A 43,476-nucleotide genomic window follows, 5' to 3' on the forward strand; every position below is an offset into this window, starting at 1 on the left:
TGGTCTGGGTGTCCGACCCGGCCCCGGGCTCCACCCACGACGCGAAAGCCATCCGGCACACCGGCCTGCTCGACCACTTCCCCGACCCCCCGCCGATGGCCGACAAGGGCTACACCGGGCTGGGCATGATCACCCCGGAACGAAAACCTGCCGGCGGTGAACTCACAGAAACCCAGAAACAGTACAACAAGGCCATCAACACGCTACGCGCCCCGGTTGAACGAGCAATCGCCAACCTCAAAACCTGGCGGACACTCCACACCGGCCACCGAAGACCCCTGCACACCTTCCCCGAAACCATCACGGCCATCATCGCCCTAGAATTCTTCAAAAACAGTTTTGCATAACCCTCATCGTCTTTGGCAATGATTTCAGTGACGTTGAGTTCATCGGATCAGAGTTCCGGTGGGGAGTCGACCTCACCAGTCAGAGACTGCCCCAAGGCCTCGACGTCTTCTACGCCGAAGATGCCCCACGAGCCATCACTGCTGAAGCGTTCTGGGTTTTGTTCCGGGGTCAGGGCGTAACGGGTGTTGCGTCTTGGTCGTGAGTGTAGGCCACCTCGACCTCGGCTGGTGTGTGGTGGCCGAGGGCTTCGTGGAGTCGGGCGGTGTTCCACCAGTGCACCCAGCCCATGGTGGCCGGCTCGACGGCTTCGACGGACTCCCAGAGCCGCTTGGAACAGATGAGTTCGGCCTTGTAGAGGCCGTTCACCGTCTCGGCCAGGGCGTTGTCGTACGAGTCACCGACCGTGCCCACCGAGGCCTTCACTCCGGCCGTGATGAGCGCGTCCGAGTACGCCGAACTGACGTACTGGGCACCCCTGCCGCTGTGATGGACCAGCCCCTGCCGGCCGCGGCCGGCCCCGGTGACCACGAGGGCGTGTTCAAGGGCGAGCAGCGGCAGTCCGGCGGTGTGCAGGCTCGCCGCGACGGCCCATCCCACGATGCGCCGGGTGCAGACGTCGGTGATGAACGCGACATGGCAGAACCCGGTCAGGATCCTCACGTAGGTGATGTCAGCGACCCAGGGCTGATGAGGACGCTGGGCTGTGAACTGCCGCTCGACGAGATCGGCCCGGGCATCGGGTGCTTCAGCAGGACGCGTGGTGACCGGCTTGCGGCCACGCCTGATGCCCTGCAGGCCGGCGGCCCGCATGAGCCGGGCGACCTGGTCACGGCCGAGATCCCAGCCGGCACGGCGCATCGCGTGGTGCATCTTCCGCACCCCGTACACGGAGTAGTTCTCCGCGTGGACCCGCCGGAGCTCCGCCACGAGGATCTCATCGCGCAGTGCCCGTGCCGATGGCGCGCGGGTCTTGGCCGCCCGGTATCCGCGGGAAGTGATGAACCCACACTCCGTCGCGCTGAGCACGCGGCAGATGGCCTCGACCCCGAAACGGTCACGGTGTTCGTCGATGAACCGGATCATCTCGTCATGGGGGCGGTCGAGTTCCGCTACGAAAAAAGCCGAGGCCTTGCGCAGGTTCTCGTTCGCGCGTCGCAGCTCGAGGTTCCCCCGGCGCAGCCGGCGCATCTCGCCAGACTCGCCGGTGCTCACACCGGGGGCCTCGCCTCGGTCGATGCGGCTCTGCTTCCACCAGCCCCGCAGGGTGTGAGGGGAGACCCCGCCGAGGGCTTCGCCCACGACGGTGCAGGCAGCCCAGCCGGAGCACTGCTCGGCACGGACGCGTTCTTCGATGAGCTGCAGGGCCTTCGCCTTGAACTCGGGGCTGTACTTCTGGGACATGCTCCGATCCTCCTTGAGGAAGTAGACCGGAACGAAACCCAGGGCGCTTCATAGGAAGCAAACCCGGATCATTTCAAACCGTCACCGAACTCCTGAGACATCACACACATCGGGAACACCACTCTTTATCAATGTCCAAAACGTGGAGCACTCCGGTGGCACTGGTCATCGACGACGACGGGGGCTGCTCGTCAAGGCTCGGGCGATGTGGGCGCGGTCCGCAGCAGCGTGAAAGGGGGTTCTGTCCCGCGGCCCGGGCCGCGGGACAGAACCCCCTGAAAGGACGGAGCCAGGGCACCGGCCCTGCGACCGTCAGCTGAACTCCTTCTCGAAGCGCATCTCGAGCTCCTCAAGGGAGTCGTGCTTCGTCTCGGGCACGAACTTCTTGTAGAAGATGAGCGAGAGCACGTTGACAGCGGCGAAGATCAGGTAGGTGAGAGCCCCGCCGAGCTGCTCCATCATGATGGGGAAGACGATGGCGACGATGCCGTTGGCGATCCACAGGGCGCCGACCGCCATGCCCATCGAGATGCCGCGGACCTTCGCGGGGAAGAGCTCCGAGACGAGCACCCAGGTCACCGTGCCCGACTGCTTCGCGAAGACGAACAGGCAGACGATGATGAGCACGAGGTACGGCGCGAAGGCGGGCGCCCCGACGATCGAGCCGTCATCCTGCTGGTGCGGCTGGATGAAGAGGAAGAAGGTCGCCGAGAGCAGGGCCAGCGAGACGACGATCGAGGACTCCTGGTACATGCCGATGTGGCGGCGCTCGAACCGGGCGATGAGCCAGAAGCCGACGCCCGAGCCGAGGAAGGACACGGCACCGGAGATGACATTGAGGCTGATGGAGTCGCTCATCGGCAGACCGGCCGCGTTGAGCACCTTTGGCATGTAGTACATGGCCGTGTTGATGCCGGTCAGCTGGTCGGCGAGGCCGAGGATGATGCCGATGATGAGCAGTCGTCTGGTCCACCTCGCGCCCCAGATCTGTCCGAGGCCCCACTTCTCCTGCTTCGCCTCGTTGCGCTGGATCTCGAGCATCTCGTCGACCTCGGCGGCGACGGGACCGTCCTTGGACTCGTCGCGCACGCGCTTGAGCGCGCCGATCGCCTCGGGGATCCTCAGGTTGGCGGCGTACCAGCGCGAGGACTCCGGCATGAGGCGGATGCCGATCCACAGGGCGATGGCCGGGATCGAGGCGAGGACGAGCATGTAGCGCCATGTCGACCCGTTGCCGTCGGACACGAGAAGGCCGGCGATGTGCTGGACCTTCTCCCAGGCCACGACGGTTCCCGAGGCGTAGGCGCCGCTCGGGTCGTTCTCGATGGTGACGGAGGGGCCGCTGTTCACATGGGCGATGATCGCGTTCATCGAGTACGCGAGGAGCTGTCCGCCGACGATCATGAACTGGTCGACGGCGACGAGCACGCCGCGGATCCGCTTCGGCGCCGTCTCGCCCAGGAAGACGGGCACCGTGGCGGAGGCGCCGCCGACGGCGAAGCCGAGGACGATGCGGAACAGGTACAACATCCAGATGTTCACCGAGAAAGTGCAGCCCAGCGCCCCGAGGAGGAACACGATGGCCAGCAGCGTGATGTTGTGACGACGCCCGTACTTGTCGGACAGGCGACCGCCGAAGGTGGCGCCCAGGGCGGCGCCGAAACACAGCAGGCCGCCGACGAAGCCCTCCTCGAAGATCGTCATGCCGAGGCCGTGCGCGGCCCGGGGCAGGTGCATGTAGGGCAGGGCCGCGGCGATGACGCCCGTGTCGTAGCCGAACAGCAGCGAACCCAGCGTGGCCACTGCGGCGATCGCCCCGAGGGAGCGCTTCCTCCCGGACGGCGGCGTCTCGGCCACCAGTTCCCTGATTTTCTCCGGTGTGTAGTCATCCACCGTCAACGGTCTGGCGGACATGTGCTCTCCGTTCTCCTCGTGTCGAAGGTCTTCACCATTGATTCACCTCGTGCTGCGGATCGCGCCATCGAGATGGTGTCGGACCGGGGTACGCCGATCGGGGACGGCGGCCCGACGGGTCATGAGTCGTGGTGCGATCCCCGCACCGCAAGGATCACCTGAACTCGTGGCGCAGGCGCTCCAGCATTCTCCGGTTGATCTCGTCGGCCGTTTCGTGCCACCCGAAGACGCACACCGACAGGACGCCGTCGAAGCCGACCTCCCGCAGGGCCTGGAAGACCTCGTCCCAGGGGACCTCGCCGTTCCCGATCTCGTTGTGCTGATGGACGGTGACGTCGGCGCCCGGAGGATTGACAATGTAGCGGTTGCCGTCGTTGGCCCGATGGTTGAGGGAATCGGCGACGTGCACCTCGCGCAGCTTCCCGGCCTCGGCGGCCGTCCGGATCATACGACCGGCGTCCCCGACGCCGTCGGACAGGTGGAAGGTGTGCGGGCAGCAGTACTCGTAGCCGATCCAGTCCCGATCGGCTCCCCTGACGATCTCGAGGGCCCGGTCGTGGAGCTCGACGAAGTCGTAGGGGTGGGCCTCCATGGCGAGGCGGATCCCGTAGCGCTCGAAGACGGGGGCGAGCTCCTCGATCGAGCGGTACCACTGGTGCTCCGACTCGCGGGACCTGTTGCGGTCGCCCGAGAACTCGGAGACGACGTCCCGCACGTCGAGCTGGTCCGCGATCTCCAGCAGGCGACGCCAGTTGCGCACCTGGGCCCGGCGCTCCTGCTCGTCGACGGCGGACCAGTTGAAGACCGGGTTGAGCGTCCGGATGGTGACGCCGCTCTCCTGCTGCGCCCTGTCCAACTCGTCGATGAAGGCCCGGTCGGCCTTGGGGTAATGGTGCCAGAAGTGGAAGTCGGAGCGGGGCGACAGCTCGACGTGCTCGAAGCCGAGCTCAGCGGCCCTGCGCAGAGTGTCGGGCGTCGACATGGTCATGTAGTACATGTTCGGGTCAAGGGCGATGTCCACCATGGGGGTCTCCTCATCGAGCCAACGGCGATGTTGCCGAACCCCATATTGTCATGACAATCAGAATTTGGGAAGCCCCCGGGCCACTCCGGTTCCCGTCGGACGCGCGGCTCCCCCACCCGCCCGCTCCGCAGAAGGGAGCCGGAGGCCTACGAAGGCACCGGTCGGACCCGCCGCTGGCCGGATTCACCAGGTCTGGCGCCCGGTCTCATCAGTTGCCGCACAGGCCCCGTCCCGTCCCGATCTTTGTGCTGACATTGGTTGACAAGCAGGGCCGGGGGCGACTTGAATGAGTGTCACACGGCGTTCCGACAGCGACGCGGAGCCCGAACCTCGACCGCATAGGAGATGCAGCGCATGACCATCGAATACACTCCCGGCCCGCTCCTCGACGCAGCGCGGAGCACCCCGACCGCCCTGTGGAACGACTCCGCCGACCCCGATGAGCTGAAGCAGTCGATCTCCTTCGGCGGCGTGGGCGCGACGTGCAACCCGTCCATCGCCTACACCTGCATCAACCAGCGCAAGGACGTGTGGCTGCCCCGCATCGCCGAGCTCGCCGAGAAGATGCCCGAGGCCACCGAGTCCCAGATCGGCTGGCAGGTCGTGCGCGAGCTGAGCGTCGCGGCCGCCAAGCTGCTCGAGCCGATCTTCGACGAGCAGAACGGCCGCAACGGGCGGCTCTCCATCCAGACGGATCCGCGTCTGGCCCGCAACGCCAAGGCCCTGGCCGACCAGGCCGAGGAGTTCTCGAAGCTCGCCAGGAACATCATCGTCAAGATCCCCGCCACCTCCGTCGGGATCAAGGCCATCGAGGACGCTACCCACCGCGGCGTCTCGGTCAACGTGACCGTCTCCTTCTCCGTCCCCCAGGCCGTCACCACCGGTGAGGCGATCGAGCGGGGCCTCAAGCGCCGTGAGGCCGAGGGCAAGGACATCTCCACGATGGGTCCGGTCGTCACGCTCATGGGCGGGCGGCTCGACGACTGGATCAAGATCGTGGCCAAGCGCGACAACCTCTTCATCGATCCCGGCCACCTCGAGTGGGCCGGCGTGGCCGCGCTCAAGCGGGCCTACCACGAGTTCCAGGCCCGCGGCCTGCGCGCCCGCGTGCTCTCGGCCGCCTTCCGCAATGTCATGCACTGGTCCGAGCTCGTCGGCGGCGACCTCGTCGTCTCCCCGCCCTTCAAGTGGCAGAAGCTCATCAACGACTCGGGCTACAAGGTCGTCAACCGCATCGACGAGCCGGTGGCCCCCGAGATCATGAAGACCCTGGAGAGCATCCCGGAGTTCGTCCGCGCCTACGAGCCCGACGGCATGACCCCCGAGGAGTTCGACACCTTCGGCGCCACCGTCCGCACGCTGCGCGGCTTCCTCCAGGCCGACGCCGACCTGGACACCCTCGTGCGGGACGTCATCATGCCCCAGCCGTGAGCCGAGAAGCCCCCGCTCGCGACCACGGGCCGAGGCGCAGCGTTGTTGCGCCTCGGCCCGTGGGGCGCGAATCCCTCTGACACCAGACAGAATCCCGAACACCACCAAGGAGCAAGGATGCTCAACATCGCCGTCATCGGTGCCGGTCGCATCGGTCACGTCCACGCCAGGACCATCGCGGGGCACCCGCAGGCCGACCTGGCCCTCGTCTGCGACCCCGTCGGGGACGCCGCCGAGAAGCTCGCGTCGCAGTACGACGGGGCGCGATCGGCCAAGGACGCCGAGGAGGCCTTCGCCGATCCGCAGGTCGACGCCGTCATCATCGGCTCGCCCACCCCGCTGCACATCCCGCACCTCCTCGCCGCCGCGAAGGCCGGCAAGGCCGTCCTGTGCGAGAAGCCCATCGCCTTGGACATGGCCGACGTCGAGGCGGCCAGGACCGATCTGGACTCCATCTCGACGCCTGTCATGTTCGGCTTCAACCGCCGGTTCGATCCCTCCTTCGCCGCGGTGCGCGCCGCCGTCGAGGCGGGCAGGATCGGCGCCCTGGAGCAGCTGACCGTCATCAGTCGCGACCCGGCCGCACCGCCGATCGAGTACGTCACGGTGTCCGGCGGAATCTTCCGCGACATGACCATCCACGACTTCGACACCGCCCGGTTCTTCCTCGGCGACATCACCGAGGTGCACGCCGTGGGGCAGAACCTCGATCCGGCGATCGAGGAAGCCGGCGACTTCGACGCGGCGGTCGTGACCCTGCGGGCCGCCTCCGGGGCCGTGGCCACGATCATCAACAACCGGCACTGCGCCTCCGGCTACGACCAGCGTCTGGAGGCCTCCGGCCATGACGGCGCCCTCTTCGCCGAGAACATCCGCCCGACGACGGTGCGCCTGTCGAACGCCGAGGTGACCGACGCCCAGGAACCGTACCTGGACTTCTTCCTCGAGCGCTACGCGGACGCCTACCGGCTGGAGCTGTCGGCCTTCATCGAGGCCGTCGAGGCCGGGACCACCCCGCCCACCGGAATCGGTGACGCCGTTGCGGCCCTGCGGCTGGCCGAGGCGGCCACCCGGTCCGCCAGGACGGGGGAGGTCGTGCGTCTCGGCTCCTGAGCCCTGCTCGACCCCTGACCCTCCCCGCGCCATGGGCCGGGTCCTGCTCACCGACAGTCCAGCGAGCAGGACCCGGCCCATGCAGTGTCCAATGTCTTGATAAATCGAATTAACGCGCGTGAAATAAGTGTGGCACGTGTCCCTCTGGAGCCATCCCGCTTCCCACCAGCAGTCCAGACACGGCAGAACAGCCCGTCGTCGTCGACGGGTGCGACCGAAGGACCACCACATGAGTCACCCACCGGAAACTGATCCGACCCGGGCCCAGATCGATGAGCTCGTCACGCAGACCCCCGCCTCAGGCCGACGACGTTCCGTCGCCTTCGTCGCCGTCGTCGCCACCCTGGGCTCACTGCTCTTCGGCTATGACACCGGCGTCATCGCCGGAGCCCTGCCCTACATGCACATGCCCCATGCCGCCGGAGGACTCGGCATCAACTCCTTCGAGGAGGGCCTGGTCGGCGGCATCCTCCTCATCGGATGCGCCTTCGGCGCCTTCTTCGGCGGACGCCTGTCCGACCGCTACGGACGGAGGCACAACATCCTCCTGCTCGCCGTCGTCTTCTTCGTCGGCGCGATGGCCTGCACCTTCTCCCCCAACCTCTGGGTCCTCTACCCCGCCCGCTTCGTCCTCGGCTTCGCAGTCGGCGGCGCCTCGGCCACCGTGCCCGTCTATCTGGCCGAGACCGCCCCGAAACGCATCAGAGGAACCCTGGTCGGCGTCGACCAGCTCATGATCGTCACCGGCCAGTTCCTGGCCTTCGCCATGAACGCGATCATCGCGCGCGGCATCACAGGCGGCCCCGAGGCCAGGGTGTCCACCGTCGACCCCGGCACCAGCGTGACCATCAACGGTGTTCGGACGACGATCGAGGCGGGGCAATGCTACACCTGGGACGCCCTCCAGCAGGTCGCCGACGCGGTCACGATCGACGGCGGCAACGGCAACACATGGCGTTACATGCTCGTCATCTGCTCCATCCCGGCCATCGCCCTGTGGATCGGCATGCGGATGATGCCGGAGTCCTCTCGCTGGTACGCAGTGAACCGTCGCATCCCCGAGGCCATCGGCGTGCTCAAGCGCGTGCGCGACGAGTCCAAGGACGGCTCGATCGCCGACGAGGTGAGCGAGATGATCGAGGTCAACCGCAGAGAGGCCGCCATCACGAAGTGGGGCCTCGGTCAGGTCTTCCGCACCCCCTGGACTCGGCGCGTCCTCGTCATCGGATGCTTCATCGGCATCTTCAACCAGACGACTGGCGTCAACACGATGATGTACTACGCGCCCAAGGTCCTCCAGGCAGCCGGCTTCGCCACGGAGGATGCCATCGTGCTCGACGTCCTCACGGGCCTGGCCTCCGTCATCGGCTCGGCGCTCGGCCTGTGGCTGCTGGCGCGCTTCAGCCGCCGCCGGGTCATCATCGGCGGCACCATCGGCCTGACGGTCATGCTGTGGGCCATGACGGCCGTCTTCCTCCTCGGCATCAACCCGCACCTCGACGACAGCGGCAACGTCACATCCGGCATGCCACCACTGGTGCCCTACCTCGTGGTGATCGTCATCGTCGTCTTCATGCTCTTCATGCAGGCCGGCAACGCCCCGGGCACGTGGGTCATCATGTCTGAGCTCTTCCCCGCGCGGATGCGTGGCGCGGCCATGGGCTTCGCCGTCCTGTGCATCTGGATCTCCAATGCGATCATCACCTTCGCGTTCCCCTCGATGATGAGCCGCCTCGGCCCGGTGGCCACCTACCTCGTCTTCGCCCTCATCAATGTCGTCGCGGTGGTCTACATGTACCGCAAGGTCCCCGAGACCAAGTACGCCTCGCTGGAGGAGCTGGAGGAGCAGTTCCAGCAACGCTACGCATGAGACACCCGACAGTCGACCCCTCCCGTGTAATCTGTCGGGGGCCGGATCGTCGACGGCCCCGACAGGCGAGGAGGGGCCCGTGGCAACGAGCGGACAGGACGTCACCCAGGACGACGTGGCCCGTGTCGCCGGAGTCTCGCGCAGCCTGGTCTCCCTCGCGTTGAACGGATCACCCAAGGTCGCCGCGGAGACGAGGCGACGCATCGCCGAGACCGCCACCACTCTCGGATACCGGGTCAACGCCGCCGCAGCCTCCCTGGCTCGCCAGCGGTCCAGGACCATCGGTCTGGTCCTGCCCAATCTGCGCAACGCCTTCTTCGAGCAGATCGCGCACACCTTGGGCGACGCCACGGGCGCCAGGGACCTCGCCCTCTTCGTCACGGTGGGCTCAGACCGGCCCGAGGTTCTTCACCGCGCCGTCGAAAGCCTCCTGAGCGTCCGAGTCATGGGGCTCATCCTCGTCTCCCCATGGCTTCCGGACGAGGACCTCATCGCCATCGGCGAGGAGGTACCCGTCTGCCTCATCGGACGGCGCAGCCCCGGCGGGAGCGTCGACTCCGTACGCGTGGACGAGGAGGCCGCCGCCCGGCTGCTCGTCGGGCACCTCGCCGAGCTCGGCATGCGTTCGGTCGGCTACGTCGGGCCGCGCGTCGTGAACGACACCTCCCGCTTTGAGAGAGAGTCCGCGTTGCGGCTTGCCGCCCAAGCAGCCGGACTGACCCTCGACGTCCGCGAGTGCGACGAGGACGCCGGTCCGGCCGTGCGCGACATGCTGCGCTCCCATCACGAGCCGCTCGGCCTCGTCATCCACAACGACATCCTCGCCATCGACGCCGTCCCCGTGCTGCGCGAGACGGATCGGCACCCGGGCATTGACGTCGCCCTCGTCTCCTACGACAACACCTACCTGGCCAGGCGCGGGGAGTTCTCCCTCACAAGCATCGACCAGCCCGAGGACGTGCTGGGGACGACAGCCGTGCGCCTGCTGTGCGAGCGCGCCGAAGAAGGGACAACCTCCGCAGGGAGCCCTCGCGACGTCGTCCTGGAACCCGCCCTCGTCATCAGGGGCTCCTCGGAACCGGACCGGGTGTGCGGCTGACGCCCCGATCATTTCACCGGGCCGGGACCGCGGACGGCCACACGGCCGGGCGCCACGCCATTGCTGCGCAACCGGGTCCGCTCTTCGAGCGAGTCAAGGCCGAGCACCACCCGCGCTGCATCGTGCAGCCCTTTCAGACACGTTCCCCCCTGATCCTGCCCGTCCGGCGCGGATGTGAAAACAGGGCATCGGGGTTGACATCGTCCAAGCCCTGCGCCCATACTCGTGACAACAAATTGTTAACGCGCGTGAACACTCATGGGCAAGCATTGTCACCGAAGACATGAGGAGCTTCGACATGACCACCAGAACCCTTTCCGTCGCCGTCATCGGCGCCGGCATGGCCGGCACCACCCATGCCAATGCCTGGCGTCAGGTGGGCACCGTCTACGACCTGGGACTGCCCAGGATCCGCCTGGCGACCATCGCCGACACCTACCTGCCCTTCGCCGAGGACGCCGCCGAGCGCTACGGCTACGAGAGGGCCGTCGACGACTGGCGCCAAGTCGCCGATGATCCGACCATCGACATCGTCTCGATCGTCGTCGGCAATGCCCTGCACCGCGAGATCGCCGAGGCCATGATCAAGGCGGGCAAGCACGTCCTGTGCGAGAAACCGCTGGCCGACACCCTGGAGAACGCCAGGGCCATGGCCGAGGCGGAGAGGAACGCCGGCGTCGTCACCTCGGTGGGCTTCACCTATCGGCGCAACGCGGCCGTCGCCGAGATCGCGAAACTCGTCGCCGAGGGCCATCTCGGCGAGATCAACCACTTCGAGGGCCGCTACTGGTGCGACTACGGCGTCGACCCGAACACGCCGATGGCCTGGCGCTATCGCGGCCCGATGGGCTCGGGCGCCCTGGGCGACGTCGGCTCCCATCTCATCGACACGGCCGAGACCATCTGCGGACCGCTCGTCTCCGTCTCCGGCGGCGCCATGACCACCGCGATCAAGGAGCGCCCGGTCGCCAAGGGACACGTCACCCGCGGCACCGCCCTCGACACCGTCGACCTCACGATGGAGCCCGTCACCAACGACGACGTCGCCACGTTCACCGGCCATTTCGCGAACGGCGCGGTCGGTACCTTCTCGGTCTCCCGCGTCGCCTGGAACATGCCCAATGCGATGATGATCGACGTGCTCGGCACGAAGGGCCGCGCCTCCTGGGACATGGCCCGCTGCGGCGAGATCAAGATCGACGACACCAACTCGCCGGCCGGTCTGGGCGGCGCCCGCCAAGTGCTCGTCAATCCCGACTTCCCCTATTTCGCCCGCGGCTCCTCCATGGCCTTCGGCGGTGTCGGCCTCACCCAGATCGAGCAGTTCACCTACCAGGCTCACGCCTTCCTGCAGCAGGTCGCCGGCGTCGAGGGCCTGCCGCCCTGCGCCAGTTTCGCCGACGGATACCGCGAGATGCGGATCACGGACGCCGTGGCCCGCTCCGCCGCCGCGAACGGCGCCGCCGTCGACCTCACCGGGCTCACCGACTGATCCATCCGAACGAACGAGAACGAAGGAGTCATCGCCATGGCACTCACCTACGGCGCGTACACCGCCTGTCTCCAGGACCGCCCGCTGAGCGCGGCCCTCGACGTCCTCAAGGAGGCCGGTCTGACCGGCGCCGAGGTCAACGTCGGGGGCTTCATCCCCTCACCGCACTGCCCCGTCGACGCCCTGCTCGCCTCCGCGGCGGCCCGCGAGGACTACCTCGGCGTCTTCGAGTCCAAGGGCATGGTCCTGTCCGGCCTCAACACCTCGGGCAATCCGGTCTCGCCGCTGCCGAACGAGGGCCTCAAGCACGCCGAGGACATCCGCAACGCCATCAGGCTGGCCGGCCTGCTCGGGGTCAAGGAGATCGTGACGATGTCCGGCACGCCCGGCACGGACCCGACCGCCAAGTACGCCTCCTGGGTCGTCAATCCCTGGAACGGCATCGACCTGGAGATCCTGGACTACCAGTGGTCCGTCATCGTGCCCTTCTTCAAGGAGATCGACGCCCTAGCCCGCGACAACGACGTCAAGGTCTGCCTCGAGCTCCATCCGCGCAACGTCGTCTTCAACGTGCCCGCCTTCGAACGCCTCGTCGAGGAGACCGGCGCCACCAATCTGCGCGTCAACATGGACCCCTCGCACCTGTTCTGGCAGCAGATGGAGCCGATCGCCGCGACGAAGCGCCTGGGCGACCTCGTCGGGCACGTCCACGCCAAGGACACGAGGATCTTCCCCGGCGTCGCCTACCGCGGTGTCCTCGACACCGACTTCGGCCACGTCCCGGCCGACGCCGAGGGCAGGACCCCGACCGCCTACGGCTACTGGTGCAGCGCCTGGCCGCAGGACCCGGCATGGCGCTTCGTCGCCTTCGGCCTGGGCCACGACACCGATTACTGGACCGAGTTCCTGCGCGCCATCAAGACGGCGGATCCCGACATGAACGTCAACATCGAGCACGAGGACGCCGAGTACGGCAACGTCGAGGGCCTGAAGCTCTCCGCGGCCAATCTGCTGGCCGCGGCCGCCGCCGTGTGACACGGGGCGTGGCATGAACACGATGCGGGCGCCGGGATCCGCTGAACGGGTTCCGGCGCCCGCATCCGCGTCACCGGCGGGCTCGTCACCTCCACGAGCGCGCGGCCGGACCCGAGGCGGGCCTAGGATCGCCCGGTGAGCGCATTTCCCGATCTCACGGCCGCGCAGTGGTCCGTTCTCGTCATCGCCGCCGTCTTCGTCGGAATCGCGAAGACGGCCCTGCCGGGTCTCGCGACCCTCTCCGTCGCCCTCTTCGCCGCCGTCCTCCCGGCCCGCGAGTCCACCGCGGTGATGGTCCCCCTCCTCATCGCGGGCGACCTGTACGCGATCTGGATGTACCGTCACGACGTCGACTGGCGGACGCTGGGCCGTCTCGCACCGGCGATCCTCGTCGGGCTCGGCACCGGCGCCCTCGTCCTGTGGCGCATCGACGACGCCGGCATGAAGCGGATGATCGGGATCATCCTGCTCCTGCTCACCGCCACGACGCTGCAGATGATGCGGCGGCGCGAACGGCACGGCTCCGACGAGAACGCCGGGACGACCCGGGCCTTCTCCCGGAGCCCCGTCGCACGCTGGGTCTACGGATCGCTGGGCGGCTTCACCACCATGGTCGCCAATGCGGGCGGCCCGCCGATGACGATGTACCTCATCGCCTCCGGCTTCGACGTCATGCGCTTCATGGGGACGCAGGCCTGCTTCTTCTTCGTCGTCAACGTCATGAAGGTGCCCTTCCAGGTCGGGCTCGGGCTGACCTCGGCGCGCTCCCTGGGCCTCGACGCCGTGCTGCTGCCGCCCCTGGTCGCCGGGGCCCTCGTCGGCGGCCTCGTCATCCGGCGCATGAGCACCAGGGTCTTCGACGTCCTCGTCATCGCCCTGACGATCGCCTCCTCGGCCTTCCTCCTGGTCTGAGGCCTCCCCCCCGCGGTCCCGCCGCGGCGGTCCGACTCCCGCCCACGAGCCGTGCCCCGACGCGGACCGATGGGCGACGGACCCGGAGCGCGGGTTTCACGGGCGGGCGGCGGACGCCCGGCCGGGCTTGTCGTTCCCGATAGGCTCAACGCCGAGGGTCCCGGTACGAGGAGTTGGGTCGAGGCGCGCCCGTCCGGTGCCACGGCAGTCACGAGGGCCCCGGAGCGAGGGGGTGAGGCCATGGGCAGGGTCACGCTGCGCGACATCGCGCACTCGCTCGGAGTGTCGGTCTCGACCGTGTCCCTCGCGCTGCGGGGATCCGAACGGATCTCCCCACCCGTGCGGGAGAAGATCGCCAGGCAGGCCGAGGCACTGGGCTACCGGACCGATCTGGCCGGATCACTGCTTCGCACGACGAAGCCGAACATCATCGGTCTGGCCTGCGACTTCGAGAAGGAGCTCCACATCGCCTACTCCCGCGAGATCACGGCCCTCGCCGAGGGGCTCGGTTATCTGGTCATGACGGAGGACACGGTTGCGGGCGGCGGGGCGAGCGCCCTGGCCCGCATCATGCAGCTCCGCGCCCAGGCCGTGATCATCGTGGACCCCGTCATGATGGACTCCGACGCCTTCGAGGCCGTGGACATCCCCGTCGTGGCCATCGGCCAGACCGCCCCGAGGCAGGACGCCGATCTCGTCGTCTCGAACAACTCCACGGGCATGGCCCAGGTGGCGGAGCTCATCGGGGACTGCCCGCAGGTGCACTACCTCGACGGGGGGAGATCCTCGTCCGCCGAGCGCCGTCGAAGCGCCTTCCTGGCGGCGATGTCCCACCGGCGGGCCGCGGTACGGGTCGTCCCCAGCGGGCCGACCGTGGACGCCGGCTGGCACAGCGTCCACACCGTCCTGGTCGACGCGCAGCCCCTTCCGCAGGCCCTCGTCTGCTACAACGACCAGTGCGCGCAGGGCGCCCTGATCGCCCTGTGGCAGGCCCGCCTGTCGATCCCCGAGGACATCAGGGTGGTGGGCTTCGACAATGCGCGCATCGCGTCCTCGCAGGCGTTCGAGCTGACCTCGGTCGACCGTCAGCCCCGCGAGGTCGCGCGCCTCGCCCTCGACCTCGCGATCGCACGGGCCAGGGGCGATCGGTCCGCCCCGCGGCGCCTGGAGGTCGACACACGAGTGGTGCGCCGCGCCACGGCCTGAACCGACCGGGGCCTCCACCGCGCCACGACCACCGCACCGGCCGCGGGGGCGGGCCGGCAACGACAGCCCCTGAGGGCGACGGGCCGGCCCCGCCTCAGGCGGTTCTCCCGACGTTGGCGGCCCATGCCGCATCCGCGAGCTCCTCGTCCACGAAGTCGCAGATGAGCACGCCCCTGCCGGCGGCGCCTGAGCGCAGCATCCCGAGAACGGCCGGGTTGAGCCCTCCGGCGTACGCGGCGGGATTCCCCGGGGCCCCGTTGGTCGCGCTGACATGGTTGAGCACCAGCGACCCCGGAGGGTTCGCACCCGTGTGGAGCCTCCGGACCTCCTCGAGCTTCACCGCGACGTCCGGGCCGTCCCAGTCGTCCTGGAGGAGGATGCCGCCGTTGCCATGCCACGGAACGGCCCACGGCCGCCCGCAGATCCTCGTGAGGCCGTACCGGGGTGGCGCGCACTCGAAGGCGACGATCCGGCCCCGGATCCTCCCGATCGTGGGCCACACGGTGCCCCCGGGGGTCCCGGTCGGTCTCCAGAACAGATCGAGGTTCTCGGAGATGACCGCGCGCAGCGCCTCACCGTAGCGCTCGAAGTCGTCCTTGGCCTCATTGGCGTTCTGGATCCTCACCAGGAGGAAGTCACGGGGATGCTCGACCAGATGGGACCGCAGCACATCGAGGATGCGCTCGGCGGTCGTGCCGCTGACCCACTCCCGGTGGGCGGCCACCATGGTCCGCGTCAGACGCAGATCGAGGTACCGCACGCCGACGTCGAGCTGCTCGCTCAGCGAGAGGGCCTGCGTGCGGTAGTACGGATGGGTGCAGGCGCTCGTCATCGTGTCATGGCTGCCGGGGATCACCAGGGAGCACAGGGGCGTCGCCTCGGGGAGACCCTCGATCACGGCGGTTGCAGCGTCAGTCACGGTCGCCCTCCAGTGGGTCGTCGATCAGGTCCGAGTAGAGGAGACGCAGGTAGTCCTCGATCTCGCGGCGCTCGCAGACCAGGGGCCCCGGCCTCTCCATCTTGAGCGACACCGTGGCGCAGGCCATCAGCAGGGCCTGCGGCACCCCGTGCGCGAGCCGCTCGGTGATGTAGGCGGAGAACACCGTGTCGCCCCGGCCCGTGCGCCCCACCATGGTGCGGGGGCGCAACGGGCAGCTGTGAAAACCGGAGTCGTCCAGGACGAGCATCTCGGCGGGCCCGGACACCATGACCTCCCGCGCACCGCGGTCGCGCAGCGCCCGGGCCATGTCGCGCCGGTCGCTCAGGCCCGTCAGGGCCTCTCCCTCCGCCGCATCGACTTTGAGGTACCGGATCCGCCCGAAGAAGTCCTCGCCGACGGTGGATCCGCGAAGGTCGAGCTCACCGGTCCGCTGCGACCGGACGCGCAGGAAGGCCTGCATGTCGACGGCCGTGTCGCCCCGTCCGGACAGCGAATCGACCATGTCCGGGGCGTAGTCGCCGACGATCAGCCCCGCCAGATGCCGGACGCCGACGGGCTCGTCCGGGACGTCCTCGGGGCCGATGGGGTCGCCCTGCTCGAGACCGTGGGAGACGCGCCGCTCCCGATCCTGCGTGCGGTAGACATTGCGGATCGACGTGGTCCGACGCGAGGGGACGGCGATGATCCTCTCCACCGCCGGTGGGAAGCACGACAGCAGGTCCTCGTCCCCCTCCCCCACGGCGGTGACGACCTCGACCCGGTGCCCCAGGGAGACCGCCGCCCCTGCGGCGCAGGCGGCCGCGCCGCCGATGACCCTGCTCTCCGCCCCTGTGACGTCGACGTTCACATCGACGCACACGTGACCGATGATCTGGGAATCGTATGCCCCCGTCCCGGACATCATGGTCTCCTTCACCGGTCCTGGGCGCCGTCCTGCCGGGCCTTGAGCCTGATGAGCAGCGAGGACATGCACAGGGCCACGAGGGACAGCACCGCCAGACCGACGAAGGCGCCGCCGAGGGTCGAGCTCGGGGTGAGGACCTCGGTGACGACGTCCCCCGCGTCGTTCTTGATCGAGGGCTCGATGAGCCCGCCGAAGACGATCGGGCCGAGCAGCGCCGGCACGTAGCCCAGGGTGATGGCGAAGGACATGGCGGCGGAGGACTGCTTGGCCGGTACGTTGAACTCGCCGATGGGAGCGTAGTAGACGCCGCGGATCATGAAGCAGCACCCCGAGGCCAGGAGCATGAGGACCATGAGCAGGCGCATGACGCCGGGGGCCACGAGATCCCCCGGGGCCTGCCCGGCGGGGAAGCTCGTGACGGAGGCGGGATGGGTGAAGAAGACGACGGCGATGGCCAGCAGCAGCACGACGAGCACCCCGGACATGAACCGCATGAAGTGCGGCGTCGACCGGAAGACCTTCTCGACGAGCAGCGAGGAGACGAGCGGGAGCATGCGCAGCCCGATGACGACGGTGGAGAACACCGCGGCCACGAGCGCGGAGGTGCCGTAACCGGCCTGGAGGAAGCGTGCGAAGTAGGTCCCCGCGGCGACGAAGGTGCCGTAGACGCAGAAGACGTTGATGCCGACGACCCACACGACCGGGAGACGGGCGACCTTGCCGATCCCCCTGATCGCCTCGAAGGTGGAGGTGTTGACGGTGTCGTCGTCGGCGACCCGGGCGTCCCTCGGGGCCGCCCAGAGGACCAGGATCGCGGTGGCCAGGACGATCGACGAGCCGGTCAGCATGATCGTCCGGGCGGAGGCGCCGGCGGCGATCAGCGCCGTCCACAGCAGCGACACGAGGAAGGCCAGCAGACCGCGTCCGAACTCGAAGAAGCCGAAGGCCGCGCCCTGGTGGTCCTCGGTCGTCGAGGTCCGCACGGCCTTGAAGTTGGCGGGTTTGAACAGCACCTCGCTGAACAGGAGCATGAGGAAGAAGCACACGAGCAGCACGGGGAGGCCCAGCTTCGGGGAGAGGACGGAGATGACCAGCGAGATGACGCCGACCCCGACGGTGGTGAGGACCATGATCGTGCGGACCCTGAACCGGTCGCCGATCCAGCCCAGGAGGATCGTCCCCAGGATGATGACCAGGCCCTGCATGGAGTAGAGCCGCCCCGCCTGTGCATCCGTCACCCCCATCGCCGCCGGGAAGTCCTTGGGCAGCGTGTTCCGGATGTCCCAGAAGGCGTAGAGCAGTTGAGCGTTGATCGTGATGAACAGCAGTTGAACGAACGTCCTCGGAGTGAATCCGAAGGATCTCAGCAGCTTCTTCATTGAAGGTCTCCTTGATCGCGTCGCGGACGCCCGCGCCGGCGGGTCGTCACGGACCCGTTGCACCGTGCGGCCTGCAGCCGGTGGCGGCGCCCACGAACGAAGCTACCAGGAATTCAATCGTTTGAACAGCTCGGTCGGGCAGATCGGTCGGGCAGACGCCCCGGACGCGAGGCACGGTCCGCGCCGTGCCGTCTCGTCGGTGGGGCGGCGCCGTCGGACGAGGGGCCCGGACGGAGGCGGACGGACGAGGACCGGGCACGCGGGACGCCGGGATCGCGGCGCCCCGGCGGTGCTCGACCGCACCGGGGAGGGGCCGGACTGCAACACGCGTGCAGCCCATTTGTCTGCACAATCCGCCCGCCCTACAGTGGCGTCCGTCACAGCGGATCGGGGCCGTCGTCCCGGATCCGGAGTACACCGTCGTGCGCGTCGCGACCGGTGTCGCGGTGCGCCCCAGAGAAAGAGGCACCATGACCGCGATCGACACCATCGCCACCGGCTCCGCCGCAGTTCGCCATGAGACCGCCCTCATCCCGGGCAGGACCATCGTCTTCATGACCGCCAGCGCCTTCATGGCCGCCAGCGTCCTCCTCATCGTCGTGGGCCTGGCCGTCGACATGCCCGCGATGATGCTCGTCGGCACCCTCACGCTCGTCGCCGACATCATGATCGGCATCCACAGCGGCATCAACGCGCTCGCCGCGGAGTGATCCGGTCGTCCCCGCCGATCCGGCGGGGACGGCGTCACGAAGGGCACGGACGCGGAAGGCGGGGCCGACGGGCCCGACGGGTCCGTGACCACGGGTCACCGCAGCCGTGGACGCGCGCGGGGCGGCCTCCTCCGCCGCGAGGGGCCGCCCTGGCAGAATGCGCCCCAGAGACCCGGCCGAGGATCGAGGACCAGCGATGCCCACCCCAGAACGCGCGCCGCACGCCACCCAGCAGGACGTCGCCGCGCGCGCCGGGGTCTCCCGGGGCCTCGTCTCCCTCGCACTCAAGGGCGAGGGCCGCATGTCCGACGAGACGCGTCGGCGCATCCTCGACACGGCCCGCGCCCTCGACTACCACCCGAACACCGCAGCGGCCGAACTCGCGACCCGACGCTCGCACCGCCTGGCCGTCGTCCTCCCCTATCTCGACAACCCCTTCTTCGACCGCCTGCTCCGACGGCTGCGCCATCACGCCGGCGCCGCCGGCCACACCCTGGTCGTCCTCGTCTCGGACCTGGAGGAGCGGCTCGAGCGGACGACGGTGGACGAGGTCCTCTCACTGCGACCCGCCGGGCTCATCCTGCCCGGCACCTCGATGAGTCCCGAGGCTCTGCTGGCCATGTCGGAGCGCATCCCGCTCTGCGTCCTGGACCGGGCGCTCGACGAGCCGTCGATCCCGACGGTCCGGCTCGACGAGGCCGATGCCGCATGGCAGATCGTCGCGCATCTCGCCGCCCAGGGCCTTCGCCGCCTGGTCTTCTTCTCCCCGCCGCGCAGCATGCACGAGTCGCTGCTCGACGAACGCCGCGCGGCGTGCCGCGAGGCCGCGACGGACGCCGGTCTCGACCTCACGGAGGTCGTCCGCGGCGACGACATGAACGAGACCCTGGCCGCGCTGCGCTCCGACTCGAAGGATCCGTTCGGGGCCGTCGTCTACAACGACATGCTCGGCATCGACCTGGTGGCCGCAGTGCTGGCCTCCCGCCTCAGGCCCGGCGCCGATGTCGCGATCGTCTCCTACGACAACACCTCGCTGGCCTCACGCCCCGAGGTCTCGCTCACGAGCGTCGACCAGTCCCCGGACCGGCTGGCCGAGGCCGCCGTCGCAGCGGTACTCGCCCCCGCCCCGGCGGCGCATGTGACGGTCCCCGCCACGCTCGTCGTCCGCGCCTCAAGCCTGCGGACGCCGCGGGGCTGAGCTCCCCCTCCGCGCGCCCCGGCCGGGGAAGAGGCCCGGAGGACCGGCGTCCCGGAGCGGGGACGACGACAGCGCACAAGCGCAGACACGAGATGAGTCAGCTCGCCCTCTTGCGCCGGGCACGAGGTGTTGCTACATTTTGTCATGTCATTGATTACGCGCGTTAGCACTCCTCATGGCGCATCGCCATTCAGCGACGCTGAGCGTGCCGGTGCGGCCACATGACGTCCGCACCCCACCGGCCACTGTCGACCGGGAAGGAGATCTCTGTGAACAGCAAGAAGCAGATCGGCATCGGCATCGTCTCCCTGGGCTGGATGGGTCGTCTGCACGCCCGCAGTTACCGCTCGGTCTCGGAGCGCTTCCCCGAGCTGGGCGCCGAGGCCCGTCTCGTCGCCGCGGCCGACCCCGTCGTCGAGGCGCAGCGGGCCGCCGTCGAGGACCTCGGCTTCGACCGGGCCTGCTCCGACTACCACGAGCTCCTCGCCGATCCCCTGGTGGAGGCCGTCTCCATCTGCTCACCGAATCATCTTCACCAGGAGATCGCGCTGGCCGCCGTCGAGGCCGGCAAGCCCTTCTGGATCGAGAAGCCGATGGGCGTGGACTCCGGCCAGTCGAGGGCCATCGCCCGGGCGGCGGCCGGGGCCGGTCTCGTCACCGCCGTCGGTTTCAACTACCGGCACGTCCCGGCCATCGAGTACATGCGGACGCTCGTCCGCTCCGGGGAGCTCGGCCGGATCACCAACGTGCGCGTCTGGTTCATCGCCGACTACAACGCCTCTCCCCGAGTCCCGCTCACCTGGCGCGCCTCCCGCGAGAAGGCCGGCGCCGGAGTCGTCCCCGATCTCATGAGTCATGGAGCCGACCTCGCCCAGTACATCGTGGGACGCATCGCCCAGGTCACCGCCATCACCGGCACCTTCATCACGGAACGTCCCATCCCCACGAAGACGGGCATCGGGCACTCCGGTTTCGAGATCGGCGACGAGACCGGCCCGGTCGAGAACGAGGACTACGTCGGCATGCTCGTCCGTTTCGAAAACGGCGTCCTCGGCACGATGGAGTCCTCCCGCGTGAGCGTCGGGCCGCGCGCCGAGTACGTCGTCGAGGTCTACGGGACGAACGGCTCGGCACGATGGAACTTCGAACGCCTCAACGAGCTCGAGGTCTGCACGACGGTCGACGGCGGCCCCACGCACGGCTACACCCGCGCCATGGCCAACCCGGCCTGGGGGGAGTGGAGCCGCTACCAGCCCGCCATCGGCACCTCCATGGGATTCGACGACATGAAGTCCATCGAGGCGGCCCAGTTCCTCCGGTCGGTGCTCACCGGGCAGCAGTTCGCTCCCTCCGCGGCCGACGCCTGGTGCGCCGCCGAGGTCGATGAGGCCATCGTGGCCTCCGCGGCCGATGGCACCTGGCACGACGTCGCCCCCGTTGAGGGCCCGACGACCTTCGACGCCTGAGAACCCCACCGCTTCCCGGTCGCGGAACCGCGACCGGGAAAGCACCCCCGCAGGAGCCTGCACCGCCGGGCCCCGGATGAACGGAGAACCATGAGCGAAGGAGCTCAGGAGACCGCGCTGAAGAACATCACCGCGGACCAGATGGAACAAGCCGTTGCGGCCACCCCGGCCTCGGGCGGGCATCGGGGCATCATCGCCATCGCCGCTGTGGCCACCCTCGGCTCGCTGCTCTTCGGCTACGACACCGGTGTCATCTCCGGCGCCCTGCCCTTCATGTACATGCCCCATGCCGCCCAGGGCTTCCAGCTCACCAGTCTCGAGGAGGGCGCGATCGGCGGTACTCTCCTCATCGGCGCCGCCTTCGGCGCCCTCCTCGGCGGCCGGCTGTCCGACCGCTACGGCAGGAGGCACAACATCACGGTGCTCGCCATCGTCTTCCTGGTCGGCGCCCTGGGCACGACTCTCGCCCCGAACATCTGGGTCATGTACCCGTTCCGAGTCGTCCTCGGCCTGGCCGTGGGCGGCGCCAGCGCCACCGTGCCCGTCTACCTCGCCGAGACCGCGCCCAAACGCATCCGCGGCTCGATCGTGGCCATCGACCAGCTCATGATCGTCACGGGGCAGCTGCTCGCCTTCACGATGAACGCCATCATCAGCAACATCCAGGGCGGCCCCCGGATCACGATCGAGGCGGATCCCTCCGGCACCCTTGCCCCGGGCGAGTACGTCTACGACACGATCCAGGCCCTCCAGTCCTCGCAGGGCGGCACGATGAGCGCCGAGCAGTACCACGCCTTCCTCGACCAGCTCGTCATCTCGGGCGGCAACGGCGAGACCTGGCGATACATGCTCGTCCTGTGCTCGATCCCGGCCGTCGCGCTGTGGATCGGCATCCGGTTCATGCCGGAGTCCTCTCGCTGGTACATCGCCAAGGAGCGCCTCCATGAGGCCATCGGCTCGCTCAAACGGGTCCGGGATCCGCACCGCGACGGCCCCCTCGAGGACGAGCTCATGGAGATGGCGGAGGCCCGCCAGCACGAGCTGGCCGAGGAGGCTCAGCGAAGAGGGCTGGGGTACGTCCTCGCCACGCCGTGGCTGCGCAAGCTGCTCCTCGTCGGAATCTTCCTGGCCATCATCAATCAGACCACTGGCGTCAACACGATCATGTACTACGCGCCCAAGGTGCTGGAGTACGCGGGCATGTCCACGTCGGCCTCCATCACCGCCCAGGTGGCGAACGGCGTCATGAGCGTCATCGGCTCGGCCGTCGGCATCTGGCTCATCCTCCGGTTCCGTCGCCGCCAGATCCTCATCGCCGACGTCACGGGCGTGGGCGTCTGCCTGCTCGGCATCGCCGCCACCTTCCAGCTGGCCATCGCCCCGCACATGGCGGCCGGCAGCGCGCCGCCCTCCTGGGCGGCCCTCCTCGTCCTCGGCCTGATGGCCCTGTTCATGCTCATCGTCCAGTCCTCGAACGGCACCGTCGTATGGACGATGCTGGGCGAGATCTTCCCCGCCAACGTCCGCGGCGTCATGAACGGCACGGCCGTCTTCTGCATGTGGATCGCCAACGCGATCATCACGTGGACCTTCCCCACGATGATGGAGGGCCTGGGCGGCGGGCTGACCTACGCGATCTACGGGGTGCTCAATCTCGTCATCGCCGTGGTCCTGCTCCGCATCATGCCCGAGACCTCCGGCCGCTCGCTCGAACGGATCGAGCACGACATGGAGGAGCGCTACTCCCGACGCGCAGGCATCGGACGACCGGGGCCCGGCCCCACTCCGCGCAGCCACGGAGCAGGACACCACAAGACTCGTTCACGACCTCGATGAACCGGGCTATGGCCAGGGGTTGCGCCCCCGCTGAGGCTCCTGTGAACAAGCCTTCACGAATCATGACACCACGAATGGAATGGAGACACACCATGGCTTTCCGACTCGATCCCGCAACGGCGATCAAGGACCCGCACGGCATCCACTGGGGCATGCACCCCATCGCCTGGCGCAACGACGACATCCCGGAGGTCGGTGCCTTCAACACCCTCGACGACATGCTGCTCGACCTGGCCGACGTCGGCTACGCCGGCACCGAGTGCGCGGGCTTCTTCCCCTCGAAGGAGGAGGTCAAGGAGCGCGCCGAGGCGCGCGGCATCCGGATCGTCGCCCAGTGGTTCTCCTCCTTCATCCTCCGTGACGGCGTCGACGCCGTCGCGAAGGCCTTCGAGGAGAACTGCGCGTACCTGGAGTACCTCGGCGCGACGCGCATCGTCGTCTCGGAACAGACCGGCTCGGTCCAGGGCGTCCGCGACGTCTGCATCTTCACCGACAAGCCGGTCCTCACCGAGGAGCAGTGGCACGTCCTGGCCGACGGTCTCGACCGACTCGGCGACATCGCCCACGCCCATGGCCTCGAGCTCGTCTACCACCATCACCTCGGAACGGTCGTCCAGACCGCCGAGGAGACCATCCGCCTCATGGAGCTGACGGACCCCGCCAGGGTCTCCCTGCTGTTCGACACCGGCCACGCCTACGTCGGGGCCGGGACGGTCGCGGACCTGCTGAGCGCCACCATCGACCGGGTCGGGCACGTCCACTTCAAGGACGTCCGCCCCGAGAAGCTGGCCGAGTCCCGCGCCGCCGAGCGCTCCTTCCTCGACTCCTTCCTGTCGGGCATGTTCACCGTCCCCGGCGACGGGTGCATCGACTTCACGGAGCCCTACCGGATGCTCGTCGACCACGGCTACGACCAGTGGATCCTCGTCGAGGCCGAGCAGGACCCGGCCGTCGCGAACCCCCACGAGTACGCGGTCAAGGCCCGCGCCTACCTCGAGAGCACGCTCTTCACGCTCTGACCGGCGGGGCCGGGGAGCGCGGGCGTCGTCTCCGGCCCTCGGGCCTCTCGAACGGGAGACGTCCGACCCTCGCAGGGCCCGCGTCGCCCTCGGACCGTGACGGGAACGGCGGTCGCCGCGGGGACGGGGCAGGCCGACCGCCGTCCCCGGTGCGTCGTCATCGGCAGGAGGACGACGGCGCCCCCGAGGGCCATGAGGGCGAGGAGCCGGCAGGCGGCGGTCCAGGGCCGGCCCGTCGGCGGGCGTCCCACGGACGGGCCGGGGCTCATCCCCTCGAGCGGGCCCGGGCGCCGTCGTCCGCCCTGGCGGCCCTGCGCTGAAGGGCGGCCCACTCGTCGCGCAGCCCGACCGTGCGATGGAACAGGCGCTTCGTGCGAGGATCGGCGGCGAAGTAGCCGAGCCGCTCGAACTGGACGACACGGCCCGGCTCCACGTCGGCGATCGCCGCCTCGCCCTTGGCTGAGTCGAGGAGCTCGCACGAGTCGGGGTTGAGGTCGTCGAGCGGCTCCCCGGTGGCCTCACCGGGGTTCACCGCGGTGAACAGACGGTCGTAGAGCGCCACCCGGACGTCGACGGCGTGGGGGGCGCTGACCCAGTGCATCGTCGACCTGACCCGGCGTCCATCGGGAGCATTCCCCCCGCGCGTGGCCGGGTCGTAGCTGGCGTGCACCTCGACGATCTCGCCGTCGGCGTCCTTCACGACGTCGGTGGCCGTGACGAGATAGGCGCCGCGCAGGCGCACCTCGCGCCCAGGCGCCAGACGGAAGAACTTGGGCGGGGGCACCTCGGCGAAGTCCTCGCGCTCGATGAGCAGTTCGCCGGTGAAGGCCACCTCGCGGGTGCCGTCGTCGGGGTTCTCCGGGTTGTTCGTCAGCCTGAAGTGTTCGACGACGGGCGCGCCGTCCTCGTCGGTGGGCCAGTCGTCGAGGACCAGGCGCAGGGGCCGTGTGACGACCATGCGGCGCTGGCTCGTCGTGTTGAGCTCGCGGCGCACGAAGGACTCGAGCTCCTCGATGGCGTGCCGGGAGTTCGTGCGCGTGGTGCCGACGTAGGTGCAGAAGTCGCGCACCGCCTTGGCCGGGTAGCCGCGCCGGCGCAGCCCGCGCAGCGTCGGCATGCGCGGATCGTCCCAGCCGTCGACGACGCCTCCGTTGACGAGCGCGGCGAGCCGGCGCTTGGAGGTGATCGTGTGGGTGAGCTCGAGGCGGGCGAACTCGATCTGACGCGGCTTGTCGGTCGGCAGCGGCAGGTGCTCGAGGAACCAGTCGTAGAGCGGGCGGTGGGCGTCGAACTCGAGGGTGCACAGCGAGTGGGTGACGCCCTCGATGGCGTCGGACTGGCCGTGCGCCCAGTCGTAGGTGGGGTAGATCGGCCACCGCGTGCCGGTCTGGTGGTGCTCGGCGTGGCGGATGCGGTACATCACCGGGTCGCGCAGGGCCATGTTGTCGGCGTCCATGTCGATCCTGGCGCGCAGCACACGGGAGCCGTCCGGGAACTCGCCGGCGCGCATGCGGGTGAACAGGTCGAGGTTCTCGGCGACCGTGCGGTTCCGGTAGGGGCTCTCGACGCCGGGGCGCCCGAAGCCGCCGCGCTGGGCCGAGATCGTCTCGTTGTCCTGGTCGTCGACGTAGGCGAGGCCCTGCTCGACGAGCAGGAGGGCCCACCGGTAGAGCTGCTCGAAGTGGCCGGAGGCGTGGAGGACGGCGCCGGGCTCGTAGCCGAGCCAGGCGATGTCGTCGAGGATCGACTGCACGAACTCGGGGTTCTCCGCCACCGGGTTGGTGTCGTCGAAACGAAGATTGCACACGCCCCCGAACCTCTCGGCCGTCCCGAAGTCGACGGTGATGGCCTTGGCGTGGCCGATGTGCAGGTAGCCGTTCGGCTCGGGCGGGAAACGCGTCCGGACGCGCCCTCCGTGGACGCCGTTCGCGAGGTCCTGCTCGACCGCGTCGCTGATGAAATCGCCGGCGCCGCCGGCCGCCTCCTCATTCGCCATGGCGGTCAAGTTAGCACGCGTCAGGACCCCCGCAGCCCGCAGTGACCACCGTCCCGCGACGGCGCCGTTCACTGCGGCGTCGACGCATGCCACTGCGGCGATGCGTTGAAGTGGTCCAGCCGCCAGCCGGTGCTCGTGAGGGCCAGCCCGGTGGAGCAGCAGTTGTCCATGGAGTCGAGCCGCCACACGGCGTCGACGCCCCAACCGACCATGGCCGCAGCGCCCATCCTGATGGCGGTGCCGTGCGAGAAGACGAGCACGACGCCCTCGGGCTCGGACTCGTGGATCCGCTCGAGGGTCCGGCTCACGCGCCGCTGGACGAGGGCCCCGGACTCCCCGCCGGGCCACTGGACGTCCCGGCCCGTGCGCCATCCGGCGAGCCGCGGGTCCATGGCCAGCACCTCCTCCCAGACGCGGCCCTCGGCGTCGCCGAAGTCCATCTCCGCGAGCCGACCGTCGGTGCGGATGTCCAGGCCTGTCAGGGCCGCGACCTCGGCCGCCGTGTCGTGGGCGCGGCTCAGCGGGGAGCTCCAGATCGCGACCGGCTCGAGCGAGGCGTAGTAGGGAGCGGCGGCCCGCGCCTGCCGTCGGCCGTTCGCGTTGAGGGGGATGTCCGTGGCCCCCTGCCAGCGCCGCTGGACGTTCCACTCGGTCTGACCGTGGCGCACCATGATCAGACGGGGCCTCACCGACATGCTCTCCCCTTCCCTTTCCCTCCGACCGGCCGCATCGGACCGGCCGCCCGTACCAGCCTATGGGCCCGGCAGGCCGCGCGGGCGGACGCCCGGACGCGCGGATGCCCCGCGGGCGGGCCGAGGCGGCGCCGCGGGCGGGCGTTGGCGTAAACTCCCCGCAGAACTTCTCTCAACGACGAAGGACAACCATGAATCGTCGCACCCTGCTCTCCGCCGCGGGCCTCGCCGCGCTGGCCGGCCCGCTGGCCGCCTGCTCCTCCGACTCGAGCAGCTCGGGTTCCTCGTCGTCGAGCTACTCGATCGGCATCATGCAGATCCTCACCCACTCCTCGCTGGACGCCGCGAGGGAGGGCTTCAAGGCCGCCTTCTCCGACGCCGGCATCACGTGCGACGTCGACGAGGAGAACGCCCAGGGCGACCAGACCACCGCGACGAACATCGCCACGAAGTTCGCCTCGCAGAACCTCGACCTGGTCCTGGCCATCGGCACCCCGGCGGCCCAGGCCGCCGCCCAAGCCGTCACCCAGATCCCCGTCCTGTTCACCGCCGTCACCGATCCGGTGAGCGCCCAGCTCGTCGCCTCAGCCGACGCCCCGGGCGGCAACGTCACCGGGACGAGCGACATGAACCCGGTCGCCGAGCAGATCGGGCTCATCAAGCAGATCAAGCCCGAGGCCGCCTCGGTCGGCTTCCTCTACTCCTCGGGCGAGGTCAACTCGCAGGTCCAGATCGACCTGGCCCGCGCGGCCGCCGAGGACCAGGGCCTGAGCGTCCAGGAGAAGACGATCACCAACACCGCGGAGCTCCAGCAGGCTGCCGAGACCCTCGACGTCGACTCCCTCTACGTGCCCACCGACAACAACGTCGTCTCGGGCCTCGCCACGGTCGTCGCGCTGTGCGAGGACCGCAGGATCCCGCTCATCGTCGCCGAGGGCGACTCGGTGCGCAACGGCGGCGTCATCACCTACGGCATCGACTACGTCAAGCTCGGCCGCCAGACCGGCGAGATGGCCATGCGGATCCTGCGCGACGGCGCGGACCCGGCCACCATGGCGGTCGAGACGCAGTCCGACCTGACCGTCTACGTCAACGAGTCGGCCGCGTCGGCCATGGGCGTCACGATCCCCGCGGACCTGCTCGACGGCGCGGAGAAGGTCGGCTGATCGGCTCATGCTCGGCGCCATCGAACTGGGCCTCCTCTACGGGCTCATGGCCCTCGGTGTCTACCTCACCTTCAGGATCCTCGACTTCGCGGATCTGACGGTCGACGGCAGCTTCACCACGGGCGCGGGCGCCTGCGCCCTCATCATCACCCACGGCGGAAGCCCCCTGCTGGGCACGCTCGCCGGGTTCGGCGGCGGTCTCGCCGCCGGCGCCGTCACGGGACTGCTCAACACCAAGGGCCGGATCCACCCGCTCCTGGCGGGCATCCTCACCCAGATCGCGCTCTACTCGATCAACCTGCGCATCATGGGCAGGGCGAACCTGCCGCTGCTGCGCGCGACGACGCTGTTCACCCCTCTGACGAACGGCAGGCTGATGGGCACCGGGGTCTCCATCGTCGTCCTCGCCGCGGTGCTGGCCGTGTTCGTCCTGCTCATGGACTGGTTCCTGTCGACGAACCTCGGATTCGCGATGCGCGCCACCGGCGACAACGAGTCGATGGCCCGGGCCAACGGCATCAACACCGACACGATGAAGATCGTGGGCCTGGCGCTGTCGAACGGCCTCGTGTCGGCCTCCGGCGCCCTCATCGCCCAGTACCAGGGCTACGCCGACATCTCGATGGGCATCGGCCTCATCGTCGCCGGCCTGGCCTCGGTGATCATCGGCACGGCGATCTTCGACTCCTCGCGGATCGCCGTCGCCACGGCGGCCGTCTGCTTCGGCTCGATCGCCTACCGCGTGATCATCCAGCTGGCCCTCATGGTGGGTCTTCAACCCAACGACATGAAGCTCGTCAGCGCGGTCATCGTCGTCCTGGCCCTGCTCATCCCGCGCTGGGGCGTGTTCGCCAACACCCGCGCCCGACGGCGCGCCCGCGGCCTGCCGGCAGAGCCCGACGTGACGGCGCCGATCGAGGACCGCGACCCCCTGTCCGGTCTGGTGAAGCCAGGAGCCTGAGATGCTTGACGTGGTGAACATTCACAAGGCCTTCCTCCCCGGGACGGCCAACGAGAAGGTCGCCCTGTCGGGGGTCACCCTGCACTTGGCCGCCGGCGACTTCTGCACCGTCATCGGCTCGAACGGCGCCGGCAAGTCCACCCTGCTGAACGTCGTCTCCGGGCGGTACCGGCCCGACGGCGGCACGGTGAGGATCGATGGCCGGCGCGTCGACCGCCTGCCCGACCACACAGTCGCCCGGTACGTGGCGCGCGTCTTCCAGGACCCGATGGCCGGCACCGCGGCGCACATGACGATCGAGGAGAACCTCTCGCTGGCCATGGGGCGCGGCACCACCCGCGGCCTGGGCCAGGGCGTCACCCGCGCCAAGCGCGAATTCCTCCGCACCCAGCTCAAGGTCCTCGAGCAGGGCCTCGAGGACCGCCTCACCACGAAGGTCGGCCTGCTCTCGGGCGGCCAGCGCCAGGCGCTGTCGCTCGTCATGGCCACCTTCGGCGATCCCAAGGTGCTGCTGCTCGACGAGCACACCGCCGCCCTCGACCCGCAGCGGGCCGAGCTCATCACGAACCTGACGCGCGAGCTGGTCGCCGAGAAGGGCCTCACGACGCTCATGGTCACGCACAACATGGAGCAGGCCCTGCGCCTGGGCAACCGACTCATCATGATGCACGAGGGGCGGATCATCTTCGAGCTGAGCGGCCAGGACAAGGCCGGCGCCGGCGTCGAGGACCTCATGGCCGAGTTCGACCGGATCAAGGGTGCTCAGCTGTCCGACCGCACCCTGCTCACCTGAAGCCCTGCTCCGCCCACCGACCGGACAGGATTGAGTCGGGTACGCTTAACTCTGAGGAATGAATGGCGCCCCGGCGGCGTTCCACCCACTGATGAGCACCGCGTGCACGAGCGCGCGACGCGAGTGCAGGAGGAGACCATGTTCGAGCCCACATCGCTGTTCCACTACGAGAATTCCGTCGACAAGCGCACGGTCCACGACCGGGTGCTGGTGATCACCCTGGGCAGCTACGGCGACGCGGGATCGGCCCAGGCCCAGCTCGACGAGCACCTGCTCAACACCCTCGCCCATCGCCGGCTCGGCTCCTTCGACGTCGACCAGATCACGGACTACCGGGAGCACCGCCCCACGATCGACCTGGACCTCGACCACTACGCCAACTACGCGGCGCCAGCGATGGAGCTGCACGAGCTCACCGACAAGTCCGGCGCGCCCTTCCTCCTGCTCACCGGCCCCGAGCCGTCGCTGCAGTGGGAGCGCGTCGCCGGCTCGATCGAGCGCATCGTCGACGAGCTCGACGTGCAGCTCGTGGTGACCGCCCAGGGCATCCCGATGCCGGTGCCCCACACCCGCCCGGTGACACTGACGAAGCTGTCGACGCGCCCCGAGTTGCTGCCCGGCAACCAGGGCATCGGATCGTTCCGGATGAGCGCGTCCTTCTCGGCGATGATGACCCAGCGCCTCGGCGAGAAGAGCCTCGACGTCATCAACCTGGCCGCCCACGTGCCGCAGTACCTCACGGACAACGAGTACCCCCAGGCCACGATCGCCCTCGTCCACGGACTGAACCTCAACGCCGGCCTCGACGTGCCGATGGGCGACCTCGAGCAGGCGGCCCGCCTGGTGCGCGGCCAGATCGACGCCCAGGTGAACGTCTCCGAGCAGCTGCAGCAGGTCATCTCCCAGCTCGAGGGCCAGTACGACCGCTTCATGGCGGGCCGTTCCCTGCCGGTCAACGGCGAGAACCTGCCCGACGCCGAGGAGATCGGTCGGGCGGTCGAGGACTTCCTCGCGAGCCTCGACGACGAGGGCGGGCAGGACGGCGATGCCGGGAACCCGCCCGACGACGAGGAACGGGGCGGGGGCCCGCAGGACTCCGGGCCCCATGACGGCCCCGAGCCCGATCACGGGCAGCAGTGACCCCGCGGCGCCGCGGGCCCGTCCGCGAAGCATGACCCCTCCTGCGTCGGACGAGCGCCGCTCACGGACGGCCCCGCGCACGAGGCGCCCCTCCGCGGCCCCGGCGTCCGACGCGCCCTCGCCCACGTCGACGACCCGGAACGACTGCGCCTCCGCCGCCGGGTGCTCACCGGCGGACCCGGGCCCCTCGACGCGCTCGACGGACGGGAGCCGACGCTGGTCGAGATGCTCGTCTTCACCGTCTGGCCCGACGGCGGCGGGTTCACCGGCCTTGACGAGGCGCTCGCGGCGCTCGCGGACGAGCCGGCCGCCCGCGAGGAGTTCCGCCAGGTGCTCGACGTCGCGGCCGGGCGCGTCCGGCACGTCGCGCGGCCCATCGCCGGACGCCTGCGCGACGGAGGCCCTGCGCGTCCACGCCCACCACACGCGCGAGGAGATCGTCGTCGGCATGCGCCACGACGGCTTCCGGCGGCGGCCCGACGCGATCCGCGAGGGCGTCCTCTTCAGCGAGCCCTCAACGCGGACGCGCTGCTCATCACCCTGCGCAAGAACGAGAAGGGCCACTCCCCGACGACCATGTACCGCGACGTGGCGATCTCCGAGACGCTCTTCCACGGGAGACGCAGTCGACGACCTCGGAGGACTCGCCGACCGCCCGCCGGCACCCGGGGCTGGACGGCTCGGGCGCCGAGACAGTGCTGTTCGTCCGCGAGGACCGGGCCAGCGAGTTCGGGGCCGGCGCTCCCTATCCGTGCCTGGGCACGGCCGACCCGGCCACGAGGGCGGCCGCCCCGTCGGCATCGACTGGCGGCTGCGCGAACCCATGCCGGCCGAGGCCTGGACGACGGCGTCGGTCGCGCGCCCCTGAGGTCCGGGCGGGCGCTCAGCCCCGGAGGGCGCCGGGCCGCTGGGACGGGACCGGCCACGCGTGCCGCATCGGACCGGGATCGGCCGGCTCGCGGTAGTACTCGGTGCCGAACATGATGGCGAAGACCTCGGAGGACAACGACAGGAAGACGCCGACGTCGCTCGCCTGGCTGGCGTGGGCCTCCAGGGCGCGGTGCTTGGTGGCGATGACGCGCTCAGGAAGATCGACCGCCCAGCGGATCTGCGACTGGGGGGAGCCGATCGGCCTCCCGTCGTCGCCCACGGCGGCAGGGTCCCAGAAGCCCTCGTCCTCGATGCCCATGGCCCTCGCCCTCGCGTAGCGCTCGGCGATGGCGTTCTGGTTCATCGTCTCCTCGAGCACGCGCAGCCCGGGGCCGAGCAGATCCGCCGCAGCGGCGCCGACTCGGTGCACCATCAGATGGTCGGGATGGCCGTAGTTGCCGTGCGGGTCGTAGTGGACGAGCACATCGGCGTCCTCCTCGCGCAGGACCCCGACCAGCCTCTCGGCGACCGACCCGGGGTCCGCATTGCAGAAGGCCCTCGGGTCACGGTTGGAGTCCCAGCCGGTCATCCCGGAGTCGGCGAAACCCAGCCGGACGATCCGGTCGATGCCGATGACCTCGGCGGCGTGCTCGTGCTCGGCCCGACGGTGGGCCGCCAGCCCGGCGGGGTCGAGGCCGTCGGGCACGACGCCGAGGGCCCCGTCGGTCGCGAGGACCTCGATGACACGGTCGCCGCGCTCGTGCGCCATGGCCATGGTCCCGGAGGTCTGGCTGGCCTCGTCGTCCGGATGCGCGTGGAGGAAGACCCGGTTCGTCACCCGGCCATCCTTCCACCGTCCCCGGACCGGCCATGCCCCTCACGCCCTGGGCTGAACGGCGCACGGACCCGCCCGGAACGACCCCGTAGACTGGCCTGGTGAGCGACGCGACGAGCACTGGCGGGGACATCGGGCGCACTCCCCCGCCCGGAACGCCCGACTTCGCGGCACCCGAGTCCCCGTGGCCGCCGCTGGACACGCGGGGGCCGGGCCTGCAGGCCTCCGGGCACGCTGCCGGCGGCGCCCCGGCGGGCCCCGGCCCGGTGCCGGGCTGGCCGCCTCAGGACCCGCCGACGCAGGACGCACGGCCCGGCGCAGGCGCGCAGGGATCCCCGTGGGGCCCGCCTCGTCCGCAGGAGCACCAAGCGGCACCCGGTCTGCCGGGCCCTGCGGGCCCGGCGCCGCGGCCCCCGCGTCCGGCGGCCGCGTCCGACGGGTACGTCGCCCCGGACAGGGACGCCGACACCGGCAGGCCCGTCGTCACGTACACGATGATGGCGATCTGCGGGGCCCTGTGGCTGCTCACGACGGTCGCCCCTCGCCTGACGGGCGTCCTCGAGCTCGTTCCCGATCTGGCCCTCCACCAGCCGTGGCGCCTGCTCACCGGCGGTTTCCTGTACCTGGGCGGCAGCCTCCTCGACATCAGCCTCGGCCTGCTCACGATCTGGATCGTCGGTCAGGCCATCGAGCCCGCCATGGGGCGCAGGGACTTCCTCCTGCTGTACCTGCTGAGTCTGCTCGGCGGCTCGGCCGCCGCCGTGCTGTGGAGCCGGGCCAGCCACGGATCCCTGCTCGTCAGCGGGGCGTCCGCAGCGATCTGGGGCATGTTCGGCGTCCTGGTGACCCTCCGCCCGAAGGGCTGGTCGAAGGAGTCGACGAGCGGCCTCTGGGTGCTCGTCGGGCTGAACGTCCTCTACGTCATCCTCATCCCGACGATCGCCTGGCAGGTCAAGCTCGGCGGCTTCCTCATCGGCCTGGCCGCCGGCGTGCTCGTGAGGACGCGCGGCCGGGCGGGCCGGAGCACGCGCGCCCTGTGGCTGCTGCTCGTCCCGATCGTCCTGGCCCTGGGCGTCGCAGCACTGCCGTGAGGCCCCGCCTCGTTCGGACGGGCCGCCCTCATTCGAACAGCTCGGTGCCCCCGCCGCCGCGGCGCACGATGAGCGGCTCGTCGCCGGTCAGGTCGATGACAGTGGTCGGCAGGCGCCCTGCGTCGCCGGAGTCGAGGACGGCGTCGACATCGTTGTCGAGGGCCTCCTTGATCTGCCAGCCGTCGGCCAAGGGCTCGTCCTGCCCGGGCAGGACGAGTGTCGACGAGACGATCGGCTCGTCGAGGGCGTTGATGAGCGCCAGCGCCGTCACGTGGTCGGGCACGCGCGCCCCCACCGTGCGGTGGCTCGGGTGCAGCATGGAGCGCGGCACGTCACGGCTGGCGCGCAGGATGAACGTGTAGGGCCCCGGGGTCGCCGCCTTGACGGCCCGGAACTGCCGGTTGCCCATCTCGACGTACCTGCCGAGCTGGGCGAAATCGCTCACGACGACCGACAGGTGGTGCCTCTCGTCGAGCTCGCGGATGCGCCGGATGCGCTCGATGCCGGCCCGGTTGCCGTACGCCGCGCCGAGTGCGAACCCCGAGTCCGTCGGGTAGGCGATGACGGCCCCGTCGCGGAGCAGCTCGGCCGTCTGGTTGATCGAGCGCTGCTGCGGGTTCTCCGGGTGCACGGGATAGTAACGAGCCATGGAACCAGACTAGAACGGTGCACGGGCCCGCCTCACCCCTGCCGCAGGTCCGCCTCGGCCCGCCCGGTGACGGTGAACCGGTCGATGCCGATGAGGCCGAGGAAGACCGTGTCGCTCGTGGCCGTGGTGCTCACCCGCACCCGGCGGTCGGGGCCGATGGACACCTCGACGTCGGCGGCGCCGTACCCGCGCGCCGTGTCGGTGGCTTCGGCGATCGCCCGGGCGTCGCCGGAGGATCCCTGCAGCCGCGACGTCGCCGCCTCGTCGGTGGCGGCGCGGGCGCCGGCCGCCGCGGCGACCTGGGCCCGACGCTGGGCGGACAGGCGCGCGGCGCCGTCGACCGCCAGGCCCGCCACGAGGATGAACGCGGGCATGACCGCAGCGAGCAGGGTGCTGACGCTCATGCCGCGCTCGTCGCGGACCGACCGGCGGGGCGCGGCGGGGAGGCGACCCGGAAGGGGTTCTCGCTTCATCGCATGCTCCAAAGGGTGGGGGCTGGGCCCAGTGTGGCACGGGAAGCCCCGGCCGGGACAGGGCTGTGGACATCGCCCGGTGAGCGGGCCCCTCATCGCCGTCCCGGTGGCCTAGTCTTGAGGTGTTGGCCCGCACCAGGGCGGGCCCGGCTCATGGAAAGGCTCCCACATGGTGAAGAAGGTCGCCCTGCTCACTGCCGGCGGTTTCGCTCCGTGCCTGTCGTCGGCCATCGCCGGTCTGGTGCGTCGCTACACAGAGGTCTCCCCCGAGACCACGATCATCGGCTACCGCTACGGCTACGAGGGCCTGCTCAAGGGTGACTCGATCGAGTTCCCCCCCGAGGTCCGCGCCCATTACGACCGCCTCTTCGCCTTCGGCGGCTCGCCGATCGGCAACTCGCGCGTCAAACTCACGAACGCCGCCGACCTGGTCAGGCGCGGCCTGGTGCCCGAGGGGGCCGACCCGCTGAAGATCGCCGCCGACCAGCTGATCGCCGACGGCGTCGACGTCCTGCACACCATCGGCGGCGACGACACCAACACCACCGCCGCCGACCTGGCCGCCTTCCTGGCCACCAACGACTACCCGCTCACCGTCGTCGGGCTGCCCAAGACCATCGACAACGACATCGTCCCCGTGCGCCAGTCCCTCGGCGCCTGGACCGCCGCGGAGCAGGGCGCCCGCTTCGCCGCGAACATCATCGGCGAGCACAACGCCGCACCCCGCGAGCTCATCATCCACGAGGTCATGGGCCGCAACTGCGGCTACCTCACGGCCGAGACCGCCCGCCGCTACCGCGCCTGGCTCGACGAGCAGGAGTGGCTGCCCGAGGCCGGCCTGAAACGGGAGGCCTGGGAGGTCCACGCCGTGTACGTGCCGGAGGCTCAGATCGACCTCGACGCCGAGGCCGAGCGCCTGTCGAGGGTCATGGACGAGGTCGGCAACGTGACCATCTTCCTGTCCGAGGGCGCCGGCGTCAACGACATCGTCGCCCGGCTGCAGGCCGCCGGTCAGGAGGTCCCGCTGGACGCCTTCGGGCACGTCCAGCTCGACAAGGTGAATCCCGGCGAGTGGTTCGCCAAGCAGTTCGCCCCGCGCATCCGCGCCGCCAAGACCATGGTCCAGAAGTCGGGCTACTTCAGCCGCTCGGCCAAGTCGAACAACGAGGACCTCGAGCTCATCGCCGCCACCTGCGACATGGCGGTCGACGCGGCGCTCGCCGGGAACTCCGGCGTCGTCGGCCAGGACGAGGAGGCTGGCGACGAGCTGTCGGTCATCGCCTTCCCGCGCATCGCAGGCCACAAGCCGTTCGACGTCGACCAGGACTGGTACCGCCGGATGCTCTCCGAGATCGGCCAGCCGGCCCCGGTCAGGGCCGAGTGACCCGCTGATCCCCGGCGGGGCGCCCCGAACGGGGCGCCCCGCTTGATGTCCCCGTCCCGATCACCGAGGTCCCTTCATGAGCAGCCCCGTCGAGCAGCGCCCCGACTGGCGCGCCTCCTGCGCGCCCGGCTGGGCCCGCGCGCTGCTCCGGACGATGGGGACGCCCGTGCCGTGGGCGAGCGCCGGGTCGTCGTCCACGGCGACGAGGGCCAACCCCGACACCGAGAGCCTGCGCCCGCGCGTGGACGACGACTGGCACTCCTCGGCGCACATGGAGTGGGCGGCGCTGGTGCTGCTGCGCGAGGCCCCGGCCGCGCTCGGCCCCGAGCTGGTCGGGGCGCTGACCGGGCAGCTCCGACGGCGCTGGCGGGGCGGCGCGATCCCGGCCGAGGCCGACCAGCTGCGCGCGCGGCCCGACGCGGGGCGCCCCCTCGGCTGGGCGTGGACGGCGATGCTGGCCGCCGAGGCCCGCCGCAACGGGACCGCCGTCGACAACGGATGGGACGGCCAGCTCGGCGAGCTGGCCGAGGCGGTGTCGGCCAATCTGCTCCGCGCGCTGGCGTGCACGGACGCTCCGGTGCGGCTCGGCACGGGCCGGAACACCGCGTTCTGCGCGGGGCTGCTGCTCGACGCCTTCGACGCCCTCGGGCAGGACGGCCCGGCAGGCGTGCTGCGGGACAGGGCCCGCACGTGGTTCTGCGGTCCGCAGCGCTCGTCGTCCGCCGTCGACCCGTGCGCGAACGACATCTGCTCCCCCGCCCTGTCCCAGGCCGACCTGGTCCGCCGCGTCCTGCCGGCAGGCGCCTTCGACCAGTGGCTCGCCGGCTTCCTGCCGCGGCTCGGATCGCCGCGGGACGCGACCCTCGGGGTGCCTGTCCGCCATGACGGGGCCGGCGGCTGCCGCGTGCTGACGGCCCTGGCGCTCACCCGCGCGCTGCACCTGCGTCATCTCGCCCCGCACCTGCCGCGGGCCCGCGCGGAGCTGGCGCTCAGGGCGTCGGGACGGCTCGTCGACGAGGTGGCGCCGCTCGTCGACGCGGCGCCGGTGACGAGCGCGCACCTGCTCGTGCCGCTGGCGGTGCTGGCGGCAGCGGACTGAGGGGCCGGCTCGCCGCCCCGATCCCGATCGCCGCGACGACGCGCCATGCCGGCTCGCACGGAACGACCGGCCACCGACGGGCCGGGGACGCATCGTCCCGCATGCCGACCCATACATCTGCACCGCCCCGTCCGTGCCCCGGGGAGGAGCCGACGGCGCACGCCCGGAGGGTCCCCGCTCCACGGCCCCTCCGCCCGGGAACGCGCCGCGGCACCGACCAGGTTCTGCACAGGATCCCGATCTCCGTACCGGATTCCCCGCACGATTCACTTAACATATATGTTCATGACTTATATGATGAGTTGACCGCGACACGCAACCGCGAAGGAGCGCATCCGTGACGCACGACACCATCACCCGTCTCTGCCTGTCCCATGTCGTCCTCCCGCTCGCAACGGAGATCTCCGACGCCAAGGTCTTCACCGGCCGGCAGAAGCCGATGACCGAGGTCAACTTCCTCTTCTGCGAGCTCTGGACCGCCGATGGCCTCTACGGCGTCGGTTTCGCCTACTCGAAGCGAGCCGGTGGCCCTGCGCAGTTCGCGCATGCCAGGGAGATCGCCGACAACCTCATCGGCGAGGACCCCAACGACATCGACCGGCTGCGCGTCATGCTGCTGTGGGCCGGCGCGTCGGTCGGCCGGTCCGGCGTCGCCGTCCAGGCGATCGCCGCCATCGACGTCGCCCTGTGGGATCTCAAGGCGAAACGCGCAGGGCTGCCGCTGGCCAAACTCATCGGCGCGCACCGGGACTCCATCCGCTGCTACAACACGTCCGGCGGTTTCCTCAACGCCCCGCTCGAGACCGTCCTCGAGAACGCCGCCCGATCGGTCGAGGCCGGCATCGGGGGCATCAAGATCAAGGTCGGGCACCCGGACCCCCGCGTCGACCTCGAACGGCTGACCGCCGTGCGCGGGCACCTCGGGGACGGTTTCCCGCTCATGGTGGACGCCAACCAGCAGTGGGACCGCCCCACCGCGCTGCGCATGTGCACGGCATTCGAGCAGTTCGACCTCGTGTGGATCGAGGAGCCCTTGGACGCCTACGACCACGAGGGGCACGCGGACCTGGCCCGCCGGGTCATCACGCCCATCGCCACCGGTGAGATGCTGACCTCGGTCGCCGAGCACGCCTCGCTCATCGAGCACCGGTCCTGCGACGTCATCCAGCCCGACGCCCCGCGCATCGGGGGCATCTCGGAGTTCCTCAGGCTGTCGGCCCTGGCCTCCACTGCCGGCCTCATGCTGGCCCCGCATTTCTCGATGGAGATCCACTCGCATCTGGCAGCGACCTATCCCCTCGAGCCCTGGGTCGAGCACTTCGACTGGCTCGATCCGCTCTTCAACGAGCACATGCGGATCGAGGACGGCCGCATGATCGTCTCGGAGCGCCCCGGACTGGGTGTGACGTTGTCGGACCGGTTGCGCGCCTGGACGGTCGACAGCCTCGAGCTCGGCACCCGGTGACGGCGTCCCGGGGCCGCCGGACGAGGGCGCACGCTCCGGCGACCCCGGCCCCGGTAGCCTGCGCATGACACGCGACCACCGGGAGACCCCTATGGCAGCACTGTCCCGCACCGATCCGCGCGGCCTCGGGCACGCTCTGGCGGACCACCTGAAGCAGCGCATCGCCGAGGGCGATCTCGGCGCCGGGGAACGCGTTCCGTCGGAGACCGAGCTGTGCCGGGACTTCGCCGTGTCCCGGACGGTCGTCAGGGAGGCGGTCGCCCAGCTGCGGGCCGAGGGACTGGTGGAGACCTTTCAAGGTCGCGGCACCTACGTCACCGCCGTTGTCTCGCCGGGCGGTCAGCAGGGATCGGGCACGCCGCCCCTCACCGGCACGCCCCGCCACGTCATGGAGCTGCGTCTCGCCCTCGAGTGCGAGGCCGCCGCGCTCGCGGCCAGGAGGAGCACCGAGGTCGACCGGGGGGTCATCGACCGAGCGATGGCGGATCTGCGCGATGCCCTCGCCCGCCGGGAACCGGCCATCGCGCAGGACTTCGCGGTCCACGCGGCGGTGGCCCGCGCCTCGGGCAACCCGCTCGTCAACGACATCCTGCGGGGGCTCGGTCCGCACGCCGTTCTCCGCCATCGGGCGGGTCTGGCCGACCCCACGGTGCTGGCACCGGGGCATGCCGACCTCCTCGTGCACGAGCACCAGCAGATCTGCGATGCGATCGCCAGGCGGGACCCCGAGGCGTCGAGGGCCGCGATGCGCACTCATCTCTCCCGCTCCCTCGCGGCCCTCGACGCCGAGACGGAGGGGCCCGCGGGAACGGGACGGCCCGGGATTCTTAGGGGTTGCCCGTCCGCCGGCCCGCCAGGATGAGGCGGACGGCCCGCTCGGCCGCGTCCGCGAGGGCCTGTCGCCCGTTGCGCAGGGAGTCCTCGAGGGTCGTGATGGTGGCGACGATCGGGACGAGTCCGACGAAGCCGTGGTCGTACAGCTCCTCGACGCCCTCACCGAGCCTGCCGGCGAAGGCGACGACGGGCACGCCGGCCGGCCGGGCCACGCGGGCGATGCCCGAGAGGGTCTTTCCCATGAGCGTCTGACGGTCCATGGCGCCCTCGCCGGTGAAGACGAAATCGGCGCCCTCGATGGTCCGGGCGAGCTCGACGGCCTCGACGACCAGATCGGCCCCGGACTGGAGCCTGCCGCCGAGGAAGGCGCGGAAGGCATAGCCCAGACCGCCAGCGGCACCGGCCCCCTCCTCGGCCGCGACGGAGTCCAGGTGTCCGCACACCGCGGCGAGGCGCCGCAGGGCGGCATCGAGGAATTCGACGTCCTCGGGTGACGCGCCCTTCTGCGGGCCGTAGACGGCGGAGGCGCCGCGGTCGCCGAGCAGGGGGTTGTCGACGTCGCAGGCGATCCTGAAGACCGCATCCCGGGCCCGCGGGTCGAGACCCGTGGTGTCCACCGCGGCGAGCCGGACGAGGGAGGCCGGGCTCCCGTCCAGCTCGGCGCCCTCGTCATCGGTGAACCGCACGCCGAGGGCGCGCAGCATTCCCGCGCCGCCGTCGTTCGTGGCCGATCCGCCGATGCCGATGAGGAACTCGCGCGCGCCCCGATCGAGTGCGGCGAGGATCATCTGCCCGACGCCGGCCGTGGTCGCCTCACGGATGCGGCGGCGCTCGGCGAGGATCATGCCCAGCCCGATCGCCTGCGCGCACTCCATGACGGCCACGCCGTCGGCCAGCGCGAACCGTGCGGACGCCGGGCCGCCGTAGGCGTCGGTGACGGGCGCCTCGACCATCCCGAGGTCGAGCGCATCGGCGAGGGACTCGGTGAAGCCCTCGCCGCCGTCGGCCATGGGGACCTGGGGGCAGTCGGCGTCGGGGAGCACCCGGTGCACGCCCTCGGCGAGTGCCGCAGCGGCCTCGGCCGCGCTCATGGACTCCTTGAAGCTGTCGGGTGCGCAGACGATCTTCATGTCGGTTCCTCCTTCGCATCGGCGGCGTGCCCGCCGGCCCGGTGGAACGGCGGTGGTCCGCGAATCAGTCCTGCGACCCGCCCGGCCTCAGCTCGATGTTGGCGAGCTTCTCGTACACCTTGACGAGCGAGGAGTGATCCTCTGCGGCGGAGCCGTCGCCGTCCAGCACACTCATCATCTCGCGGACCAGGGAGGTCAGCGGAAGGGGCGCGTCGACCCCGTGGCCGGTGTCCAGCGCATTCGCCAGGTCCTTGATGTGAAGGTTGATGCGGAACCCCGGGGCGAAGTCGCGGGCCAGCATCATCGGGACCTTCGCGTCCATGACCGTCGACCCGGCCAGGCCGCCGCGGATGGCCCGGTAGACGGCCTCCGGGTCGACCCCGGCCTTCTGGGCGAGGGTGAAGGCCTCGGCGCACGCGGCGATGTTGACCGCGACGATGGTCTGGTTCGCGAGCTTGGCGATGTTGCCGGCCCCGATGGCGCCGACATGGGTGACGTCTCCGGCCATCGCGTCGAGGACCGGCGCGACCCGGTCGAACACGTCCTTGTCGCCACCGACCATGACCGACATCGTCCCGTCGATCGCCTTGGGCTCCCCGCCGGAGACCGGGGCGTCGAGCATGGCGATGCCGGCCGCGGCGAGGGCGTCGTGCACCTCACGAGACACGAGCGGGGCGATCGACGACATGTCGACATGGACGAGCCCCTCGTGGGTGCCCTCGATGATGCCGCCCGGGCCCAGTGCGACCTCCTTCACCTGCGGCGAGTTCGGGAGCATCGTAATGACCAGTTCGGCGGCCTCGGCGGCCTGGGCGGCCTTCTCGACGGCGGTCGCCCCGAGCGACACGAGATCGTCGACGGCGTCCTGGTGATGATCGTTCACGTAGAGCTCGTGGCCAGCCCTCACGAGGTTCTTGGCCATGGGGCGGCCCATGATGCCCAGTCCGATGAAACCGATCTTCATGAGTTCTTCTCCTTCAGCTGTCTCGTTGATCATCCGTGAACGGTCCCGAAGAGCCTCGTTCACGGCTCATCCTGTCGATCGTCTCATCTGACGAGGGCCGGCTTCTTCGGGTCGAAGGTCCAGCCGGGGATGAGGTACTGCATGCCGATCGCGTCGTCACGGGCCCCGGAGCCGGCGATCCTCTCCCGGTACGACTCGTGGGCGGCCAGGATCCGGTCCATGTCCGGCTCGACGCCCAGACCCGGCCGATCGGGTATCGTCACCTGTCCGTCGACGATGACCGGCGGCTCCTTCGTCAGCCGTTCCAGTCCCTCCTGCCAGATCCAGTGCGTGTCGAGCGCGTTGTACTCCCCCGGGGCCGCCGCACCGCAGTGGACGACCATCGCCAGGGAGATGTCGAAGTGGTTGTTCGAGTGGCAGCCCCAGGTCAGCCCCATGTCGTGGCACAGCTGCGCCACCCGCACCGAGCCCTGCATCGTCCAGAAGTGCGGGTCGGCCAGCGGGATCGACACCGCCTGGAGGGCCATCGAGTGGGTCATCTGGCGCCAGTCCGTGTCGACCATGTTCGTGGCGGTGGGCAGTCCGGTCGCCCTGCGGAACTCGGCGAGGATCTCGCGGCCGGAGAAGCCGCCCTCGGCGCCGCAGGGGTCCTCGGCGTAGGCGAGCACGCCGACCTTGTCCCGGCACAGTGCGATCGCCTCGCCGAGCGACCACGCGCCGTTGGGGTCGAGGGTGATGCGCGCCTGCGGGAACCGCTCCTTGAGCGCGAGCACCGCCCTCATCTCCTCCTCGCCGGCCAGCACGCCGCCCTTGAGCTTGAAGTCGCGGAAGCCGTACAGCTCGTGGGCGGCCTCGGCCTGCCGGACGATGGCCTCGGGGGTCAGCGCCTCCTCGTGTCGGATGCGGTACCACTCGACCGGGGAGTCCTTCTCGCGGGCGTACTCCAGGTCGGTCCTGTCCGGGTCGGCGACGTAGAAGAGGTAGCCGAGGGTCCTGACCCGGTCACGGACCTGGCCGTCGCCCAGGAGGGCGGCGACGGGCACGCCGACGAACTGGCCGAAGAGGTCGAGCAGGGCCGCCTCGATCGCCGTCACGGCGTGCACCGTGGTGCGCAGGTCGAAGGTCTGCAGGCCCCGCCCCCCGGCGTCGCGGTCGGCGAAGGCCGCCCTGATCTGCGCGAGGATGTTCTTGTACTGGCCGAGCGGCCTGCCCAGCACGATCGGTTCAGCGTCCTCGATGGTCCGCGTGATCCTCTCACCGCCCGGCACCTCGCCGACCCCCACGTTTCCGGAGGAGTCCTCGATGATGACGACGTTCCGGGTGAAATAGGGGCCGTGCGCGCCGGAGAGGTTGAGTTCCATGCAGTCGCGTCCGGCGACGGGGAAGACGTCGATTCTGGCTACCGCGGGAACGGTCATCGGATCTCCTTGCTCTGGTGGTGTACGGGTTGGGAGCAGTCGTGGTCTCCGGCCGTCCCGGGACGGCGGACACGGCTGCCATCGTGCGGCCCTTCCGGATTCCGCCCGCGCCGGCCGACGGTGCTCTCATCTGACGAGGGCCGGCTTCTTCGGGTCGAAGGTCCAGCCGGGGATGAGGTACTGCATGCCGATCGCGTCGTCACGGGCCCCGGAGCCGGC

General features: G+C 70.0%; 36 protein-coding genes and 1 pseudogene. 23 read left to right on the top strand and 14 right to left on the bottom strand.

What is annotated here, in order from left to right:
* On the top strand, positions 1 to 347 hold a 347-nt coding region (locus tag K336_RS0112450), incomplete at its 5' end, for a transposase family protein (RefSeq protein ID WP_028707201.1).
* A gap of 169 nt (positions 348 to 516) precedes the next feature.
* Here the strand turns inward: K336_RS0112450 and K336_RS0112455 are convergent.
* From K336_RS0112455 to K336_RS0112465, 3 genes are all read right to left on the bottom strand, one after another.
* The gene (locus K336_RS0112455; protein WP_081660870.1) at positions 517 to 1,749 is read right to left on the bottom strand and encodes an IS3 family transposase; all 1,233 of its coding nucleotides are present in this window, start codon (positions 1,747 to 1,749) and stop codon (positions 517 to 519) included.
* Positions 1,750 to 2,061: 312 nt separating this feature from the next.
* Entirely contained in the window at positions 2,062 to 3,609 is a 1,548-nt protein-coding gene (locus K336_RS0112460; RefSeq protein ID WP_211223525.1) for an MFS transporter, read from the bottom strand.
* A gap of 208 nt (positions 3,610 to 3,817) precedes the next feature.
* On the bottom strand, positions 3,818 to 4,687 hold the full coding sequence (locus K336_RS0112465) for a sugar phosphate isomerase/epimerase family protein (RefSeq protein ID WP_028707204.1): 870 nt from the start codon (positions 4,685 to 4,687) through the stop codon (positions 3,818 to 3,820).
* A 354-nt stretch (positions 4,688 to 5,041) separates the two neighbouring features.
* Between K336_RS0112465 and K336_RS0112470 the strand changes: the two genes are divergently transcribed.
* The 8 genes from K336_RS0112470 to K336_RS0112505 all read left to right on the top strand — a co-directional run bounded on the left by K336_RS0112470 (position 5,042) and on the right by K336_RS0112505 (position 14,845).
* The gene (locus K336_RS0112470; RefSeq protein WP_028707205.1) at positions 5,042 to 6,118 is read left to right on the top strand and encodes a transaldolase family protein; all 1,077 of its coding nucleotides are present in this window, start codon (positions 5,042 to 5,044) and stop codon (positions 6,116 to 6,118) included.
* A gap of 117 nt (positions 6,119 to 6,235) precedes the next feature.
* Positions 6,236 to 7,231 (top strand): inositol 2-dehydrogenase, encoded by a 996-nt coding sequence (iolG, locus tag K336_RS0112475; protein ID WP_028707206.1) that lies wholly within the window; start codon positions 6,236 to 6,238, stop codon positions 7,229 to 7,231.
* A gap of 229 nt (positions 7,232 to 7,460) precedes the next feature.
* The gene (locus K336_RS0112480) at positions 7,461 to 9,101 is read left to right on the top strand and encodes an MFS transporter (RefSeq protein WP_028707207.1); all 1,641 of its coding nucleotides are present in this window, start codon (positions 7,461 to 7,463) and stop codon (positions 9,099 to 9,101) included.
* A 79-nt stretch (positions 9,102 to 9,180) separates the two neighbouring features.
* On the top strand, positions 9,181 to 10,200 hold the full coding sequence (locus tag K336_RS0112485) for a LacI family DNA-binding transcriptional regulator (RefSeq protein ID WP_028707208.1): 1,020 nt from the start codon (positions 9,181 to 9,183) through the stop codon (positions 10,198 to 10,200).
* A 298-nt stretch (positions 10,201 to 10,498) separates the two neighbouring features.
* Complete coding sequence (locus K336_RS0112490) at positions 10,499 to 11,692, top strand: Gfo/Idh/MocA family protein (RefSeq protein ID WP_021797698.1); 1,194 nt, start codon at positions 10,499 to 10,501, stop codon at positions 11,690 to 11,692.
* 36 nt (positions 11,693 to 11,728) lie between these two features.
* Positions 11,729 to 12,727 (top strand): sugar phosphate isomerase/epimerase family protein, encoded by a 999-nt coding sequence (locus K336_RS0112495; RefSeq protein WP_028707209.1) that lies wholly within the window; start codon positions 11,729 to 11,731, stop codon positions 12,725 to 12,727.
* 135 nt (positions 12,728 to 12,862) lie between these two features.
* On the top strand, positions 12,863 to 13,639 hold the full coding sequence (locus K336_RS0112500) for a sulfite exporter TauE/SafE family protein (RefSeq protein WP_028707210.1): 777 nt from the start codon (positions 12,863 to 12,865) through the stop codon (positions 13,637 to 13,639).
* Between the two features lie 240 nt (positions 13,640 to 13,879).
* Complete coding sequence (locus tag K336_RS0112505) at positions 13,880 to 14,845, top strand: LacI family DNA-binding transcriptional regulator (protein ID WP_028707211.1); 966 nt, start codon at positions 13,880 to 13,882, stop codon at positions 14,843 to 14,845.
* 94 nt (positions 14,846 to 14,939) lie between these two features.
* On the opposite strand, the gene K336_RS0112510 is transcribed toward K336_RS0112505, so the two are convergent.
* The 3 genes from K336_RS0112510 to K336_RS0112520 are packed head-to-tail and all read right to left on the bottom strand — an operon-like array spanning position 14,940 to position 18,068.
* On the bottom strand, positions 14,940 to 15,764 hold the full coding sequence (locus K336_RS0112510; protein ID WP_155945130.1) for a PI-PLC domain-containing protein: 825 nt from the start codon (positions 15,762 to 15,764) through the stop codon (positions 14,940 to 14,942).
* Positions 15,757 to 16,689 carry a carbohydrate kinase family protein gene (locus tag K336_RS0112515; RefSeq protein WP_028707213.1) on the bottom strand — a complete coding sequence of 311 codons (933 nt, stop codon included), beginning with the start codon at positions 16,687 to 16,689 and terminating at the stop codon, positions 15,757 to 15,759. Before K336_RS0112515 ends, K336_RS0112510 begins: the two co-directional genes overlap by 8 nt.
* An 8-nt stretch (positions 16,690 to 16,697) precedes the next feature.
* Positions 16,698 to 18,068, bottom strand: coding sequence for an MFS transporter (locus K336_RS0112520; protein WP_028707214.1), 1,371 nt, complete (start codon positions 18,066 to 18,068; stop codon positions 16,698 to 16,700).
* Positions 18,069 to 18,538: 470 nt separating this feature from the next.
* On the opposite strand from K336_RS0112520, the gene K336_RS0112525 reads away from it, so the two are divergent.
* The 5 genes and pseudogenes from K336_RS0112525 (at position 18,539) to iolE (ending at position 24,297) form a co-directional block, all read left to right on the top strand.
* Complete coding sequence (locus K336_RS0112525; RefSeq protein WP_028707215.1) at positions 18,539 to 18,778, top strand: hypothetical protein; 240 nt, start codon at positions 18,539 to 18,541, stop codon at positions 18,776 to 18,778.
* A gap of 196 nt (positions 18,779 to 18,974) precedes the next feature.
* Positions 18,975 to 19,976, top strand: a complete 1,002-nt coding sequence (locus K336_RS0112530; protein WP_028707216.1) for a LacI family DNA-binding transcriptional regulator — start codon at positions 18,975 to 18,977, stop codon at positions 19,974 to 19,976.
* Between the two features lie 221 nt (positions 19,977 to 20,197).
* Positions 20,198 to 21,442, top strand: a complete 1,245-nt coding sequence (locus tag K336_RS0112535; protein ID WP_051245795.1) for a Gfo/Idh/MocA family protein — start codon at positions 20,198 to 20,200, stop codon at positions 21,440 to 21,442.
* 141 nt (positions 21,443 to 21,583) lie between these two features.
* Positions 21,584 to 23,188: pseudogene (locus K336_RS16485) on the top strand (MFS transporter); the annotation flags it as partial.
* Positions 23,189 to 23,370: 182 nt separating this feature from the next.
* Positions 23,371 to 24,297 carry a myo-inosose-2 dehydratase gene (gene iolE / locus K336_RS0112545; protein WP_028707217.1) on the top strand — a complete coding sequence of 309 codons (927 nt, stop codon included), beginning with the start codon at positions 23,371 to 23,373 and terminating at the stop codon, positions 24,295 to 24,297.
* 265 nt (positions 24,298 to 24,562) lie between these two features.
* On the opposite strand, the gene K336_RS0112550 is transcribed toward iolE, so the two are convergent.
* Together K336_RS0112550 and K336_RS0112555 are read right to left on the bottom strand one after the other, a co-directional pair.
* The gene (locus K336_RS0112550; protein ID WP_028707218.1) at positions 24,563 to 26,293 is read right to left on the bottom strand and encodes a glutamine--tRNA ligase/YqeY domain fusion protein; all 1,731 of its coding nucleotides are present in this window, start codon (positions 26,291 to 26,293) and stop codon (positions 24,563 to 24,565) included.
* A 68-nt stretch (positions 26,294 to 26,361) separates the two neighbouring features.
* The gene (locus tag K336_RS0112555) at positions 26,362 to 26,988 is read right to left on the bottom strand and encodes a histidine phosphatase family protein (RefSeq protein WP_021797683.1); all 627 of its coding nucleotides are present in this window, start codon (positions 26,986 to 26,988) and stop codon (positions 26,362 to 26,364) included.
* A gap of 188 nt (positions 26,989 to 27,176) precedes the next feature.
* On the opposite strand from K336_RS0112555, the gene K336_RS0112560 reads away from it, so the two are divergent.
* From K336_RS0112560 to K336_RS0112575, 4 genes are all read left to right on the top strand, one after another.
* Positions 27,177 to 28,151 (top strand): ABC transporter substrate-binding protein, encoded by a 975-nt coding sequence (locus K336_RS0112560; protein WP_021797680.1) that lies wholly within the window; start codon positions 27,177 to 27,179, stop codon positions 28,149 to 28,151.
* 7 nt (positions 28,152 to 28,158) lie between these two features.
* The gene (locus tag K336_RS0112565; protein ID WP_021797678.1) at positions 28,159 to 29,112 is read left to right on the top strand and encodes an ABC transporter permease; all 954 of its coding nucleotides are present in this window, start codon (positions 28,159 to 28,161) and stop codon (positions 29,110 to 29,112) included.
* A 1-nt stretch (position 29,113) separates the two neighbouring features.
* Positions 29,114 to 29,905 (top strand): ABC transporter ATP-binding protein, encoded by a 792-nt coding sequence (locus tag K336_RS0112570; protein WP_021797697.1) that lies wholly within the window; start codon positions 29,114 to 29,116, stop codon positions 29,903 to 29,905.
* Positions 29,906 to 30,043: 138 nt separating this feature from the next.
* On the top strand, positions 30,044 to 31,045 hold the full coding sequence (locus K336_RS0112575; protein WP_021797682.1) for a proteasome assembly chaperone family protein: 1,002 nt from the start codon (positions 30,044 to 30,046) through the stop codon (positions 31,043 to 31,045).
* 883 nt (positions 31,046 to 31,928) lie between these two features.
* Here K336_RS0112575 and K336_RS0112580 read toward each other — a convergent pair.
* Complete coding sequence (locus tag K336_RS0112580; protein ID WP_028707220.1) at positions 31,929 to 32,753, bottom strand: PIG-L family deacetylase; 825 nt, start codon at positions 32,751 to 32,753, stop codon at positions 31,929 to 31,931.
* A 98-nt stretch (positions 32,754 to 32,851) separates the two neighbouring features.
* Here K336_RS0112580 and K336_RS18875 point away from each other — a divergent pair, with 98 nt between their 5' ends.
* A complete protein-coding gene (locus tag K336_RS18875) occupies positions 32,852 to 33,841 on the top strand; it encodes a rhomboid family intramembrane serine protease (protein ID WP_155945131.1) in 990 nt (329 codons plus the stop codon).
* A gap of 28 nt (positions 33,842 to 33,869) precedes the next feature.
* Here the strand turns inward: K336_RS18875 and K336_RS0112590 are convergent, their stop codons facing one another.
* Together K336_RS0112590 and K336_RS16495 are read right to left on the bottom strand one after the other, a co-directional pair.
* Positions 33,870 to 34,490, bottom strand: coding sequence for an L-threonylcarbamoyladenylate synthase (locus K336_RS0112590; protein WP_021797721.1), 621 nt, complete (start codon positions 34,488 to 34,490; stop codon positions 33,870 to 33,872).
* A gap of 32 nt (positions 34,491 to 34,522) precedes the next feature.
* Positions 34,523 to 34,894, bottom strand: a complete 372-nt coding sequence (locus K336_RS16495; RefSeq protein ID WP_043151171.1) for a hypothetical protein — start codon at positions 34,892 to 34,894, stop codon at positions 34,523 to 34,525.
* Between the two features lie 238 nt (positions 34,895 to 35,132).
* On the opposite strand from K336_RS16495, the gene K336_RS0112600 reads away from it, so the two are divergent.
* From K336_RS0112600 to K336_RS16505, 4 genes are all read left to right on the top strand, one after another.
* On the top strand, positions 35,133 to 36,347 hold the full coding sequence (locus tag K336_RS0112600) for a pyrophosphate--fructose-6-phosphate 1-phosphotransferase (RefSeq protein ID WP_021796415.1): 1,215 nt from the start codon (positions 35,133 to 35,135) through the stop codon (positions 36,345 to 36,347).
* A 76-nt stretch (positions 36,348 to 36,423) separates the two neighbouring features.
* Positions 36,424 to 37,446, top strand: a complete 1,023-nt coding sequence (locus K336_RS17265) for a DUF2891 family protein (RefSeq protein WP_051245800.1) — start codon at positions 36,424 to 36,426, stop codon at positions 37,444 to 37,446.
* Between the two features lie 337 nt (positions 37,447 to 37,783).
* Positions 37,784 to 38,911: an L-talarate/galactarate dehydratase gene (locus tag K336_RS0112610; RefSeq protein ID WP_028707221.1), complete on the top strand. Its 1,128-nt coding sequence runs from the start codon at positions 37,784 to 37,786 to the stop codon at positions 38,909 to 38,911.
* Positions 38,912 to 39,002: 91 nt separating this feature from the next.
* On the top strand, positions 39,003 to 39,773 hold the full coding sequence (locus K336_RS16505) for a FadR/GntR family transcriptional regulator (protein ID WP_051245802.1): 771 nt from the start codon (positions 39,003 to 39,005) through the stop codon (positions 39,771 to 39,773).
* On the opposite strand, the gene K336_RS0112620 is transcribed toward K336_RS16505, so the two are convergent.
* The 3 genes from K336_RS0112620 to K336_RS0112630 all read right to left on the bottom strand — a co-directional run bounded on the left by K336_RS0112620 (position 39,739) and on the right by K336_RS0112630 (position 43,257).
* Positions 39,739 to 40,875, bottom strand: a complete 1,137-nt coding sequence (locus tag K336_RS0112620; protein WP_028707222.1) for a glycerate kinase — start codon at positions 40,873 to 40,875, stop codon at positions 39,739 to 39,741. The genes K336_RS16505 and K336_RS0112620 overlap by 35 nt on opposite strands.
* A gap of 64 nt (positions 40,876 to 40,939) precedes the next feature.
* A complete protein-coding gene (gene garR / locus K336_RS0112625) occupies positions 40,940 to 41,902 on the bottom strand; it encodes a 2-hydroxy-3-oxopropionate reductase (RefSeq protein WP_021797223.1) in 963 nt (320 codons plus the stop codon).
* Between the two features lie 20 nt (positions 41,903 to 41,922).
* On the bottom strand, positions 41,923 to 43,257 hold the full coding sequence (locus tag K336_RS0112630) for an enolase C-terminal domain-like protein (protein WP_028707224.1): 1,335 nt from the start codon (positions 43,255 to 43,257) through the stop codon (positions 41,923 to 41,925).
* Positions 43,258 to 43,476 lie beyond the last annotated feature (219 nt).

This window comes from Propionibacterium acidifaciens DSM 21887 (assembly GCF_000426605.1).
GTDB classification, from domain to species: domain Bacteria; phylum Actinomycetota; class Actinomycetes; order Propionibacteriales; family Propionibacteriaceae; genus Propionibacterium; species Propionibacterium acidifaciens.

Bases quoted from the DNA above. Each gene is read 5' to 3' on its own strand.
- K336_RS0112455 (WP_081660870.1), bottom strand. From the start codon at position 1,749: ATGTCCCAGAAGTACAGCCCCGAGTTCAAGGCGAAGGCCCTGCAGCTC.
- K336_RS0112465 (WP_028707204.1), bottom strand. From the start codon at position 4,687: ATGGTGGACATCGCCCTTGACCCGAACATGTACTACATGACCATGTCG.
- K336_RS0112470 (WP_028707205.1), top strand. From the start codon at position 5,042: ATGACCATCGAATACACTCCCGGCCCGCTCCTCGACGCAGCGCGGAGC.
- iolG (WP_028707206.1), top strand. From the start codon at position 6,236: ATGCTCAACATCGCCGTCATCGGTGCCGGTCGCATCGGTCACGTCCAC.
- K336_RS0112480 (WP_028707207.1), top strand. From the start codon at position 7,461: ATGAGTCACCCACCGGAAACTGATCCGACCCGGGCCCAGATCGATGAG.
- K336_RS0112490 (WP_021797698.1), top strand. From the start codon at position 10,499: ATGACCACCAGAACCCTTTCCGTCGCCGTCATCGGCGCCGGCATGGCC.
- K336_RS0112495 (WP_028707209.1), top strand. From the start codon at position 11,729: ATGGCACTCACCTACGGCGCGTACACCGCCTGTCTCCAGGACCGCCCG.
- K336_RS0112505 (WP_028707211.1), top strand. From the start codon at position 13,880: ATGGGCAGGGTCACGCTGCGCGACATCGCGCACTCGCTCGGAGTGTCG.
- K336_RS0112515 (WP_028707213.1), bottom strand. From the start codon at position 16,689: ATGATGTCCGGGACGGGGGCATACGATTCCCAGATCATCGGTCACGTG.
- K336_RS0112520 (WP_028707214.1), bottom strand. From the start codon at position 18,068: ATGAAGAAGCTGCTGAGATCCTTCGGATTCACTCCGAGGACGTTCGTT.
- K336_RS0112525 (WP_028707215.1), top strand. From the start codon at position 18,539: ATGACCGCGATCGACACCATCGCCACCGGCTCCGCCGCAGTTCGCCAT.
- K336_RS0112530 (WP_028707216.1), top strand. From the start codon at position 18,975: ATGCCCACCCCAGAACGCGCGCCGCACGCCACCCAGCAGGACGTCGCC.
- K336_RS0112535 (WP_051245795.1), top strand. From the start codon at position 20,198: ATGACGTCCGCACCCCACCGGCCACTGTCGACCGGGAAGGAGATCTCT.
- iolE (WP_028707217.1), top strand. From the start codon at position 23,371: ATGGCTTTCCGACTCGATCCCGCAACGGCGATCAAGGACCCGCACGGC.
- K336_RS0112550 (WP_028707218.1), bottom strand. From the start codon at position 26,293: ATGGCGAATGAGGAGGCGGCCGGCGGCGCCGGCGATTTCATCAGCGAC.
- K336_RS0112555 (WP_021797683.1), bottom strand. From the start codon at position 26,988: ATGTCGGTGAGGCCCCGTCTGATCATGGTGCGCCACGGTCAGACCGAG.
- K336_RS0112560 (WP_021797680.1), top strand. From the start codon at position 27,177: ATGAATCGTCGCACCCTGCTCTCCGCCGCGGGCCTCGCCGCGCTGGCC.
- K336_RS0112565 (WP_021797678.1), top strand. From the start codon at position 28,159: ATGCTCGGCGCCATCGAACTGGGCCTCCTCTACGGGCTCATGGCCCTC.
- K336_RS0112570 (WP_021797697.1), top strand. From the start codon at position 29,114: ATGCTTGACGTGGTGAACATTCACAAGGCCTTCCTCCCCGGGACGGCC.
- K336_RS0112575 (WP_021797682.1), top strand. From the start codon at position 30,044: ATGTTCGAGCCCACATCGCTGTTCCACTACGAGAATTCCGTCGACAAG.
- K336_RS0112590 (WP_021797721.1), bottom strand. From the start codon at position 34,490: ATGGCTCGTTACTATCCCGTGCACCCGGAGAACCCGCAGCAGCGCTCG.
- K336_RS16495 (WP_043151171.1), bottom strand. From the start codon at position 34,894: ATGAGCGTCAGCACCCTGCTCGCTGCGGTCATGCCCGCGTTCATCCTC.
- K336_RS0112600 (WP_021796415.1), top strand. From the start codon at position 35,133: ATGGTGAAGAAGGTCGCCCTGCTCACTGCCGGCGGTTTCGCTCCGTGC.
- K336_RS17265 (WP_051245800.1), top strand. From the start codon at position 36,424: ATGAGCAGCCCCGTCGAGCAGCGCCCCGACTGGCGCGCCTCCTGCGCG.
- K336_RS16505 (WP_051245802.1), top strand. From the start codon at position 39,003: ATGGCAGCACTGTCCCGCACCGATCCGCGCGGCCTCGGGCACGCTCTG.
- K336_RS0112620 (WP_028707222.1), bottom strand. From the start codon at position 40,875: ATGAAGATCGTCTGCGCACCCGACAGCTTCAAGGAGTCCATGAGCGCG.
- K336_RS0112630 (WP_028707224.1), bottom strand. From the start codon at position 43,257: ATGACCGTTCCCGCGGTAGCCAGAATCGACGTCTTCCCCGTCGCCGGA.